Raw genomic sequence first — 55858 nt, forward strand, 5'->3', positions numbered from 1 at the left:
TGGCTGGACATGCGGGTCACCAAGGCACAGGCGGAGCAGAACCGCGCGCATATCGTCGCGACAGCAGCCAGGCTGTTCCGCGAGCGCGGCTATGACGGTGTCGGCGTGGCGGAACTGATGGCAGCCGCCGGGTTCACTCATGGCGGGTTCTACAAGCACTTCCGCTCCAAGGCCGACCTGATGGCCGAAGCGTCCGCGAGCGGGCTCTCGCAGACCGCGGCACGGACAGAAGGCATGGGTCCCGCCGAGTTCGCCGAGAGCTACGTCTCCCGGGAGCATCGCGACAGGCGCGGCGACGGCTGCACCATCGCGGCCCTCAGCGGCGATGCCGCACGTCAGCCGGCGGACATCAAAACAGAGTTCGCGGCCGGGATCGAGAACCTGCTGACGGCCCTTCAGGCCCCGAGCGACACGCCGGGGGACGCGGACCAATGCGCGGCCCGCACCATGGTGATCGACATGCTCGCCCATTCGGTCGGAGCGATCATGCTGTCTCGGGCATGCCCGGACGATTCTCCGCTGGCGGACGAAATCCTCGATGTCTGCCGCAAGGAGATTCTCACGTCACTGGCGCGTGTCAGCGGTGATCAGCCGGGGGCACTGAGCCCAGAAGCCTGAGCTTGTTCTTTAAGGTCAGCGGTTTCGTTGAGGCCGGCAGCGCACGCGGGCGGGCTTGATGGTCTGGGCTGTTCGAGAGCCGTCGGGGTCCGGGACGAAGTGGCAGTGGAACGTCGGCTGATCAATTGCGTACTGCCGTAGCTCGCCGATCCGGGTGTCGCCGGTCCAATGCGCGATCGAGCCGCAGGTCCTCGTTTTCGCAGGTCACGCCTCTGTGCTGCGAGAACGAGCCATCAGATGGCGCGGCCGGTATCGCGCGACACTGCTGTTAGGCGGTCTCCTTCAGCTGCGGGGAGGAGTCCTCCACCCGCAACACATAGGCCGCAGCGCCGGCATAGGAAGCCTCGACGACAAGAACGGCGATCAGCAGCGCATGGGGCCACCCGTCCGCCACGATGCTGACCAGGCGCCCCACAGCAAGGCCGCTCATGAAGGTGAACAGCGTGATGAGCGAAGTCTTGGTGTAACGCGTGTTAAAGGCCCCCAGGCAGAACAAGATCGCCATGGCTACGAACAGTGACCCGGAACCGCTCCTGAAAATGTTCGCCTCCGATGGCGACTGGATGTCGACCCCGTAGACGTCGAGCAGGAGGTGGGGAGCCAGGAGATAGATCAACCCGATCACGGCGATCCCGAGGCCCGCGGAACCAAGAACCAGCTTTTTCAGACGCATCTTTCTGATACCTCCGGCTTGGGAGCTCATCGAAGAAGCCCCGGAACATGCGGCACGAACTGCTCGTGGTGCCGGAAGACGCCGCCACGGCCGGCATCGGGGTAGATCCGAAGTGAGGCGTTGGGCGGGCGATGCGCGAGGTCGGACGATGCTCGTGCTGGAAGCCTGCGGTCGTCCTCGCCGTACGCGAGCAGCACGGGACGCCGGATCAAGGAGAAGCCCATCGGTGCTTGATTTCCCCAGTGAAGAATCGTCTTGAGCTGGGCAGCGACCCTCTTGGTGAGGTGCCGGACACAGCCTCCGTGTTCGTACCCCGGCGGCCGGGCCGCCGTGGGAGCGTGCCCGGCCGCCATGGGGACCCTGGTGGGCCGGGGATGGAACCCGCCCGGGGTGTCGCGGCGCCCACGGGCACCCTGTGGGGCGCTGCGGTCAGTCGTGGGCGATCAGAGGGCTTCGTTGACGCGGCCGATGTACTCGCCCAGCTGGTACTCGACGTCGAGGCCCTTTTCGGCGGCCAGTGCGCCGAGCCCGACCGCACGCGCGGCGAATCCCGGCTGCGTCAGGGTGCCCGCGAACTCGCCGAAGGCGGCGACCAGGTGGGCGTCCGGCGGCAGTGTCGCCCGGTTGACCTGGGACTTGGCGGTCGCCAGTGCCTGCCGGTCGAAGGAGGCGAGGCGGGCGACGGTCGCGTCGACGAAGGCGTCGAGTTCCGCGTCGGGCAGGGTGCGGGTGACCCATCCCCAGCGTTCGGCCAGGTCGGCGTCATAGTCGGCGCTGCCGAGGATGGCCTCGAGCGCCCGGTCGCGGCCGATCGAACGGGGCAGTCGCTCGGCTCCCCCTCCGCCGGGGACGAGGCCGAGGCCGACCTCGGGCTGGCCGAAGAACGCCTTCTCGCGGCTGGCGTAGCGCAGGTCGCAGGCCAGGGCCAACTCGTTGCCGGCGCCGCGGGTACGGCCCCGGATGGCCGCGATGCTGACGAACGGAGCCTTGCTCAGCCGCAGGACCATGTCGGTCCACAGCGGGTTGTCGTCCTCGTGCTCGGGCGTGGGGAGGTCGGCGGCGGCGGTGGCGTCGAAGTGGTTGATGAAGAAGTCGGGAAGTTCGCTGTCGAAGACGACGACCTGGATGTCCGGGTCGTTCTCCAGCTCCGAGACGATCTTGTGCAGCGTCACGATGGACTCGGGGATCACCAGGTTCACGGGGGGATTCGAGAACGTGATCCTGGCGGTCCGCGGGGTCGTCCGCTCCAGGCGGATCGTGCTGGGCTGGCTCATGGCGTGGTTTCCATTTCCTGAGGAGTTGGGCTTGCGTGGCCGTGATCGCGGCCGGCGACCACGGAACTGTTGCGCCTGGTGGGGTGCGGGTGTCGCCGACTTGTCACTCGGAGTTGCATCGGCTGGGCCGGCTCCGCCTGCGCTTGTGCGGCATGGTGTGGGCTCCGTTCGTTCGGGCTGATGGCGAGCCGTCGCCCGCTCATTTAAATTACGGTCATAATATAATAGGTTCGGAACGCTCAGCAGGCAAGACCCGACACGCGGGGGAACCGTCGGCGGTCGTGTCGCACGTATGGCCAACCGGCGAACCGTAGATGGGGTCTGTACGGTCTTCGGCTCTGGCCCGCAATCGGTGGTAGCGAAGGGTGACGGTTGTCGTTGGCATGGTGTGCGCGATGTCAATGAGCTTGTGGCGGTGGTGTTTTCAGGGTTGTCGGCCCTGGTCATCGAGGGGGTGACGGGCGAGGGTGAGGTCATCCGGGTGCCGGCGCGGACCCGGGACGATCCGGTGCCGTGTCCCGCGTGCGGGACGCGAACAGCGCGGGTGCACGGGTTTCATGGGCGGGTGATCGCGGACGTGCCGGTGGACGGACGGCGGGTCGTTGCCCTGGTACGGGTCCGCCGCCTGGTGTGCCCGGTGCTTGGCTGCCCGCGGCAGACGTTCCGCGAGCAGGTGCCCGGCGTCGTGGAGCGCTACCAGCGCCGCACCAACCGCCTGGCCGGCCAACTCGGCTCCGTGGTCAAGGAGTTACTGACGTTGTTGCCGTGATGTCGTCAAGGTGAGGCCGGTTCCGGTGAGGCATCCGTCGATGAGGTTGCTGCGGTACTGGATCTGTCGGAGGCCGTGCCGAAGCGCGCTCATGAGGTGGTCGGGGTCGGTGAATGCGGTGTTGGCCTGGCTGCTGCGTCGCAGCAGTGACCAGATTCCCTCGACGGGAGGGTGTGTCAACTTAACGGCCCTGTCTCGCATTCGGTGGTGACGGAGAGTTGTCAGGGTCGTTGACCTTCATGTGATGGATGTCAACGAGCTTGTGCAGACGGTGTTTTCGGGTCTGTCTCCGCTGGTCATGGAGGATGTGGCCGACGAGGGTGAGCGGATCATGGTGCGGGCCCGAACGCCGCTGGACACCGCGGTCTGCCCGGTGTGCGGGGCCTCGTCGGGACGGGTGCACGGCTATCACTGGCGGACGGTGGCCGACGTTCCGGTCGACGGGCGACGGGTGGTGGTCCGTGTGCGGGTGCGGCGTCTGGTGTGCCCCACGCGAGGCTGCCGCCACACCTTCCGCGAACAGGTGCCCGGGGTGCTGGAGCGATACCAGCGACGCACCGCCCGTCTGACCAGGCAGGTCAAGGCCGTGGTGAAAGAGTTAGCGGGCCGGGCGGGATCACGTCTGCCGGCGATACTCGCGGTGGGCCTGTCCCGTCACACGGCCCTGCGCATTCTGCTGCGCATCCCGTTGCCCACCGGGCGGGTGCCCCGCGTGATCGGCGTCGACGATTTCGCCCTGCGCCGGCGGCACCGCTATGCCACCGTGGTGATCGACGCCGAGACCCATGAGCGGATCGACGTGCTGCCCGACCGCACCGCCGACACGTTGGAAGCCTGGCTGCGCGATCATCCGGGCGTCGAGGTCGTGTGCCGTGACGGTTCCGCGACCTACGCCGAGGCCATCCGCCGCGCCCTGCCGGACGCGGTGCAGGTCGCGGACAGGTGGCATTTACAGGTGGCATTTATGGAAGAACCTGTGCGAAGCCGCCCTGAGCGAGGTGAAGGCACACAGCACCTGCTGGGCCACCGTACTGGACGCGCCGATCTACGACGGGCCCCGCGCTCAGAACACCCTCGAACGCCGGCATCAGGTTCATTGCCTGCTCGAGAAGGGCGTGGGCCTGCTCGAATGCGCCCGCCGCCTGCAACTGGCCCTGAACACCGTCAAACGCTACGCCCGAGCCGACCGGCCCGAGCGCATGCTCCGCGTCCCCAAATACCGCGCAGCCTGGTCGACCCCTACCGCGAGCACCTGCGCAAACGCCGAAGTGAAGACCCCGGCGTCCCCGTCCAGCACCTCTTCGAAGAGATCAAGACCCTCGGCTTCACGGGCTGCCTGAACCTTCTGCACAAGTACATCAACCAAGGCCGCGCGGACGCCGACCGCAGCCACGTCTCCCCACGCCGGCTCGCCCGAATGCTGCTGACCAGACCCGACAACCTCAAGCCCGAGCAGTATGAACTCCTGGCCAAGCTCACCGCCGCCTGCCCGGAGATGACCCAACTGGCCGCAGGTGTCAGAGACTTCGCCCCGCTCCTTATGCCACACACCGACAACGCCGATGCGCTCACGCACTGGATCGCCCAAGTCCGAACAGCCGACCTGCCCCACCTACACGCCTTCACCCGGGGCCTGGACCGGGACATCGACGCCGTGATCGCCGGGCTCACGCTTCCGTACAGCAACGGCCCCACCGAGGGCGTCAACACCAAGACCAAACGGATCGCGCGCCAGATGCACGGACGAGCAAACTTCACCCTGCTCCGGCACCGCATCCTCCTCGGATAACAGCACACTCCGTCACCACCGAATGCGAGACAGGGCCGTTGATTAGACACTCCCCGCCGGCTGACGGGGGCGTTCGAACTGACGCGGGAACCGGCCGGGTGAAGGCTGAACGACCCTTTGAGCAGGGGGAGTCGTCCGGCTCGTGCGGGGGAGTGCCGGGCGACGGTCATGGCCCGGCAGGACGCCCGGGAGGGGAAGAGGGGGGGGGCTCAATCACGTGGTGGTGGCGTGGAGTTCTGTTCGGCTCTGGCGACACGTTCCTCAAGGGCCCGGATACGGTCGTAGAGATCGACCAGGGTCACGCCGTCGGCCACCACGCCCGGACGCTGCCAGTGCCTCCGCACGAAATCCTCTCGGCTCTCCTGGGGCGATTGCTGGAACCCGGTCGGAGCGTCGGTGCCCGGTGCCGTCGCCGACTGGAAATTGCCCAGCATGCGGAAGGCCCTCTTCTGTAGCTTCAGCACGCCGATCGGAGCGATCACGATCAGCACGAGACACGCGACAGGTATCAGCAGCAACCAGTTCTGCGACATGAGAACCCCCTAGTCATCCGCAGTGTATCCACCGACGTGAGGGTATCCGGCCGCGCCCGGAGCCGGACCTTCCGCGGTACTGAAGCTTTCCGGCAGCGTCTACGCACGACGGGGCGGGCAGTTCCACCTGGGCCAAAGTGCACGGGTTCCACGTCCGCGCTCGGGGTCGGCACCGTACGGCACTCGATCAGCAAGTTCCCACACAGGTCGTCGAGTTCGCTCTCCGGCTCCCCAGCCCTGCCGCCCGGCCCACGGCTCAGCGGTGGCATGCCGCGTGTCCGCGTGTCGTGCCGTTCGTGACGGAGAACCCAGCCGGTGGTGTCGAGGCGTTGCTCGGCGAGGAGATAGTCCCTCTCGCGGCCAGCCCGTTCGTGGTGACGTTCACGGGGGTCGGCCTGGGGCGTGAGCGGGCCCGGATCGCGGCGCGAAGCTCCACCGGCGGGCTGACCCTGCTCCCCGGCGGTGCCCGTCTGCTCGCCGCCACGGACACGGCCGACGGACTGCGCGCCCTGCTCCGAACCTGACCCGATGGAGGTATCGCCCATCCTGGGCGGCAGCTTCTCTGATCAGCTAAGTGATCCCATGTCGGACGTAGTGTCTGGCAACGGGATCGTCCACCGTGGAGGGGTGGCGTGGGCGTGGGGGTGGAAGCCCGCGCCCAGTGCTGCTCCTCGTGGCCGGTGGTGGATGTACTGATCGTCGTCATGTCCTGGTGCCGGTGGGCCGCGCGGGGCAGCCGGGTTCGGTCCGTCTGAGCGCGTCCCCCCGGACGCTTGCCCGCCGGGCCCGAGGGGCTGGTGGGGGAGGGTGTCCGGCGTCGACTGGGCGTCGGACGTGTGGTTCGGTGCCGGGTGAGGCCGCGCGCGGCGATACGCCGCGTGCAGCTCTGGGCACGGTCGCCCTGCCAGCGGCATCCGGTGCGGCCTGGGGCGGTGTGGTGGTCCAGCCGAGGCGGCGCAGTGCCATGGCCACCCGGTACGGCGCACTCGACTTCATCGAATGAGCGTCTCGAATGGTCCATGCACGCGTACGGCGGTCACACGGTCTCGGGCACTCCGTTCGGTGTGGGGCCGGGGATCGTCTTGGTGAGGTCGGCGGGCGGTGCCGGGGAGGTGGCCGCTGCGGCCTCCCGGGCGAGGAAGGTGCCGAGTTCGCCGATGGTGCTCATGAGAGGGGCGGGGAAGACGACCGTGGTGTTCTTGTCGACACCGATCTCCACCAGGCTCTGGAGGTTGCGCAGTTGGAGGGCCAGGGGGTGGGCCATCATCGTGTCCGAGGCGTCGCCGAGCGCGGCGGCGGCCAGGGACTCGCCCTCCGCGTTGATGATCTTCGCTCGCTTCTCCCGCTCGGCCTCGGCCTGGCGGGCCATGGCCCGCTTCATGCTGTCGGGCAGCTGGATGTCCTTGAGCTCGACCAGGGTGACCTCCACGCCCCATTCGACGGTGGCGACATCGAGGATCTCGCGTATGTCGAGGTTGATGCGGTCGGTCTCGGAGAGGGTCTCGTCGAGGGTGTGCTGGCCGACGACCTTGCGCAGAGTGGTCTGGGCGATCTGGTTGATCGCGGCGTGGACGTTCTCGACGGCGATGACCGACTTCACGGCGTCGACCACCCGGAAGTAGGCGACCGCGGACACGTCCACGCTCACGTTGTCCCGGGTGATGATGCCCTGGGACTGGATGGGCATGGTGACGATCCGCAGGGACACCCGGTGCAGGACGTCGACGAACGGGATGATGATCCGCAGCCCCGGGTCACGGGTTCCCACCAGGCGACCGAAGCGGAACAGCACGCCGTTCTCGTACTGCTTGACGATTTTCACGGCCATCGCGAGTGCCAGGACGGCAAGAACGGCGACCATGATCAGAAGGAAGATCAGGACTCCCATGTGCTGCTCCTCAGGTTGAGGACCGCGTCGTTGTCGCGCGAGGTCCTCGGACGGTGCCGGGCCGCGGCGTGTGAGTCACTGAGGCATCGGCACGCTGTTCGGGTGCCCGGCCGTCGTGAGAGGCGCGCTGTCACCTGTGAGTGAAGCGCGGTGCGGACCGCGAGCCCGCCGTGTGTCCAGTATCCCTCGCCGCGCGGATCCGCGGCTTGGGCCGAACGGTCCCCGACCTGAGTCCGGCGTTCATGGCACGCACCCGCTGTTCGACGGTGCCGATCAGTTCCTGGAGGTGCGAGGCCGGGGACGGCCCGCTCACGGCCCTGGTGGACGATGTCGACGATCATGCCGTGCTCCGGGCGCTCGTGCCGTGCCCGCCGGGGTGGCGGCCCAGGGGCTCGCGCGCGCCCGCGGGCAGGGCGACGGCGAGCAGCCCGGTGGCCGTGAACCACTGGAGCGCGGCGTCGTGTGGCCTGGTTCGACGCTCTCGACGCGTCGAGCGTCGCTCCGGCAGCCGTGTCGGTCGGAACGGGCCCCGGCCGAAGGGGCATTCCGGCTTGGTGTACGGGCTGCCGGGCACCCCGGCGCGACTCCGGGCGCCGGTCCGGCGACGCCGTCGCACTCGGCACCGGCCGTCACCCGTTCCCGTCCCGGCCGTCAGCCGTACGGGATGTGCCGTCGGGAGTGGGCCGCAGGACCGCGAGGAGGGCGTGGACCAGGTACTGAAGGCGTTGCGCGGGGTCGACGTGGAGCGCGGCCGTCTCCTCCTCGCCGAACAGGACGAGCAGGACGGCCTGGGCGTAGAGGATGCGGTAGGCCGTGTCGGCGGCTTCGAGCGGGCAGCCGAAACGGCCGGCCAGCCAGTGGGCGGCGACGCGTGCCATGCGCTTGCTGGTCCGGGCCCCGCGGGCGTGCAGGTCGGGGTCGGCGCGGCCCGTGACCATGAAGGCGTGGAACAGCGCGCGGCGTTGCGTGAAGAGCGTCAGGAACGTCTCGGTCAGGCACGTCAGCAGTTCTTCGGGATCGTCGAGTTCCCGCAGCGGCACCGAGGCGGTGAGCCAGTCGCTCTCGACCTGGTCGAGGAAGCGGTCCTGCGCCGCGGTGAGGAGACTGTGCCGGTCACCGAAGCGGTGGTAGAGCGCGCCGTTGGACACTCCCGACTCGCGGCTGACGGCGGCGATGCTCAGACCTGCCATCCCGTCGCGGTCCAGGATGGCCAGCGCGGCGTCGAGCATGCGATGGGTCGATTCCTGGCTGCGTGACTGCTTCGGGGGCTTCCGCACTCCCTCGGAGGTGTCCCTGGGTGGCATCTCTCACTTCCTTCCCTCATGAACTAGAGCGCGTGCTCCATTATCGTGAAGTAGAGCATTCACTCTAGTCTTTGGAGGATCGGCATGCGTGTCTACGAACTGCGCACCTACACCCTGGCCAGCCGTGAGGACCTGGACTTCTACAAGGACGTGGTCTACCCCCGGCACCTCGACAGCTTCGCCGGGCACGGCATCCGTCCGCACGGCTTCTGGACCAACCCCGGCGACGAGGAGCCCCGTCTGTTCGTCCTGGTCTCCATGGACGAGGGCGCCGACCCGGCCGAGGTGGCTCAGCGCTACATGACCAGCTCCGAGTTCCTCAGCGATATGGAGGGATTCGACGTGTCGAGGATCTCGCGGGTCGACTCGCTGATCCTGAGCCCGTCGGCCGGTTCCCCTCTCCGGTGACACCCGTGAGGGGACGAGCCGTACGTGCCGTACAGATCACCGGACTCGGTGGACCGGACGCACCGAAGCTGACGGAGAGTGGCCTCCAGCACGTACCGCCCCCAGGTCGGCCTCCTGCTCGACGCGCGGATCGACCAGGCGACCGGCATGATCACCGTTCGACTCGGCGTCGGCATCGACGAGGCTTTCGTCCGGCTGCGCGCCCGCTCCTTCGCACAGGGCCGCCGACGTGGTGGTCCGCCGGCTCCGCTTCTCCCTTTCTCCCCGGACACGGAACCCGAACAGCCCGAACAGCCCGAACAGGCCGACGAGGAGCCCCGACGCACCGGTGCCGTCCGGCACATGTGCCGCACTCCGATCGATTTCCCGCGCCTGCTCACCGACCGCTGCGCAGGGCTGCTCGGCGCGAGCGCCGCCGGTGTGCTGCTCACGGACCGCGACGGTGAACTGCGCGTGATGGCCGCCTCCGACGAACAGGTACGGCTGCTGGAACTCTTCCGGCTCCAGAACGACGAGGGCCCCTGCCTGGAGTGCTTCCGCACCGGCACCCCGGTGATCGTCCCCGGCCTGACCCGGGAGATCGACCGCTGGCCGCACTTCGTCACGGCCGCCCACCGATGCGGGTTCGGGGCGGTCCAGACAGTGCCCATGCGTCTGCGGAACAAGGTCGCCGGCGCCCTGAACCTGTTCCGCGCCGCGCCCGGGCCCTTCGACCGGCCGACACCCTCATGGCCCAGGCCCTGGCCGACATCGCCACCATCAGCTTCCTGCGACAGACCAAGGGCAAGCTCGCCGAACGCCAGGGCATCGACACGAAGCAGGCGTTCACCTCACTGCGCGGGTACGTCCGCGCGCACAACCGGCGCCTGTCCGACCTGGCCCGCGCCTTCACCGACGACTCCGAACCCCTCCCCGGGCTGGGCAACCTGACCCGCGGCCCGGCACCGCACCGGTCAACTCCCCGCCCACCGAACCGAGATGCCCCACGAGCGGCCCGCGGCATCCACACGGACCCGAAGACGTGGAGCGTCCCGTCCCGGACCCGGTGCGGCTGCGCCGGCTGAACAGCCGACGGGAGTTCCCGCACCGGCCGGAGCGCGACATGCCGGCCGCCGAGGCGGAGCGACCGACCGGCTGTGCCGTCGGGACCCCGCGACGGCTCCCGCCAGGCGAGGCGCTGTCCCTCCACCATGCCGCCACCAGCCGGGCCCTCGGCGACCCCAGCTCACTGCCGGACGCCTTCCCGACCGGCCCGGACGGGCACGTAATCCGGCCATGGTGCGACGGAGGGGCGCGGAACGCGTACACCGTGCCCTTCCCTGTACGCCGGACGGGAACGTCCCGTCCGCCCGGCGCGAAGGGAAGGAGGGACGGGTGGGGTGGCGCAATCCGGTTCCACGCCCCCGCCACGAACCGGGACGCTGTGGTTCCCTGGCGGAACGCCGACGGAGGCCCGCCGGCGTACGTGACCGAGGCGATCCCGCGTCCAGGACGCGGAGACACGCCCGCCGCGCCCGGCCCCCGCGCGCCCTGCCGTGAAGGAAGGGTCTCCATGCGGAATCCGCGCGCGCCGCTCCGGACGACGGCGGCCGTCCACCTCGCCGCGCTCGCCGAAAGACTCGCCGCGTGGAGCGGCGGCCGTGCGCCGACGGCCGCCGGCCGGATCACCGGTGCCCTCGCCCGCCCGCTGGCGAGCCCCCTCACCCCGGACGACTACCTCGGCCTGATCGACCCGCTGCTGTCCGCCCGACACCCCGCAGGCCGGGTGATCGCCGTACGGCCCGAGTGCGCCGGGGCGGCCACGCTGGAGATCCGCCCCGGGCGCGGCTGGACGGCCCACCGCCCCGGACAGTACCTGCCGGTGGGCGTGGAGATCGACGGCGTACGGCACTGGCGTACGTACTCGATCACCTCGCCCCCCGAAGCACCGGGCCGGACCCTGGCCATCACGGTCAAGGAGCATCCCGGCGGCAGGGTGTCCCCGCACCTCGTGCACCGCACCCGCCCCGGCACCGTGCTGCGACTCGGCCCCGCGCAGGGCGAGTTCACGCTCCCGGAGCACCCGCTGCCGGCCCGGATGCTGATGGTGACGGCGGGCAGCGGCATCACCCCGGTGGCGGGGATGCTGCGCACCCTCGCGAACCGCCGCCTGCCCGGACCCGCCCCCGACGTCGTCCTCCTGCACAGCGCACCCGGCCCGGACGCGTTCCTCTTCCGGGCCGAACTGGCCGAACTGGCAGCCCGCTCGCCCTGGCTGCGCGTCCACGCGCGGTACACCCGTACCGCCGGCCGGCTGCTTCCCGAACAGGTGGGCACGCTCTGCCCGGACTGGTCCGACCGGGAGACCTGGGCCTGCGGCCCGGACGGACTGCTCGACGCGCTGCACCGGCACTGGGCGGCGGCCGGCGCGGGTGAGCGGCTGCGGGTGGAGCGATTCCGGCTGACGCCCGTGCGCCCGGGTGACTCCGACGCGCCGGGCGGCCGGGTCCGGTTCGAGCGCAGCGGCGTCGAGACCGACGCACCCGCCGCCACACCCCTGCTGGAGACCGGCGAGGCGGCGGGCGTGACGATGCCGTACGGCTGTCGCCGGGGGATCTGCTTCGGCTGCCTCGTCCCCCTCCTGCACGGCCGCGTCCGCGATCTGCGGACCGGCGAACTGCACGGCGAACCGGGCGAGTCGGTCCAGACCTGCGTCAACGCTGCGGCAGGTCCGCTCGCCCTCGCCGTCTAGGCCCCTCAAGGAGCCGGTGATGTCCACAACCGCCCCAGCCGTCCCGCCGGTCGAGTACACCGAGTCGCTCGGCGAGGAACTCGACCTGATCCGCGCCGGGACCGTCGCGGCACGCGGCACCGAGGACGCCCGCTACATCCATACGGTGATCGCCGCCCAGCGCGGCCTGGAGACCGGCGGCCGTATCGCCCTCGCCGTATCCCTCTTCCCGCCCGCCTGGTTCGCGGGCACCGCGATGCTGGCCACCGCCAAGATCCTGGAGAACATGGAGCTGGGCCACAACATCCTGCACGGCCAGTGGGACTGGATGGGAGACCCGGCGATCCACTCCACCACCTGGGAGTGGGACTTCCTCACCCCCGCCGACGCCTGGAAACACACCCACAACCACCTGCACCACACCTACACCAACGTCGTCGGACTCGACCGGGACCTCGGCTACACGATCCTGCGCATGAGCCCCGACCAGCCGTGGCACCCCGTCCACCTCCTCCAGCCGCTGTACACCGCGCTGCTCGCGCCCGTCTTCGAATGGGGCATCGCCCTCTACGACCTGGAGGCGGACGCCGTCCCGTCCGGCCGCAAGAGCGTGCGGGCCCTCCTCGGCGACCTCGCGGCCCTGGCCCGCAAGGCGGTACGCCAGTCGGCCAAGGACTACGTCCTCTTCCCGCTGCTCGCCGGGCCGTCCGCGCTGCCCTGTCTGCTGGGCAACGTCACCGCGAACGGGCTGCGCAACATCTGGGCCCACACCGTGATCTTCTGCGGCCACTTCCCCGGCGACGTCCGGACCTTCGCGTACGACGAGGAACAGCTGGCCGGCGAGACGCGCGGGCAGTGGTACCTGCGCCAGATCCAGGGCTCGGCGGACATCGAGGGCGGGTGGCTCCTCCACCTGCTCACCGGAAACCTGAGCCACCAGATCGAACACCACGTCTTCCCCGACCTGCCGAGCAACCGCTACGCCGAACTCGCGCCACGGGTACGGGAGATCTGCGCCCGGCACGGGATCACGTACGCGAGCGGGCCGTTGTGGCGCCAGTACACGTCCATGTGGGGCAGGGTCCTGCGCCACTCGGTGCCCGACGGGTTCGGGCGCCGGGCATGACCCCGGCCCCGGCCGACGGCGCGGGGAGGAGGCTTCTCGGCCGACTTCTCCCGGACGGCGCGACCGCATCAACGGCACCTCGCCGGGGCCGGCGTCCGACGCGTGACGGGCCGCGGCATGATCCGGCCGCCGTCCGAGTCCCGCAGGTATGCACCCGCCCCGGCCGAAACCGCCCCACGGGCGCGGCGAGAGGGCCCGGCCCGGCCGGAAACGACGCCCGCGCCGAGCGGGGCACGAGATCCGACCTAGTGTCAAGAAGACCGGCACCGACGCCTGTTGTCCCGTCGGAGCGGTCGCGCAGGAGCGCAGAGGAGGCCATGGTGCCTTGGACCGATCCGCATGTGACGAACGCCGGACGACACGTCCGGAGGGGTGGCCGCCGGGCCCCGGTACTCGTCCGGAGGGCTGGTTGCCGCGCCCCGGCGACGGCCCTGCCGGTCCGGGGCGCTGTCGACGGTGGCCGGCGGTGAGCCGCCGCCCACCGGTACGCCGGACCCGGAACTCCCCGAAGCGCGTCCCGACCCTGAGGAAGCCGGGCGGACCCCGGCGAGGGGTGCTGACGACAGCCGCAGCCGCGGGTGCCGGGCTCTGCGGCGCCGCAGGGCAACGGCTGCTGGGCGACTGGTGGTTGCTCGCCGGGCTCGCCGCCGCCGTGGTGGGGACCGGCGGTCTCTGGCTCGCGCAGTGGGCGGTGAGCGCCCGCTGGGAGCGGGTGCACGTACGGAGGCTGCGCTACAAACTCCCTCAGCTCGACGGGCTCCACCACGAGGACTTCGAGTTCGCGGTACGTGATCTGCTGCGCCGTGACGGCTGCGCCGACGCCGTACAGGTGGGCGGAGCCGGGGACAACGGGGCGGATGTGACGGCGACCGATCCGCTGGGCAGGCGCTGGGTGATCCAGTGCAAGCACCGGCAGGACGGGGCCTCGGGGGCGCCGGTGGGCACCCCGGACCTGCACGTCCTCAACGGCACCGGCCGGCAGCTCCACGGCGGGGACGTGGTGGTCCTGGTGACGAACGGACGCTTCACCGCCGGGTGCGCGCCGCTCGCGAAGTCCCAGAAGCTCCATCTGGTCGACCGGGGAACGCTGGGGGAGTGGGCGGGGGGCTCACGGCCGCTCTGGGAACTGCTCCAGCGGCTGCCTCCGCCGGACAGGCGGTCCGCGCTGTCCTGAGAACCCCGGCGGCGTACCCGGCACGGGTGTGGGGCCGACCGGAGGGGGACCCCGGAGTCACCGGGGGTGTTTCGCGCACCGGCCTCCACGACGGTGCCGGAAGAAGGGGCCGGGGGACCCGGACGACGGGAAGGTGAACGGCGATACCGAGCCCCTCGACCTGGCCGCCGGGTCTCCTCACCGCAGGTGAGCCTGTGCCGTGAGGGGGACAGAGGCTGGTCAGCCGTGACAGTGGCAAGCGCGTCGGACCCCGCCGGGGAGGGGCAGGACCAGGCGGAAGGTGCAGCCCCTGCCGGGGGCCGTGTCCAGTTCCACGCGGCCCCCGTGGCCCTGCGCTATCGCGGAGGCGATGGCGAGGCCGAGGCCGCTGCGGCCTTGGGGGCGGGAGCGGGACGGGTCGGCGCGGTAGAAGCGTTCGAAGACGCGCTCCGCGTCGGCCGGGGCGAGACCGGGCCCCCGGTCGGCGACCTCGATCACGGCGACAGGGTTGCCGTCGGCGAGCGTGGTGCCCACGCGTACGTCGACCGGCGTGCCCGGCGGCGTGTGGACGAGGGCGTTGGAGAGCAGGTTGCCGACGACCTGGAGCAGCCGGTCGGGGTCGCCGACCGTCTCGACGACCTCCAGTTCCGCGTCCTCGGTCCGCGCGCCGAGCGGACTGAGCGTCACCCGGTGTTCGCCGTGCGCGCGGACCGCCGCCGCGCTCACCGCGTCGGCCGCGAGGCACAGCAGGTCGACGGGGTCGCTGCGGTAGGCGGGCTCCTGGTCGAGCTTGGCGAGCAGGAGCAGGTCGTCGATGAGGAGGTGCATGCGTTCGGCGTTGCGGGCGAGCTGCTCGTCGGCCTCACGGCGCTGTGCGGCGGGCCGGTCGGGATGGCGCAGGGCGAGCTGGGCGAAGCCCTGCACCGTGGTGAGCGGGGTACGCAGCTCGTGCCCTGCGTCGGCGACGAAACGGCGCAGCCGCTCCTCCGAGAACTCCCGCTGCCGCATGGCCTGTTGGAGACGGTCGAGCATGTCGTTGAGTACGGTGCCCAGGCGCCCGGTCTCGGTGCGCGGGTCGGTGTCGGACAGCCGCAGACCGAGGTCCCCGGCGATGATGCCCTGCGCCGTGCGCTCCATCCGTGTCAGCGGCAGGAGCGCGAGCCGCACCACCGCCCGGCCGACGACGAGCAGGACGGCGACGGCCGCGACCAGGATGACGCTGCTGAGCACCAACTGCCTCGACAGGACGGCCTGCACACTGTCGAACGGCAGGGCGACGACGTACGTGCTCAGCTCCGGGCTCTCCCGCCGCAGGACCCGCCAGCGCCCGCCCCCGGACTCGGCGGGAACGGTGGTCACATGCCCCAGCTTCAGCCGCAGGTCACCGATGGACGAGGCGAGCCGGGGCCCCGGCCCGTCCCCTCCGCCGAGCGTGCTCTGTTTCGCCCCCCAGGCGTCGTAGAAGGTGACCCGGAAGTCCGAGGGAAGGGTGATCGCGCCCGGCGTGGAGCTGACGACCGGTGCGGTGGCCGGGGCGAAGACCTGGTCGGACAGCTCCAGGTTCCGCAGCTGCCGATCGACCCGCTGAAGCAGCCAGGAGCGCATCCCCGCGACCCCGATGACCTGCGAGGTCAGGACCACGACCACGGCGAGCAGGGTCACGCCCCACGCGAGCCGCCCGCGCAGCGAGCGGGGACGCGGCGTCCACCGGGGAGTCATCCGCGCCCCTGCGGCAGCCGCAGACAGTAGCCGACACCGCGCACGGTGTGCAGGAGAGGCGGGTCGAAGCGGTCGATCTTGCGGCGCAGGTACTTGATGTACGTCTCCACGATGCGGCCGTCCCCCGCGAAGTCGTACCCCCACACCTGGTTGAGGATCTTGTTCTTGCTCAGCACCCGGCCCGTGTTCTCCATGAGGTAGACCAGCAGATTGAACTCCGTGGGCGACAGCGGGACGTACTCGCCGGCGCGGCGCACTTCATGCGCGTTCTCGTCCAGTTCCAGGTCGGCGAAGCGCAGCACCCCGGCACCGGTGCCGTCCGGGCTCCCGGGACTGGTACGGCGCAGGATGGCGCGGATACGCAGCAGGACCTCCTCGATGCTGAACGGCTTGGGCACGTAGTCGTCGCCGCCCGCGCTGAGGCCCGCGATGCGGTCGGCGAGCTCACCGCGCGCCGTGAGGAACAGCACCGGCGTACGTACCCCGGACGCCCGCAGCCCACGGGTGACCTCGATGCCGTCCAGGTCGGGCAGCATGATGTCGAGCAGCACGAGATCCGGACGGCTCTCGTCCACCGTACGCAGGGCTTCCCGGCCGGTGGCGGCGCCGAGAACCTCGTACCCCGACAGCCGCAGCGCCGACTCCAGCAGCATGCGGATGCCGGGGTCGTCCTCGACCACGAGGAGGCGGTGCGCGGGGACCTGGACGTCGGGCACGGCGGGGCTCCGTTCTGCCGGAGGAGGTCACCGGGGGCGGCTTGCGGGGGCGCAGTCGTACAGAGTCGTTCCGGCACCGCCCGCCATGCGGCTCTGGGCGAAGCCGCTCCCGCCGTACTCCTTCGCGGGGACCTCGGCGCAGTTCTCGGTGAGCCACCTCGACCGCTCGGCGCCGGCCCCGCCGCTTTGCAGAGCGGTGATGCCGCCACCCAACGAGCCTAGGACGTAACGGAGTTCACCGTCACCGGTCCATTCGGCCAGTTGTCGTACGGAGGGGACGTCGTCGCCGCCGACGAAGCCGCCCATGCCGATGACCGTGGCGTCGGTGTTCAGGATGAAGGCGCCCGCGGCGACGGCCCCGCCGTCGACGGCGAGGGTGATGCGGGCGCCGTCGGAGTGGTGCACGGCGTAGGCGAGGATCTTGCGGTGGTCGGCGGTGAGGGTGGTGCCGCCGAAGCCCGCCGGCAGCACGAACCCCTTGGGCAGGCTTTTCCCGCCAGGAATCCTGATCCCCTGAGGCAAGGCCCCGCCGCCGCCCAGCACCCGCCCGCCGAAGGACACCGGCCCCGCCGAAGGAGGCGCCCCGACCGGCACCGCCCCCGCCTCGGCCGGCACGCTCACCGCCCACGCGCCCGGCGCGAGCAGCACCGCCAGCACCGCCCCACCGAGCGCGGCCACCGACAGCCGGGGCCTCAGTGCCGCTGCGATCAGCAGCCCCACCGCGACCACCCCCACCACGGCCACCACCCACCCCAGCCACCCGTTCCACGACGGCACCCGCCGGATCACGGCCACCGCCCACATCACCGTCACCAGTACGGTCCCGGCCCCGACCGGCAGCGCCCACCGCGCCCCCGCCCGGTGCGCCCGCACCAGCGCCGTCACCAGCCCCGCCGTCAACGCGGCGACAGCGGGCGCGAGTTGGGTCGTGTAGTAGACGTGGAACGTCCCCTCCTGGACCGAGAACATCAGCCCGCACACCCCCAGCCACGTCCCCCACAGCACCCACCCGGACCCCGGCAGCCGGCGCCGCCGCCGCACCGCCCCGGCCACGGCGACGGCCAGCGCCACGGCGCTCGCCGGCAGCAGCCAGCCGATCTGCCCGGCCACCTGCTCGCTGAACAGCCTGAGCGGCCCCGGCTCACTCCGGAAAGCCTTGCTGAGACCGGCCCCGCCGGTGCTGCCCGCATCCTCCCCGAAGATCCGGCCGAGCCCGTTGTACCCGACCACGAGCTCCCAGGCCCCGCCGTCGGCGCTGCCCCCGATGTACGGCCGCCGCCCCGGCCACCAGGCGACCACCGCGACCCACCACAGCGAGGAGACGGCACACACCGCGCCGGCGGCGAGCAGCCGCCCGACCCGCCGGAGCCAGGGTCCGCTCGCCCCGACCAGCCACGCCGCCGCGAACGCCGGGAGCACCATCCACGCCGCCGCCATCTTGGTCAGGAACCCGCAGCCGACCAGGAATCCGCTCGCGCACAGCCACCGGGTGCTGTCCGGCCGGACGGCCCGGGTCAGCGCGTACGCGCCGCCGACCAGGAAGAGCACGAGCAGGGTGTCGGGGTTGTTGTACCGGTTGATCGCCACGGTGACGGGCGTCAGGGCCATCACGAGCGCGGCGAGGAGCGCCGTACCCTCGCCCGCCCAGCGCCGTACCGTCCGGTGCAGGACGAACACGGCGGCGACGCCCTCCAGAACCTGCGGCAGGATCAGCGCCCAGCCGTGCAGCCCGAAGACCTTGCCGCTGACGACCTGCGGCCACAGCGCCGCCGGGGGTTTGTCGACGGTGACGACTCCGGCCGGGTCGAAGGAGCCGAACAGGAAGTTCGTCCAGCTGTGGCCCATCGACTTCACGGCGGCCGAGTAGTAGCCGTTGCCCCAGCCGAGCGGGCCCAGCGCCCAGCCGTACAGCAGCGCGGACAGCAGCAGGATCGCGGCCAGCGCGACGGGGGCCGCCCGGCGCGGCAGGGTGCGGCCGATGACGGGGAGACGGGTGACGGAGCCTGACGGCACCTCGGTGGTGTGGGTCACGGAAGCACTCGCTCTCCGGCCGGGTTCGAGGAGGCGGTACGGAACACGGCCAGCCGCAGCACCAGGAAGCGGATGCCGGTCACCAGGACCGAGGCGACGGCGAGTACGAGGGTCTCGGCACCCGTCGACGCGTCGGGCGCGGCGTCGCGGAAGAGGAGGACGGCCCCCGAGGTGGCGAGGTAGCCGACCACGAACAGGACACCGGCACCGAGGTGGGCGCGGCCGGCGCCGGCCGTGGAGTGGCGGAAGGTGAGGCGGCGGTTGGCTTCCGTGTTGAGGAGCGTGAGGACCAGCAAGGAGACGAAGTTCGCCGCTGCGGGCGGCCACCAGCCGCGCAGCAGCCAGTACAGGAGCGCCTGGCCCGCCGTCGAGGCGACGCCGATCACCGCGAAACACGCTATCTGCCAGGTGAGTTGGGCCCGGTCCTGGTTCGGGGCGAGCACCGCGTCGGGGTGTTCGGCGGTCGGGCGCGGGCGTGCCGGGATCTCGGCGCGGGCCTTGCCGGACGCCTTGAGGCGGGCCATCCGCCACAGGCCCTTCAGATCGTCGGCAGCGGTGCCGACGACGTCGACCCTCGTGTCGATGTCCTCCACCCAGTCGACGGGGACCTCGTGGATGCGCAGTCCGTTGTGCTCGGCCAGCAGGAGGAGTTCGGTGTCGAAGAACCAGGCGTCGTCCCGGGTCTTCGACAGCAGGGGGCGCAGTACGTCCGTACGGGCCGCCTTGAACCCGCACTGCGCGTCGCTGAAACGCGCGCCGTGCGTCAGCCTGATCAGCGCGTTGTAGCAGCGCGAGATCAGTTCCCGGCGCGGGCCGCGTACCGTCCTCGCGCCGGGGGCCAGGCGGCTGCCGATCGCCAGGTCGGAGTGGCCGCTGGCGAGCGGGGCGATCAGGGGCAGCAGTCCGTCGAGACCGGTCGACAGGTCGACGTCCATGTACACGACGATCTCGGCGTCGCTCGCGCCCCACACCGTGCGCAGCGCGAGCCCGCGGCCTTTGCGGTCGAGGTGGACGGCGTCGACGCCGGGCAGTTCCTCGGCGAGATCGCGGGCCACGGCGAGGGTCGTATCGGTGCTGGCGTTGTCCGCGACCGTGATCCGCCAGGCGTAGGGCAGTTCGTCACGCAATCGCGCGTGCAGGGTCCGGACACAGCCGGGGAGCGCTCGTTCCTCGTTGTGGACAGGGATGACGACCTCGACCGTCGGCGTGCGGGTGCCGGCCGGGGCAGACGGCTGGTGACTTCGGCGCGTGCCACTGAATGTCCGCGTCATGGGTTCCTCGGGAGGTGAGAGTCGATGGGGGCGGCTCCGGTACGCGCCCGGTGCCGGGCCGCGCACGAATCGACTCTGACCGGTGTGGCAGGGGAAACCCGGGGAGAAGGCTGGGAACTGACGGGGAGTTCGCTGTCAGCGGGGATCTCGACAAGCGTGGGGCAGTGCGACGTACACGTCAGGCCGACAGTGGTGATCCCACCCGGTGAGCCGTTCCCTCGATGTCGACGTACGTGAATTCCCGGAGCTTGTACGGCGTGTTCTCCGGCTCTCCGAAGCGTCCTTCGACGCCGGAGTCCTTCCACTCGGCGTGGACCGCGTCGGCGTCGCTCACGTAGAGGTAGATCACGGCGCCGGTGCGGGAAGGATCGTGGTCGGCCCACTCGGTGAGGTGCATCGACACGGAGCCCCGCTCGACGAAGCCGTAACGGTCCGGCCCCTCGTAGGCGTGCGCGGTGAAGCCCAGACGGCGGTATCGCTCCAGAGCGGCGTCGAGATCCCGGACGGGGATGACGGGGGCGACGCTCGTGAAGGCCACTTCTGTCATGCGGTGAGTCTCGCACGCGGGTGAACATCCCAGGCCCGCCGGAGATCCAAGGAACGCCCAAAGGCGCGGACCCGGAGCCCGGCGACCGTGTCGGTCACCTGGTCGAGCAGCGCCTTGAGCCGACCGCGCGGGCATGCGCCGGTTCACCGAGGAGACCACCCCGAACGTCAAGAACCGCTCGCACAGCATCACCGCCGACGTCGACCTGACCGGGACCACCACCGAGGGCAGACCCGTCTACGCCTACAACTACTTCGGCATGAGCCTCCACACGGTGCGCGGCGACCTGGACGCCCAGGGCACCGCATCACCCGAGTACGACGGCGGACCGCACCGGCCTGTCATGGGGCCCAGTGACCTGCTGTGCACCGTCCGGCGGCCGGGACACGAACCCGAGGGCATGGTGGCCGTCCCCGCCGGTGAGTTCCTCCTGGGCAGTCAGGAGGCGCTCTCCTACCCGGCCGACGGGGAGGGCCCGGTGCACGTGGACGCCTTCTGGATCGACGCCTGCGCGGTGTCCAACGCCCGGTTCGCGGCCTTCGCCGGACTGCTCCCGGACGACCACCCGTCGACCCGGGCGATGGCGGCGGCGCCCTGGTGGCGACAGGTCGAGCGCGCCGACTGGTGCCACCCCGACGGCCCGCACTCCACCGGGCAGGACCGGGCGGACCATCCCGTCGTGCACGTCGACCGGGACGACGCCCGCCTGCCCACCGAGGCGGAGTGGGAACGCGCCGCCCGGGGAGGCCCGCACGCGAAGGCGTTTCTCTGGGGCGACGAACGCGAGCCGGCGGCCGTCCCCGGACGAACGTGTGGCAGGGCGACTTCCCCCACCGCCCCCGACCGCCGACGGCTGGTACGGCACCTGCCCCGTCCCGCACCGGACCGGAACGCGTCGCCAAGGGCGGCTCCTACCTCTGCCGCTACCGGGTCGCCGCCCGACAGGGCCTCCTCCCGGACTCGGCGACCGGCAACGTGGGATTCCGGTGCGCCCTCGACGCGAGCTGCCCCTCTTCGGCCTCACCCTGACCGCCCGCGCCGGCGCGAAGGTCGGCCGACAGGGATTCGAGACGGGCGAGGTCGACGCCGTTCTGGAGAACTGGGGCCACGCGGACCTGAAGAAGAAGCACATCACCCGGCAGAAGACCACCGTCAGCCTCGGCCAGGCCGGGAACAAGGGGATCACCGACTGACGGCGACCCCGCGTACCGGACCAACGACGAGGCCCTGGTCAAGAACCTCGGGCTCGACTTCACCGTGGTGTACGCGGGCAGCGAGACCGCCCTCATCCAGTCGACCAGAACACCGTCGCGAGGTACATCGCACTCGACAGGACGACTCCGCGGGCGAACCCCGCGAAGGTGAGGGTCTGGCTCGGCGAGTGAGGTTCCGGCGTGCGTCAGGCTCCGGGACGGAGGCCGAGCCAGCCCGGTGTGGGGGCGCCCTGGACCTCGCCGAAGTACAGCGCGAAGGTCTGCTTCCAGCGCTCGACCTGGGCGCGGTCGGCCATGAACGCGGGGAAGCCGTCCACATGGGCGTTCGGGTACTCCCACAGCTGCTTGAGCCCGGCCGGGGGAGTGATGTCGGTGCGTACGGACCAGCCGTTGAAGGAGTTGCGCTGCCGCTCGGCGGACAGCTGCCAGTTGAGGAACAGCTTCGCGGCCGTGGAGTTCCTGGCCTGCTTCAGGACGGCCACGCGCTGGCCCCAGCCCATGAAGGGGTGCCCGTCCGCGACCACGAACTTCGCGGGCGACGACGAGGAGGGGACCGCCGATCCCGCGGTGCCGATCCCGATCGCCTTCTGCCCGCCGAAGACCGCCTCGCCCGGCGAGTTGCTGCCCCGCGCGAACCGCACGTCCTGGGCGGCGAGCTTGGCCACCCAGTCCCAGCCGTAGGCGCGGGCGTACAGCGAATAGAGGTAGAGGACCGCGTCGTCGTCGTGCGGGAAGGACGAGGCGATCTTCCCCTTCCACTTCGGATCGACCAGGTCGAGCGGGGTACGCGGAGCGTCCGAGCCGACCGCCGCGATGCCGTACAGGAAGCTGAACGCGATCGCTCCGGTGGCCACCCACGCACCCTGCGGGTCCTTGAAACCGTCGTACACCTTCGAGAACCCGGCCGGCTTGTAGTGCAGCAGCCGCCCCTGCTGCTTCCAGCGGACGAAGTCCTGGAGGGTCTGGAGCTGGACGACGTCGGGGACGAGGGTGCCGGTCGCGAACTGGTTGTCGAGACGGACGTCGTGGTACTTGCTGTAGTCGACGATCAGCGTCAGGTCGATATCGGGGAAGCGGGCCCTGAAGGCCGCCTTCGTGCCGTCCTGCTGGGTCGGGGTGTCACCGCCGGCGTACACGACGAGCTTCCCGCCCTCCTTGAGAGCGGCCTGGTAGAGCTCGTCGAGGCTGCGGGTCTCCTCGGGGCCGGCGTGCTGCCGGGCGGCGGGCGCGGCCGAGGAAGGGGGCGCGGCGATGCCGGCCGCGCCGAGAGCGAGGGCGGCACCGGTACCGGTGGTGAGGACACGTCGTCTGCTGAGAAAGCTGGACACGCTGCGGGGCCTTCCTGATGGGGGATGAGTGCCTGGCGCGATGGGTGATCGTCATTGTTGTGCGACCGAACCGGGCCCCGCGTCGCCCGTGCGGACAGAGGGGGCCGCTGAGCGGTGGAACCCGCGTTCAACCGATCGGTTGAACGCGGGTGAGGGCGTCGAGGAGGCCGGACCGGAGCATGCTTGTGGTGAGCGGGCGTGTCATCCGGCGCTCGCGCGAGGGGGGTTCGCGGTGGCTGAAGCGCTACCACATCTGATGCAGCGGTTCATGGACGATCCCGACGGCTTCGACCAGTACCTGGCCGACCATCCCCAGTACGTCACCGACCGCGTCGCCGACCAGGCGCGCGGGCAGGCCGTCGAGGCCGCCCTGAGCGGGCAACTGCCTCTCGCGATGCACGTCAATCTCGTACGCGAGGCACTGCTCCGCCGGCTGCGCCGTCGCCCGGAGTGGGTCGCGTGCCACCTCGACATGGTGTCGGTCATGTTCAACCTCACGGACGATCCGGACGAACTCGCCGGCCTGCGCGAGCGCGCGCAGCGGCTCGCCGCTCAGGCAGAGGAGACCGGTGAACCGGCGCTGGTGTTCCGGGCCCTGCGGCAGGCCGCCGACTGCGCCTACTTCGCGGCCGTCGGCTCACCGACGTACGTCGGGTCGCCGCGCGGCGGACGGCTGCTCGCGGCGCTGGACGACGCGGTCGCCGCCACCCGGTGGACGGCGCACGCCGGCCGAGGCGAGTTCGACGCGTTCGTCTCCTTGCTCGCCGGGCTCGCCGACCTGGGGTGGGGGCACATCTGGCTGGACCAGGGCGACGAGCGGCGGGCCACCGACCGGTTCACCGAACTGGCCGGGTTCGTCCACGGACAGGTGCCCGTGGACTACGAGTTCACGGGCGCGGGGCAGGAGGACAGCGCCGCGCGGACCCACGGCATCGCGGTGGCGCTGGCGATGATGAGCGCGTTCCGCACCCACACCGACCCCGCGTGGACGTCGGTCACCGAACGGGTCCGGCACGCCATGGACCGCGCGGAACAGGCCGACGACCTCGACCGCTGGCTGGACGCCGCCGGGACACTGCACCGGGTGGCACGGCGGATGGGCCACACCGAGGACGCGCTGCGGCAGATCCGCCGGCGGACCCGTTCGCGCAGCGACACCCTGCGCCAGCGGTACCGCTCCCGCCTCGGCAGACTCTGGGCCGCGCAGAAACTGGAACCGATCCTCGGTGAACTCCTGGAGGCGGACCTCCTGTACCCGGGCCTCAGCCACGCCGAGCTGTTCCAGGCCGTCGAGACGCTGAAGGCCAGGACCCTGCTGGACGAGCTGACCGGCCTCTACCGGCCGCCGCCGGAGGACCTCGCCGACGCGCTGGCCGAACAGGAGGGCGAAGCGTTGAGGTTCGCCCCCTCCACCGACCGCGGCATCGTCGCCCAGGAGATGCGCTACTCCAGCCAACTGCCGCTCGCCGACGGACAGGTGACGCAGCGCCTCGCCGCGTCGGAGCACCTAGCGGACGCGCTGGACATCGGCTACCAGGGCGTCGCCGAGGTGGCGAAGCTCGCCGACGTCCAAGCGGCCCTGGGCGCCGACGAGTTGATCTGCCAGTACGTCATCCCGTTCGACGGCCAGGCCCTGGCGATGCAACGCACCTGGCTCCTCGCCGTGACCCGCGACCGGACCCGGCTGATCCCCCTGCCCGCCGACGCCCTTCCCGACGAGTCGATGCCCGGCCGGCTGATGGTCGACGGCCGCCAGCCCATCGACGGCAGCCCCCTGATCGCCGCGGTCGTCAACGTGCGCACGTACATCCGCAACGGCGACGACCGCCGCGCCCGCAAACTGCTCCGCCGGCTCTACGACCACCTGATCGAACCGATCACGCGGCTGGGCCGCCCCCTGGACGCCTACTCGACCATCACCGTCATCCCGCACGGCCCCCTCCACGTCCTGCCCTGGCCCGCCCTCCTCGACCGCGGACGGCGGAGCCTGATCACGCACACCGCACTCGTCACCGCCCCGAGCGCCTCGGTCTGGCTCGCGCTCCGCCGCCGCCCGCGCGACCACGCACCGAGCCTCATCGGCCTCGCGGCCTGCGCCGTACCCGGCGTGACACCGCTGCCGTTCGCCGAACACGAGGTCACCGAGGCCGCCCGGCTGACCGGCGCGACCGACGCCCTGATCCTCAGCAGCCCGCACGCCACCCTGCCGGCACTGCGCACGCACGCCGCGGGCCGGGGCATCGTCCACCTCGCCGCCCACGGCGCGTTCCCCGAACACGACCCGATGCACTTCCACCAACTGCTCCTCGACGCCGACCCGGAGTCCGGCGACGCCGGCCCGACGGAGGCCGAAAGCCTGCGCAGACTCGACCTCCGTACGGCCTGGCTCACCGTCCTCAACGTCTGCGACGGCGGCCTGTACCGCTTCGGCCCCGGCGACGAACCGTACGGCCTGGTCCCGGCGGTGCTCCACGCCGGCTCGGCCGCCGTCCTCGCACCGCTGTGGAGCGTCGACGACCGCCATACCGCCACCTTCATGGCCGACTTCTACCGCTCCGTCATGACACTGGGCAGCGCCGCCGCCCTGCGCCGGGCGATGGCCGTCAGGATCGGCAAGGTCCCCCTGCGCGACTGGTGCGGCTACGTCCTCGTGGACTCCGGGAGGCGGACATGACCGCGTACGACATCCTCGTCCAGCCCGGCGAGCCCGACACCGGCGCGACCGTCCTGGAACTGCCCGAGGGCACGTCGGTGCTCGCGGCGGCAGCGGCACTGGACGAGGCGTTCGCGGCAAGGCGGCGCCTGCGGCGGATCGTGCTCGTCGTCGGAGGCACCCGGATCGGGGTCGCCGTCTCCCGGCCCTCGCGCGTACGCGGATCGCCGCCCGTCGGCCTGGACGAGTGCCCCGAGTGCCTGCGCTCCGGAACTCATGAACCGGGATGCAGCGCGGCGGGACCGGTGCCGCTCCCGCGCCGGCGCCGGCTGTGGTGGCGCAGGTGAACGCGCGCCGCTGGCAGGCCGAGTACCCCTTGGGCCGCACCGACTCCATGCGAGCCCTCGGCACGGTGGCCGCCCCTTTGCTGGGCGGCTTCGACCTGGCCACGCTGACCCTGCTGGCCACCGCCGACCGGCCGCCGAGACTCGTGGACCTGGCGATGTCCGCCGTCACGGCCGGTGCGGTCCTGTTCCTGTTCTGCCTCCAGTCCACCAGCAGCGGCCTCCTGTTCGCCGCCACCCCGGCCGAACGCGAGGGCTGGGTGGGCACGCTCGACGCCTCCGCCGCCCCCGACCGCCTGCTCGACGCCCAGCGCAAGGACCTCTGGCTCGCCGCCCGCTACTTCCGACACGCCCGCTGGACCTACGACCTGGGCCTGCTGGCGACGATGACCGGCATCGCGGCCATCGTCGTACCGGGGCGCCACAGCACGCTCGGGGGCTGGATCTCCACGTCCGTGGTGGGCGCCGGAGTGGTGGTCGAGCTGGTGTGGATCATCGGCTCGCGTACGGCCCGGCGGCCGAGGTGGCTCCTGCCCGGGTACCGGGACGCCCGCCGGGCACTCTCGGGTACGGATGCGCCCGAGGAGTGAGCCGGCGAACGCCGCACCCTGACATCTGTCAGGGACGCGACGCCCCTGGCGCGGCCTAGCCTTCGAGACGCCGGCTCGCGGGACCGCTGCCAGCGGCCTCCCGCGCGCGGCCGACCACTCCGCCTACCGTCCCCAGGGAGAACACACCCATGACCAGGTCCATGAGAACCGTCGCCGCGACCGTGGCGTCCACCGCCCTCGCCGCCGCCGGCCTCGTCTTCGGCACGGCCGGCTCCGCCCACGCGACCGGCCACGGCCCGGGCAACTACGGCGTCTGGGCCTCCGGCGTCAACGTCCGCGCCGGTGGCGGGGAGCAGTGCTACCTGTACCCGTCGGCCGCCAACTGCCCCGACATCCAGACCACCGTGAGCAGCCCGGCCCAGGTGTGGGTGTACTGCCAGCAGGAGGGCTCCCAGAGCGTCGGCAACAACCCGTACTGGGTGTGGGTCCTCACCCCGAGCGGCCACCGCGGCTACATGGCCAGCTACTACATCGACAACGCCACCAACTCGATCGACGGCCTCGAACGCTGCTGACGACCAGGCCCTGAAGACACCCGCGCCCGGCCGGAGCAGCAGGCCGGGCGCGTCGCGCCACTCCGTCAGAGACCGAAGACGCGTTCGGCCCGGTCGCGCTCGGTGGTGTGCAGGTCCCAGTAGACCGGTGAGATCTCCTCGGGCTGGGCGGTCGGGAACCCGGGGATCGCGGGTGTGCCGATGGACACGTCGATGGCGACGTGCGCCGCCTGGACGCCCGTGCCGTCCAGCTCCTTGTGCAGGTTGACGACCCAGTTGCGCAGGGCCGCCGCGGCGGCGTTGACGTTGCCGACCTGCGGCACGGGGTCGACGGAACCGGCGCCGGTGGTGAACAGCAGGGTGCCCGCGCCGGCCTCACGCATGGCGGGCAGCACCGCGCGGGTGGCGGCGATGGCCCCGTAGAGCTGGAACTCCATCTCGTGCTGCACGTCGGCCGGTTCGGTCGCGGCCGGGGTGGTCGTGACGGTCTGGAGGCCGTTGACCGGGGAGTACTCCAGGACGTCGATGCCGCCGAAGTGCGAGGCCGCGTCCTTGAGCGCCTGGGCGAGCGCGGCGCGGTCGAGCACGTCGGCGGGGAACGCGGCGGCGGTGATGCCCTCGGCGGCCAGCTTCCCGGCGAGGTCTTCGAGCCGGGCCCGGTCGCGGGCGATCAGGGCGACGTCGTAGCCGTGCGTGCCGTACGTGCGGGCAATGGCGAGACCGAGCTGAGGGCCGGCGCCGACGATGGCGATGGTGGGCATGGGAGAGCCTTTCGTGGACACGGAGATGGAAAGGGCTATCCGTTTCCTTTCCGGAAAGCCCTATCCGTTTCGCGGTCCACCGTAACACGGGAACTGGATAAGGCATTCCGGTTGCTAGTCTGACCGGTATGAGCCCCCGAGACCCCCACTCCGGCCCCGCCGCCGACGCGGCCGATTCCGCAGGTCAGCCCAAGCGCAGCGACGCGGAACGCAACCGGGGGCGGATCGTCGCCGCCGCGCGCACGGTCTTCGGGCGCGACGGGCTGAACGCGTCGATGGCCTCGGTCGCACGGGAGACCGGGGTGGGGATCGCCACCCTCTTCCGCCACTTCCCCCGCAAGGAGGACCTCGTCGCCGCGGTCTTCGCCGACCGCATGAAGGCGTACGCACAGGCCACCACCGAGGCCCTGGCCGACCCCGACCCGTGGCACGGCTTCACCGGCTACCTCCAGAACGTCTGCGCGATGCAGGCCGCCGACCGAGGCTTCGCCGACGTCCTGACCATGAGCTTCCCCGGCGTCCCGGAACTGGAGCAGCACCACGCCCGCGCGTACGAGGGCTTCCTCGAACTCATCGCCCGCGCCAAGGACAGCGGGCACCTGCGCGAGGACTTCACCAGCCGGGACCTCGTACTCCTGCTGATGGCCAACGCCGGAGTCCTCAGCGCCACCGGCGACGCCGCCCCGGACGCCTGGCGCCGCCTCGTCGCCTGGATGATCCAGTCCTTCCAGACCCCGGCGCGCGGCCCACTGCCGGCCCCGCCGGAAGACGCCGCGCTGTACGAGGCGATGCGCCGCGCGAGCCAGGGCGTCACCGTCCCCGAGACGGGAAAGCGACGCTGAACCGGCGACCGATGAGGCATGGGTGCGGGCGATCCGCGCACCGACGTTCCAGAACTCGGCCCTGCCGGGCATGAGCACGATCGCGGGTACCGAGCGCTTCGTCGTACCGGTGTTTCGCCAGGAGGCGCTGGGCCGGGGCCGGCTGGCCGTGGGACGGACCGATTCGGCGGCTGTGCCGTAGCGGCTGCCGCGCAGGGTCATCACCTGCTCGTCGCGCCGGAAGCGGCGGACCCGGGCCGAGACGGTGCGCCAGGACAGCTGGAACCACCGCCCACGAGCCGTCCGACCCGAGAAGCCCGGAGCGGACCTCCTCGGGAACCGCGGACCGTTCGGCGAACCCGCGTTCCCGCCAGAAGGCCAGCAGGGACATGACGACTTGGCTCGGCGGCAGCCCGTCGCCGCCGGTGTGGCCGGGCAACGCCTCATCGACACCGATGACTTGGCAGCAGGCCACGTTCGACTCCGGGGCGAAGCGCGGGCCGATGCCGTGTTCGAGCGCCTGGAGGACCTTCACGGTGACCGGCGCCCACGTACTCGCGAACGGTTCGAGCGCGGCTGCCCGCGTGAAAGGGCAAGCCCTCTGCACCCGTACCTGCCCGCCCGGACGTACCGCCGGGCGGGCACGGGCGGCAACCCTGGGCGTTTCCAGCCGGGGGGTACGAGAGGGGACGTATGCGGGCGCGGCAGAGCGGTGAGGAGCAGGAGAGGCAGCCGGGGGGAGCCGCGAGCGCCGTACGGCCGGAGGCCGTGGCGCCGATGCTCGGGCTCCAGCCGCTCATCGGGAACGCGGCGGTCTCCCGCATCGTCGAACAGCGCCGGACCGCACCGGCGATCCAGCGCGTGACCGAGGACGAACTGCACCAGCACCCGCCGGGCCCCTCGATGCGGATACGCGGCCCCCGCCGCTCCTTCTCGGGCGGGCGTACCCCGAACACGCTGACGGCCGCCGAGTGGCAGACCCTCCCGCAGGCGACGCGCGACGCCAGCGTCAAGGAGCGCGTGGACGTCGGCGTCGACCCGCAGACGCTCCAGGAGACCGACCCGCAGCTCCACCAGAGCCTGGGCAACCTCAACAGACTCGCCCCCGGCGTGCCCTGGGCGGCCGGACGCAACGCGGTCCTCGAAGGCATCGGCCGCGGCGACCCCGGTACGGCCGGCCACTGGGCCCAGCAGGACGCCCGCGACACCCAACTCGGCCTCGACGCACGGGCCGTACGCGACGCGTACACGGAAACCCCCGCGGACCGGCAGCAGCGCCACCAGGACGTGGAGAACACCCTGGCCGGCGCCGCCACCCCGGACGCGATGGGCGACCTGACCGCGCTGCTGGCCCAGTACGAGGGCGTGGCCATCGGCGGCCCCCACTCCGGGGCACGGATCTGGGGGTTCCTGATCACCAACATGGCGGCCGTCCAGGCAGCCGGCGTCAGCACCCTCTACCTGGAGAGCATCCGGGAGGACGGCTACCAGCCCCTGGTCGACGCGTACCTGGCCGGCGGCACCATGAGCCCCGAACTCCAGGCGTTCGTCACCCGCTACGACGGCAGCATGAACCTGGGCGCGGCGACCGGACTGCAAGCCACGCTCGCCGCAGCCCAGACGCACGGCATGCGTGTCAAGGGCGTGGACGGCCGCCCGGCCCGCCGTCCGGCGCTGTCGGCGACCACCCTCTTCGAACGCGCCGCCGCCATGAACACGTACGCCTCCCAGGCCGTCACCCGCGACCGCCGCGATCCGGCCGCGGCCGGCGGCTACCTGATGGAACTCGGCGCCGCACACACCGGCATGCACGCGGGCCCGAGCCAGGACACGTCGGTGCACGGCGCACCGTTCCAGCAGGACGAGGGCTTCCCCGGCGTCGACGACCTCCTGGGCATCCCGGCGGTCGGCTACGAGGCGGACGACCGCTTCCGCCGCCTGCCCAACCCCTGACCGCACGTTCTGCCCAGCCGCAGACCGGGACACCCCACCGGACGGGCCAACAAGGTGCCGGAAAAGCTGGAGGGTGTGGAGCTGGGGAGGGCCCGGACCGCTTGTTACGGTCCGGTCGTCTGCCCAGCCCCGCCACTTCTGGGAGCCACCGCCATGAAGACCAGCGAGATCCGCGTCCCCCACGTCCGCCACGTCACCGCTGAGCCGGCCGGTGCGCGATGACCACGGCACAACGCCCCCGTCCCCGCTCGCTCGCCGGCTCCGCGCTGACCCTCGACAGCGATCTGATGCCGCTCAGCCGCTTCCACGACTGGTTCGCCGAACGCGCGGCGGCGCACCGGTTCACCGTCGGCCGGATCCCGTTCGCCGAGCTGGAGGGCTGGTCGTTCGCGCCGGACACCGGCAACCTCGTCCACGACAGCGGGCGGTTCTTCACCGTCGAGGGCCTGAGCGTGCGGACCGACCGCACCTGGATCTCCAGCTGGGTCCAGCCGATCATCGTGCAGCCGGAGATCGGCGTGCTGGGCATCCTGGCGAAGGAATTCGACGGCGTCCACCACTTCCTGATGCAGGCGAAGGCGGAGCCCGGCAACATCAACGGGCTGCAACTGTCCCCGACCGTCCAGGCCACCCGGAGCAACTACACGGGCGTCCACGGCGGCCGGCCCATCAAGTACCTCCCGTACTTCCGCCGGCCCCGGCGCGGCCGGGTCCTCGCCGACGTCCTCCAGTCCGAACAAGGCGCCTGGTTCCTGCACAAACGCAACCGCAACATGATCGTCGAGACCGACGAGGACGTCCCGCTCGACGACGACTTCTGCTGGCTGACCCTCGCGCAGATCCGCCGGCTCCTGCGCGTCCCGAACCTGGTGAACATGGACGCGCGCACCGTCCTGTCCTGCATCCCGCCGCACCTGGACCGGGGAAGCAGCCCGCCGGGGTCGCCGTTCGCCGGCTCGCTGCACGAATCCACCGCGCGCGGAGCCGAGGGCGTGCACGGCGGGGGCGACATCCTCAGCTGGCTCACCGAGGTACGCGCCCAGCGCGAACTCGTCCAGCGACGCGTGCCGCTGGACCTCGCCGGCGAGGGCGGCTGGATACGCGAGCCCGACCGGATCACCCACCGCGACGGCCTGTACTTCGACGTCGTCGCCGTCGGGGTGCAGGCCACCAGCCGCGAGGTGGGCTCCTGGACCCAGCCGCTGTTCGCCCCCCTGGAAGCGGGCCTGCTCGCCCTGCTGGTCAAGCAGATCGACGGGGTCCTGCACGCACTGGTCGAGGCCCGTACGGACGCCGGGCTGCTCAACGTCGCGGAACTCGCCCCCACCGTGCAGTGCCAGCCGGTCAACTACCGCGACGTACCGCCCGAACACCGGCCCAGGTTCCTCGACCACGTCCTGTCGGTGCCGCCGGAGCAGGTCCGCTTCGACGTCCTCCAGTCCGAGGAGGGCGGGCGCTTCCACCACGCGCAGAACCGGTACGTGATCGTCGAGGTCGGCGACGAGTTCCCGCTCGACGTCCCCGAGGAGTACCGCTGGCTCACCGTCGACCAGCTCGGCGACCTCCTCCAGCACAGCAACTACCTCAACGTCGAACTGCGCAGCTGCGTCGCCTGCCTGCAAGCCCTGCGCGACGGAGGCCCGGCATGACCGCCGTACGGTTCGGGGTGCTGGGCTGCGCCGGCATCGCCGTGAGGACGATGATCCCGGCTCTCCTGGACCACGCGACGCTGGTCGCGGTCGCCAGCCGGGACACCGCGAAGGCCGAACGGCTCGCCGCCCGGTACGGCTGTACGGCGGTCACCGGGTACGAGGCTCTCCTGGACCGCGCCGACATCGACGCGGTGTATGTCCCCCTCCCCGCGCTGCTGCACGCCGAGTGGATCGAACGCGCCCTGCGCGCGGGCAAGCACGTCCTCGCCGAGAAGCCGCTGTGCGCGGACGCCCCCACGGCGGCCCGCCTCTTCGCCCTCGCCCGGGAGCGCGGGCTGCTGCTGTTCGAGAACGTCATGTTCCTCCACCACAGTCAGCACGCCGCCGTCACCGAGGCGCTCGCCGACGGCACGATCGGCGAACTGCGCGCCTTCACCGGCACGTTCACGATCCCCCCGAAGCCCCCGGGCGATATCCGCACCCTGCCCGTCGGCGGCGGCATGCTCCTGGAGGCGGGTATCTACCCGCTCCGGGCCGCCCAGCACTTCCTGGGCCCCGGCCTCACCGTCACCGGCGCCGTCCTGCGCCGCTCCGCCGGGGTCGTCCTCTCGGGCGCGATCCTGCTGAACGACGCCACCGGCGTGCCCGCGCACGTGACGTTCGGGATGGAGCACGCGTACCGGGCCTCCTACGAACTCGCGGGCACCACCGGCCGGTTGGGCCTCGACCGGGCGTACACCCCGCCGCAGACGTACCGGCCCGTCCTCTGGGTCCGGCGGCAGGACCACTTCGAGGAACGGACCCTGCCCGCCGACCACCAGTTCGCCAACGTGGTCCGGCTCTTCACCGACGCCGTGCGGCGCGGTGACGACCTGACCGCGTACGCGGACGCCTCCGTGCGGCAGGCGGCCCTGGTCGACGAGGTGCTCGACCGGGCGGAGACCGTCGACGTGTGAGCCGGGACCGACCACCGCGTACACACGCTCCGGTCGCGTCAGGCCATCGCCAGGACCGCCTTGACCAGCTCCTGGAGGCAGGCCCGTTCGGCCTCCTCGTCCGGTGCGGACAGGTGCTGTGTGGTGAGGCCGTCGAAGGCGGCGAGGAAGAACCGCGCGGTCGTCTCGGCGGGCCGGGTGAGCGGGCGGCCGGTGCGTTCGGCGGCTCGGGCGATCAGGTTCGCCGTGACCGTGATGGTCTCGTTGAAGTGGTTGTCCAGGGCGCCGCTCAGGTGCGGGGTGCGCAGGGCGTACATCGTCAGCTCGGTCAGCAGCTGGTGGGTGGCCGGCTGGTCGATGACGGTCCGCCAGACGACGTCGGTGAGTGTGGCGACGGACTCCTCGAAGGTCCCGTCGGTCGGCGCGTACCGCTCCGCCTGGGCGACCAGGTCCTGCGTGAGCTGCTCCATGACCGCCCGGTACAGCTCCTCCTTCGTGCCGAACAGATAGTGCACGGTCGGCTGGGCCACGCCCAGTTCGGCGGCGATGGCCCGGGTGCTCCCCGCGGCGACCCCCTCGCGGGTCATGAGGTCGATGGCCGCTTTGATCAGTTGAGGACGGCGTTCCGCCGCGGACACGTGAGCCATGGATCCATGCTAGGCGATCAGGGCTTTTATTTCTATCGACCGATAGGATCGAACGACATAAAGGCTGAAAGCAGCGGGTGCTCTCACGTCGCCGGACCGGCCGTCGTGCGCCCCCTGGAGCCCGCCCCGTGGGCCCCGCTGTACGGCGGCAGGGGCGGGGTCAGCGAGCGGTCGCCGTGGCCTCGGAGCGCAGCAGGCGGTCGAGGTTGGCCATCGTGGTCCGCATGTTGACGCGCATGCCGGGCTCCTGGATCCAGTTGAGGAGTTGGCCGAGGGGGCCGAGCCCGATGGTGTACTCCACCTGGTACGTCATCTCGGTCGTCTCCCGGCCCCGGCCGTGGTCCGGTATCGGGTAGAACTCGAAGATGCTGGTCACGTTCCGCAGGGGCGCGAACCCGGTGCCCGTGTCCACCCGGCAGGCCATCGGGACGACGTCCCGGACCGTCCAGACGGAGTCGGTGCGCAGCGGCCCGAGGGTGCGGTTGCGCTCGGCGTACGTCTCGCCCTCGACGGCGACGCCGTGGTGGCGGGTCACCTCGATCACCCCGGCGACCCACTCGGCGTAGCGGTCGGTACGGGAGACGACCTCCCAGACGCGGTGCACGGGGGCGTCGATGACGCAGTGTTCGGTGACGATGAAGGAGTTCACGGGGGAGTGCCTTTCGGTACGGCGGTCGCCGGTCAGCTCTGCTTGAGGAGTTCGGTCGCGGCGTCCTGCCCGGAGCGCACCGCGCCGTCCATGAAGCCGTTCCAGTACGGCGAGAACTCGGCGCCCGCCCAGTGCACCCGCCCGAACCGCCGGCCCGTCCACTCGCCGAAACCGGTGAGGACGCCCGGCGCCGCGACCGACGTCGGGCCGCCCCGGGTCCACTGCTCGGCCGTCCAGTCCTGCTCGACGTAGTCGACCGTGTCGAACGCGCGGTCCCCGACGACCTGCGCGAAGGACCGCAGGACGGCGCCCCGGCGCTCCTTGGCCGGACGGTGGGCCCACGTGCGCCACTCCCTGCCGCCGAGGAAGCCCATGAGGACGCCCGGACCGTCGTCCGGCGGGGTGTTGTCGAACATCTCCCGGATCGGCGAACCCCCGCGCAGCAGCCCCATGCCCGAGAGCCCGTCGGCCCGCCAGAACGGCTTGTCGTAGACGGCCACACACTTCATGAGCGTCCCGAACGGGAGCCGCTGGAAGAGCTGGTCCTGCTGGGGCGGCAGCAGCGGGTCCCACACGATCCGCGAGGCGAGCACCGGCGGTACGGCGACCACGACCTGGTCGGCCCGCCAGTCCCCGGCGTCCGACACGACGGTGACGCCGGTGGAGTCCTGGCTGATACGCCGCACCGGCGCCGAGAGGTGGACCCGGCCGTCGAGTTCCACGGCCAGCCGCTGCGCGACGAGCTGTGAGCCGCCGACGAAACGGCTGTCCTGCGCGCCGCCCGTGGTGCCGGTGCCGCGCTCCATCGTGCCGGGGTGCGTCTCGTCGCCGAACGTCGCGACGTACCAGAGGCCGAAGAGCGCCGACGCGTCCCGGGCCTCGCCGCCGTACGCGGAGTTCAGGAAGATGTTGATCAGGTCGACGCCGGCGCCGGTGATCTCGGCCTTGCGCAGCCAGCTCTCGTACGTCATGCCGTCCAGCTCCCGCGCCTTCGCCGCCTGCCACGGGGCGTGCGGGGGCACTTTCGCGGCGGCCTGGGCGATCCGGGCCAGGGTGATGCCCATGTCCGGGAGGGCGAGCAGGTCCGGAAGGGTGTGGCCGGAGTAGCGCCTGGCCCTGCCGTCGTGCACGTAGACGTTGTCGCCGGGGACCTCGGCGCGGTAGGTGTCCACCCCGACCTCGCGGGCCAGGGCCAGGACGCGGTCCTGGGTCGGGCCGACGAACTGTCCGCCCAGCTCGGTGACCCGGCCGTCCCCGAGCCGGTGGTTGAGCAGCCGCCCCCCGACCCGGTCGCGCGCCTCCAGCACGGCGACGGACCTGCCCGCCGCCACCAGTTCCCGCGCGGCGGTCAGCCCGGCCAGCCCCGCGCCGATGACGACGGCATCCGTCTTGTTCTCGTTCCGCCCGCTGCTCATGGCCACTCCCTGTCGCGTGCTTCGGTGCCCTCACCGTACACGCAACTTTATCGAGTGACAATATCGAGCGTTAATGTCGACTGACAGGATCAAGTGGATGGTGTGAAGGTGCAGGTCAGGCGCGGCTGGGGACAGCCCGAGGCCGACCACCTGCGCCGTATCGGCAACGACACGGCGCAGGGGCGGCCGTCCTCACGGCCGGTGCCGGGGTGAGCCGTCCCCGGTGTCCGGCCGTGAGTCAGCCGGTCCGGAACTGGGTGAAGAACCGCCAGACCTCGGCCGGCACCCAGGTGCGGGAGCCGCTGTCGCCGGGGGCGCCGTCCTGCGGGGCGGCGATGTGGCCCTCGTCGAACGCGGCCCAGGCGACCGGATGTCCGGCGGAGCAGCCCGCGTACGTGGTGACGCGGTGCGAGAGGCTGCCCTGGGCGGGCTCGGGCGGGTTCTGCGCGGTGCAGCCGTTGTTGCGGACGAACCGGTCGCGCAGCGAGCGCCCGCCGGAGATGCCGAGGACGTTGTCCCGCAGGCCGTGCACGCCGAGGTAGGCGATCGGCTGGGTGCCGCCGCTGCACCCGCTGAGCTGCCCGCCGCTCTGGACGGCGACCGCGCGGAAGACCGTGGCGCGGGAGCAGGCCAGCGCGTACGACATGGCGGCGCCGTAGCTGAAGCCGAGGGCGAAGCGCTGGGTGGTGTCCACGCACAGGCCGTCCTCGACGCGCCGCAGTATGGCGTCGGTGAGGGCGACGTCCTCGCCGCCGGAGTTGGCCCACCCGTTGTCGAGGCCCTGGGGCGCGACGAAGATCGCGCTGTTGTCCGCGAGCCGCTGGAGCCCGTAGTAGGCCCAGGTGCCGGTCTCGACCGTGCGGCCGGTGGAGACGTCGGTGGAGGTCCCGCCCAGCCAGTGGAAGCCGAGGACCAGCCGGTAGGGGCGGTTGCGGTCGTAGCCGTCGGGGACCTTCAGGATGAAGGTGCGGTTCTTGCCGCCGCTCTGGATCGTGTACGTCCCGCTGTTCAGGGTGGGCGCCTTGCCGCACCCGGCGGTCGGGGCAGCGGCGGCGGCGGAGGCCGGGGCGCCCACGCCCAGCACGAGCAGCGCCGCCACGAGGACGGACCATGACGCGGAGCGTGTCCTGGTCATCGAGGAACTCCCGTCTGAGGAGGAAGGCCGGGGTACGGAGTCAACTGCGGGTCCACCGCTGGCTCGCTCGCCCGTCGCAGCTCCACAGCACCAGCGCGGTCCCCTCGGCGGTGCCGCTGCGGTCGGTGTCGAGGCATTTGCCCGCGTGGACGTTGCGCAGTGTGCCGTCGGAGGCGGCGGTCCACTTCTGGTTGTCCTGGCCGTTGCAGGTCCAGGTGATGACGCGGGTGCCGTCGGCGGTGCCCTGGTCGTTGGCGTCCAGGCACTTGTCGCCGAAGACCCGGACCTCGCCGCCGGCCCAGCTGGTCCACTGCCGGTCGGCGGCCGTCTCGCAGCCCCGGATCGCGGCGGCGGCCCCGGCGGCGGTGGAGGACCCGGTCACGCCCAGGCAGCGCCCCGACGCCGGGTGGCGCAGGAGCCCCGAGGTGGAGGCGAGCGGGGTGCCGCCGCTCACGCGGAACGCGGCGACGCCGTGCGCGGGGACGCTCGCCGACAGGGAGCCGGTCGAAGTGGCGCCGGTCCACAGGTCGGTGAGGGTGAACGGCCCGCCGGACAGGCCGATCTGGGCCGGCGTCGTACTGATCGTCGCGGTCGCGGAGCCGCGGTTGAACAGCCCGACGGCCACCGACCCGTCGGCCAGGGGCTTGGCGAACACCTCGGTGTTGCCGTCGTCGCGCACCCGGCGTCCGCCCGCGCCGAGCGGGTCCTGGTCCACCGCGAGCAGCCGGGGGTTGCGCAGGATGGCGCTGACGTCGGCGGACATCGTACGGATGTCGTTGCCGGCCATGAGCGGGGCCGCCATCAGCGCCCACAGGGCGAAGTGGGAGCGGGACTCGGCGAGGGTGAGTCCGGGGCGGCCGACGACCAGCATGTCGGGGTCGTTCCAGTGGCCGGGGCCCGACTGGGCGGCGAGCGGGGCGTTGACGTCGAGGACGTTGCCGACGCCCATCGGGTAGCTGTTGGTGTTGCCGTTCTGCCAGATGTCGAGCAGGTCCTCGGTGGTCCGCCACAGGTCGGCGACCTGGCCCCAGTCGTAGGTGGAGCCGGTGATGGCGTGGAAGCTGTTGGGGTTGATGCTGTAGACGATGGGCCGGCCCGTGGCGCGCAGGGCGTCGCGCATGAGGCCGAAGCGGGCGACCTGTTCGTCACGGGTGCCCTCGGAGGAACACCAGTCGTACTTCAGGTAGTCGACGCCCCAGGAGGCGAACGTCGCCGCGTCCTGCGCCTCGTGCCCCCTGCTGCCGGTCGACCCGGGGAAGCCGCCCGAGGTCTGGGCGCAGGTGCGGTTGCCGGGGACCTGGTAGATGCCGAACTTGAGGCCCTTGCCGTGGATGTAGTCGCCGAGCGCCTTCATCCCGCCGGGGAACTTCGTCGGGTGGGCGCGCAGGGCGCCGGACGCGTCGCGCTGCGGGTCGAACCAGCAGTCGTCGACGACGACGTACCGGTACCCGGCGTCGCGCATCCCGGACGACACCATCGCGTCGGCGGCCTGGCGGACCTGCGCCTCGGTGACGCCGCAGCCGAAGCTGTTCCAGCTGTTCCAGCCCAGCGGAGGGGTGAGCGCCGGGCTGCCGGGGGCGGCCGAGGCGGGGGAGGGGGCCGTGGCCGCGACGGACAGGGGGAGAGCCAGAGCGGCGGCGGTGAGGAGACGGAGCAGTCGTCTGAGCACGGGGCTCCTTCCGGGAGCGTCAGACAGCGGAGGACTGACCTGGTCGGCCTGCATGTGTCACGTATACGTCCCGTGCGGCGCGTTCGAAATTTCGTGCCGATTTCGGATCGTTGGTGGGAGGGACTCTAGAGAGACTTCCGCCAGTGTCAACAGCGTCGCGGCGGCGGACTGGCCCGCAGGGACGCCCTGAGACGTGAATCGCAGGTCGGAGGTGGGAGGTGTGAACATCCCCAACCTCGAAACATTTCGGCCTCAATGCCGAATCATGCGAGACATATTGACGGGATGTCTGAGGCCCCCCATCATCCAGTTCTGTTCGACGCGTCGATTCGCTCTTCTCCACCGCGCGACCCAACCCCCCGCAACCGTCCGAGGAGAACCATGAATCCCCACACGCGCCATCGCGCCCTGCTGGGCGCTGTCACCACCGTCACCCTGCTGACCGGATCCGCCGTCGCCGTCGCGGTCCCGGCCGCCGCACCCTCACCCGGGATCAAGGCGTCCACGTTAGGCGCCCAAGCCGCCCAGTCCGGCCGGTACTTCGGCACCGCCGTCGCCTCCGGCCGGCTCGGCGACGGCACCTACACCGGCATCCTCAACCGGGAGTTCAACCAGGTCACCGCCGAGAACGAGATGAAGTGGGACACGGTCGAACCCTCCCGCGGCTCGTTCAACTTCGGCCCCGGCGACCGGATCGCGAGCCAGGCGTCCTCGCACGGGCAGAAACTGCGCGGCCACACCATGGTGTGGCACCAGCAACTCCCCAACTGGGTCAAGTCGATCGGTGACGCGAACACGGTCCGCAGCGTGATGAACAACCACATCACGCAGCTCGCGAACCACTACAAGGGCCGCGTCCACTCGTGGGACGTCGTCAACGAGGCGTTCGAGGACGGCGGCAGCGGCCGGCACCGCTCCTCGGTGTTCCAGGACCGGCTCGGCGACGGCTTCATCGAGACCGCGTTCCGCACCGCACGGAGCGCCGATCCGGCGGCGAAGCTCTGCTACAACGACTACAGCATCGAGGACTGGAACGCGGCGAAGACGCAGGGCGTCTACCGCATGGTCCGCGACTTCAAGTCCCGTGGCGTGCCGATCGACTGCGTCGGCTTCCAGTCCCACTTCGGCGCGGGCGGACCCCCGTCGAACTTCCAGACGACGCTCGCGAACTTCGCCGCGCTCGGCGTCGACGTACAGATCACCGAGCTGGACATCGCACAGGCCGGGACGAACGCGTACGCCAACGCCGTACGGGCCTGCCTGAACGTCGCGCGCTGCAACGGGATCACCGTGTGGGGCATCCGGGACAGCGACTCGTGGCGCAGCGGCGAGAACCCGCTGCTGTTCAACTCGGGCGGCGGCAAGAAGCCCGCGTACAACTCGGTCCTGACGACGATGGGCGGCTCGCCCTCCTGACCGGCCCCGTGGCGGGGGAGCGCACCCGCTTCATGGGAGCGCTCCCTCCGTCAGATCCGCCAGGAACGCAGCGTGTCCGCGACCGCGTATATGGTCAGCCGCGTCTCGCGGCACTTCCTGATCAGGTCGGACAGGGCCCCGTAGGGCGGGTTGATGCCCTCGCCGGACTGGTCCAGGTACTGGGTCGCCACGAACGCGGCGAAGAGGCTGTTGCGGTGCGGGAGTGGTTCGAGCCGCGTGATGGTGTGCAGGAGCGCGGCGGCCCGCCAGGCGGCGTCGGGGTTGGACGCGGCCAGCGTCGGCATCCGCGTCCGGTGCCGGGCCACGGCCGCGACCAGGGCCGAGTAGTCGGTGACCGACACGTCGTCGGGGCCGAGCGCGGCCTCCTGGACGTCGAGGAGCCAGGAGACGTCGATGTACAGGGTCTCGCTCATCAGGCGGCGGCGGTCCCGTCTCCGCGCTGCGAGGGCGGGATCTCGTCCGGGAACGCCTGGTCGAACTCCTCGCGCAGCTTCTCCGCCCACGACGCGGCGCCGGCCACGAACTGCTTGCGGCGCAGCTCCCGGACCCCGAGGTCGTGCAGGTACTGCTTGAGACTCTTGCCTTCCGCCGCGGCAGCCGCGCGGACGCCTTCCATTTCCTCGTCGGTGAAAGTCACGTTCAGTGAGGGCATACGCCGATGGTACCTAGTCGGTACCACGGCGCGCCAGCAAAGCCGCCCGCACCTCACGCGGACTCGCCCCGAGCTCACGGCGGCACGCCTTGTTGAACGCCTGGAGATCGGCGATGCCGACCGCTGCGGCGACGGCGCCGATGGACAGCGTCGAGGACAGCAGGAGATGGCGGGCGCGCTGGAGGCGCCGGTGGCGGATGTACGCGACGACGGTACGGCCCGTCTCGGCACGGAACACCCGCGTCAGATGGGTGTGCGAGACCCCGACGGCGTGCGCCACCTCCGGCACGGACAGCGGCCCCGCGAGATGCTCCTCGACATACGCCCGCGCGGCGGCGACGAAGGGGTGCACCCGCCCGTCCCCCTCGCCCCCCGGCAGCTCCGCGACGCACCACAGCGCCGCCCACACCTCGGCCGTGGCACGCGGGGGAGACGTCGCTGCGGCCGTCATGGCACGCCGCAGCAGATCGGCCAGGCGCGGACTCTCGGTGCCGGCGTCCTGCATCACCGGCACCGTCCGCGCGCTCCCGCCCTCCGGCAGCCGCAGATGGACGTACAGGTGCTCCGACCGGCCCCGGTAGCGGAAGCGCACCTCGGTGTCCGGCGGCACCAGGCTGACGTGGCCGGGACGGATGGCGTGCACCGACCGGCCCAGGGAGAGGGCGCCGTCGTAGTGGTAGAGGTGCAGTTGCCACAGGCCGGGCAGCCGGAACACGTCGTGCGCGGTGGCGACGCCGTGCACCCCGATCCCGGCGGCGACGACGGCGGGCGGCTCGTCGAGCCGGAGCGTCACATGGTCCACGAGGTCGGAAAAATACCAGCAGTCGACGATTGGAGCCCACGACCGGGGCGATGGCCGTCCGTACGGTCGTCGTATGCCAACCAGCAAGCAACTCCTGACGTCGGTCCAGGTGGCGCGGTTCGTCGCGCGGGGATTCCTGCGGCTGGACGGGGTGGTGCCGCCCGGGATCAACGAACGCGCCGTCGCGGCCCTGGACGAGACCCTGCCCGCCGTCCCCTACGGCACCCCGCTCGCGCGGGCGTTCGCGCCGGACACCTTCGTCCACGACCTCCTCGCCCTGCCCGCCGTCGCGGGCGCCGTCGAGAGCCTGGTCGGTCCCGGCCCGACCGTCGACCACCAGGCCGTCCACGTGCGCGAGCCGTACGAGGGACAGGCGCAGCCCCTCCACGGGGACGCGATCATCGACGTACGGCCGGACGCCTTCGACATCCAGCTCATGTACTACCCGCACGAGGTGACCGACGGCATGGGCGGCACCCTCAGCGTCCCCGGCAGCCATCTGCGCCGGATCAACGAGACGGACGTCGGCCGCGTCCAGAACCTCAGGGGCCAGACCCGGCTGACCTGCCCGGCCGGGACGGTCGTCCTCGTGCACCACGGCATCTGGCACAGCGGCCGGCGCAACGACACCGCGACCCGGCGGTACATGTACAAGCTCCGCCTCAACCCGACCGTGCCGCAGGTGCGGCTGTGGGACACCGCCGACCTCCACGACCCGGCGGTGACCGAGGAACTCGGCGTATACCTCCCCTGGTACGAGCAGGCGACCGCCCGCCTGGAGATCTACAACCGGGTCCTCCTGTGGCGGGCCCTGACCGGCGACGACTCCTTCGACGTCGAGTACTGGGTCACCCGCGTCACCAACCGTCCCGCCCTCGGGAGCCACGCATGAGACAGCACGTCCTCGTCCTCTACCTCGCGACGTCCGCCCTGGACTCCGACGTCGTCGGCTGGTCCCGCTACGACGGCACCGCCCGCACCCACCCCACGACCGGCGACAGCGACGAACCGCCGTACGCCACGGGACTCGCCGCCCTCCACGACGGCTGGCGCCTCTTCCAGGCGTCCCAGCTGCTCCCGCCCCAGGCCGGGCACGAGTACGATGTCTCGTTCCTCAAGCACGAGTTCTTCTTCGAGAAACTGGAGAAGTCCGAGAAGCCGGAGAAGTCCGAGGAGTCCGGGGAAGGGGTGGCCGGCTGACTACAGGCCCTGCGGCAGGGGCTGCGCGCACCAGATCGTCTTGCCGTCGGCGCTGTGCCGGGTGCCCCAGCCCTGGGTGAGCTGGGCGACGAGCAGCAGCCCCCGCCCTCCTTCGTCGAAGGCGCGCGCCCGGCGCAGGTGCGGAGCGGTGCTGCTGGCGTCGAAGACCTCGCAGATCAGCGTGGAGTCGCGGATCAGCCGCAGCCTGATCGGCGGCGCCCCGTACCGGATCGCGTTGGTGACCAGCTCGCTGACGACCAGTTCGGTGACGAACGCGGCCTCCTCAAGACCCCAGGACTCCAGCAGCTCGACGGCGAACCTGCGGACCAGGGGGACCTGCGCGGGGTCCGGCTCGACGTCCAGGGCGGCGACGTGGTGGCGGGCCAGCGCGCGGGTACGGGCGAGCAGCAGCGCGGCGTCGTCGGTACGGCGCCCGGGGAGCAGGGCGTCGGTGACCGTGTCGCACAGGGCGTCCAGGGAGACGGCCGCCGGGTCCAGGAGCCGTCCGAGGTCGGCGGCCCCCCGGTCGAGGTCGCGCTCGCGGCTCTCCACCAGCCCGTCGGTGTACAGGGCGAGCAGGCTGCCCTCGGGGAGTTCCAGCTCCGCCGACTCGAACGGCAGCCCGCCGACCCCGAGCGGCGGACCGGGCTGCGCCGACACCGGGACCGCGCTGCCGTCCGGGGCGACGACCAGCGGCAGCGGGTGACCGGCGCTCGCCAGCGTGAAACGCCGGGCGACGGGGTCGTAGACGGTGTACAGGCAGGTGGCCCCGGACTCGCCCGCCGAGTGGAGGTCGTCGCCGAGGTGCAGGACGAGGTCGTCCAGGTGGGTCAGCAGCTCGTCCGGCGGCAGATCCACGTCGGCGAGCGTACGGACGGCCGTCCGCAGCCGCCCCATGCTCGCCGAGGCGTGCAGGCCGTGGCCGACGACGTCTCCCACGACCAGGGCGACCCGCGCGCCGGACAGCGGGATGACGTCGAACCAGTCGCCGCCCACCTCCGTGTCGCTGCCGCTGGGCAGATAGCGGTACGCCGCCTCGACCGCCTCCTGGTCCGGCAGCCCGCTCGGCAGCAGCGTGCGCTGGAGCGTCAGCGCGGTCGCCCGCTCCCGCGCGTAGCGGCGGGCGTTGTCGACGGCGACGGCCGCCTTGGCGGCCAGCTCCTCGGCCAGGATCAGGTCGTCGGCGGTGAACGCCTCGGGCCGGTCGAGGCGGGAGAAGGTGACGACGCCGAGCAGTGCCCCGCGCGCCCGCAGCGGCACGGTGATCCGGCCGGTCAGCCCCTCCCCGGCGAGAGAGGGGTCGATCAGCGGGTTGCCCGGCGGCCAGTGCGCCGGGTCGGCGGCGAGGCCAGGACCGAACGCCCACTCGCCGCCCTGGCCGGAGCCGGCCGCGAGCTGCACGGTGGACGCGCCGGTGACCAGGCAGCCCGCCGCGACGCTGCCGGGTGCGTGTTCGACCGGCCGCGCTGTCGGGTCGGTGCCCTCCTGCGCGCTGTGCCGGGCGGCCCGCACGAGCGCGATCCGCTCGCCGGGGGCGAACACCGAGGGGGGTTCCTCACCGTGCAGCACCTCGGCGAAGAGGTCCACGGTGACGAGGTCCACGAACTCCGGCACCGGGGCCTTCGCCAGCTCCAGCGCGGTGCCGGTGACGTCGAGCGTGCGGCCGATGCCGGCGCTCGCCCGGTTCAGGAGCAGCAGACGCTGCCGGGCCCAGTACTCGGCGCTCATGTCGAAGCCCCAGTTGGCGACGGCGAGGATCCGGCCGTCGTCGTCCCGGACGGGCCACATGCTGGTCGCCCACGCGTTGGCGTAGTCGCTGCCGAGCGGCTGGAAGACGGTGATCAGCCGCGCGGGTTCACCCGTCCGTGCCACCTCGCTCAGCTGGTCGGTGTACGCCTTGCCGTCCAGCTCGGGGAACAGCTCCCGGTACTTCTCGCCGCGCACCTGCTCCTCGGAGTGCGCGATCACCCGGCACGCGGAGGCGTTCACCCACAGGAACCGCAGGTCGGGGTCGTAGATGCCGAGCGCGAAGGGGCACTGCTCGAAGGCCCGGTCCGCGATCACCGGGCGGCGCCCCCAGGGCTGCGCGGTCACCGCGTGGCCCAGCGTGCGCCCGTCGGGGCCGGCCAGCGGGTGGGCCGTCAGCACGGCGTCCACCGTCGAGCCGTCCCGGTGCCGCAGCGCGAGGGGGTTCGGGCCGAGGCGCCCGGGGAAACCCGGCGGCGGGGGAGCGGCCAGCAGGCCGGTCACGGGGCGGCCGACGAGGTCCTCGGCCGTCCACCCGAGCAGCAGCGTGCCGCCCTCGCTCCAGCCGCTGACCACGCCGTCCGGGTCCACCACGGCGACGGCCGTGGGCGCGTCCTGCATGCCGGTCGTCTCCACGCGCTACGCCTCCGTGCGAACAACGGTGCCCGTCAGGGCCGGATCCAGCGGTTGCCCTCAGCGTAGATCGGACCGCGCGCCGGGGCGCTTCGGCCGGTGTGCGGCGGTTCTCCCCGCCCGTCGGCGCGTGGCGGGGGTGATCCGCGGAAGTGCCGGAATGGCGGGCACCGGGCGAGGGGAGGAGAAGGAGGCCGTGCCGGACAACCGAGCGGGAAGACCTTCGGCGCACGAGGACGAAACCCGCGCGGAAGGGCCCGTGGCGGTTCGGCGTCCTCGTCTCGGAGGGTCTCACCCTCGACGACACGGTGGGGCGGCGGCCCCGGTGCGTGCGGGCGGTCGCCGCCGACTGGCGCGGAGGCCAGAGCGCGACCCGGCACCTGATCGGCCTCGGCCACCGCCGCATCGCCATGATCGGCGGCCTGGACACCCCCTCGTGCCGCGCCCGCCTGTCCGGCCACTCCTCAGCCCTCACGGAAGCCGGCCTGCCCACACACCCGGACCTGACGACGGTCCACCAGCCGCCGGCCGAGATGACGGCGGCCACCGAACTCGCGCTAGCCCTGGGCCGGGGCGAAGAGGTTCCCCAGATCGGCCTGGAGATCGCCACCACCCTCGTGATCCGGGAGAGCACGGCCCCTCCCACCCCCTGACAGCTGTCAGGGTCACGGCGTTCCCGGTGCGACCTACGCTTCGAACCGCTGACTCGGACGAGTATCCGGCCGCTACGGCAGCACGCCGTGGGAACGGCCGCATCGACGGCGATTGCAGAGGGGATCACATGAGCTCGGGAAGACGGAGAAAACGCGCGGCGGCCATGGTCGTGACGATGACCGCCGCAGTCCTTGTCCCGCTGGCGGCGCAGGCACCGGCACAGGCGGCACCGGCCGGAGCGACCGCGTGGACACCGGAGATCTACCCGCTGTTCTCGGGTGAGTCGGTGGAGCGGAACGTGTCGAGCTTCACGCGGAACGCCAGGCTCCTCGCCTGCGCCACGGCGAACGGGATCGCCTGCGTGTCGATCGGTCAGGGCGACGGCAAACACAGCCTCTTCCAGCTGTACAAGTGCGATACGCGGTCGCTCTCGAACTTCATCGACGCGCTCGCTGTCGTCAACCACCAGACCGGCGGGGCCGAAGTCCACTTCTGGGGACCCAGGTACGAGGTCCGCATCCCCGCGGACAACAGTGTCCGCACGGTCGAGGACTACGCGACGTACGACTTCAACCGCCTCGACATCTGCTGAGGGCACGGGTGCCGGGACCCGCTGGGGTGCCGGCACCCGTGGTCGGTCAGGAGACGGTGCCGGTGACCGTCGTACCGGACTTCCGCACCTGGTAGACGACCTTCGCGCCGCTGTAGAAGTGGAAGGTCAGCGTCGCCGGGTCGCCCTCGCGCAGCGACGCCAGGAACTCGGGGGTGAGGACGATCCGGCCGTTCGGATAGTCCGGCGAGAACGCCTTGTTGAACTCCTGGTACGGCGTCCAGTCGGTCGGGCCCGCGTTGCCGCCGTCGGCGTACCGGGCCTCCATGGTCGCCAGCTCCTCGCCCCGGTACTGGGCGGGGACGGCGAACGCGCCGGTGGTTCCGGTGGCGCCGGACAGCACCGGGGTGTCGTTCGTGACGATGTCGATCCGCCAGGGCAGACCCCGCGAGAACCGGGCCTGGAGCGTCGCGTTCACCCCGTAGGCGCGGTCGCCGGCCAGCCGGGTCAGCGCCTCGGCGGTCAGGGTGAGCCGCTGCCCGCTGCGGGTGTAGTCACGGCCCTCGACGAGCCGGGCCGAGCCGTGCCACAGGCCCAGGAACGCGGTCCCGTTCAGGTTCAGGGTCAGCTCCTTCGCCGTGATGGGGGCCGGCTTCGGCACGTACACCTTGTCGAAGGACGCGGTCGCCGACCGGGTGCTCCAAGCCGACCTGATCCACGCGAACAGGGCCGGGTCGCGCCAGGTCAGGGTGGCGCGGTCCAGATAGGCGAAGGGGTCCCACAGGGCGGTGGTGACTTTGCTGGTGCGGGCCGCGTACCCCAGGTGCTCGAAGTACTTCAACGCCTCACCGCGCTCGACGCGCGAGGGGTGAAAGTGGTCGGGCCAGCTCAGCAGGCCGTACTCGCCGAGGTAGACCGGGATGCCCCGGGAGACGAAGATGTCCCGCATCCGGGCGAAGGCGTCGTCCAGGTCCTTGCGCGCGGCGTCGTCGTAGCGGGTGCCTCCGGCGACGTTCACGCTGAACGGGTACCAGCTGTAGTAGTGCACGGTGGCGATCAGCGCCGGGTCGTTCAGCGCCCGGATGGTCGTGTACAGGTCGTCCATGAGGCTCTGGCCCGGGGTGCCGGCCTCGGTGGGCAGCATCAGCAGACGGTTCGTGTTGCCGCCGCCGGAAGCGCGGACGATCCGGTGGAAGGACCGGTTCAGCTCGTCGAGGAGCTGGGTCTTCTGCCCGGCCGTGGCGTTCTCGAAGACCGGCTCGTTGACGCTCTCGAAGAGCAGACCGCGCGGCTCGTCGCGGAACGCCGCCGCGATCTGCGTCCAGGTCGCGTCGTAGCGGGCCCGCACCCCGTCGTGGTCGGACGGCATCCTGCTGATCCACTGCCACGAGTCGTGATGGACGTTGACCAGCGCGTACAGGCCCTCCGCCAGCGCCCAGTCCGTGACCTGCTTGACGCGTGCCAGGTAGTCGGGGGCGATGGTGTAGGGCGCGGTCGCCGACTGGTGGTCGGACCAGGTCACCGGGATACGGACACTGCGGAAGCCCTGCGCGCGGATCGCGCGGAACAGCTCCCGGGTGGCCTTCGGGTTCCCCCAGGACGTTTCGTCCGGGATGGCGTCCAGGGTGTTGCCGAGGTTCCAGCTCGGCTGCATCGCGGCGACGGCGTCCATGGCGCGGGCCGGGACGCGGACGGGGTGCGCCGTCGCCGTGCGGTCCGGGGCGGCGGCCGAGGCACCGGCGGAGAGGCCCAGCAGGACGGCGAGAACCGTCAGCAGGCCGGCGAGGCGGCGCGTGCCGTGGGCGAGGCGACGTCTGAACTGTGCGGTGTTCACGTGCGGTCCCTCTCTCGGTCGGTCGTGCGGGATGGTGCGGAAGCCGGGGTCAGGGCGCGCGCAGCACCACGCAGCCGCCGGGCGGCAGTTCGCGCGCGGTGGCGTCGGCCAGCAGGTCGTGGGCCGGGCGGGGAAGGGGTACGGCGGCGCCGGTGTGGTTGATCAGGAAGTGCCAGCGACGGCCGTCCGCCGCGTGCCGGGTGACGCTCTCCACCCCGGCGGGCAGCCCCGGTACGTCGGGCCCCACCCCCGTCCGTGCCAGCAGCCGGGCGACGAGGGCGCCGTAGCCGGTGTCGTCGAGGCGGGTGGAGAGGTACCAGCCCTCACCCGCGCCGAAGCGGTGCCGGGTCACCGCGGGGGAGCCCGCGAGCGGGCCGCCGGTGTACGCGGCGACCGGGTCGGCGCCCTCCGTGCGCAGGGACTCGCTCCACACCGTGCCGTGCGTCCCGTCGGACAGGGCGGCGCGCTCCTCGCGGCGCAGCGGACGGTACTCCTCGACCCGGATGCCCAGCGCCTCGCGCAGCGGCACGGCCGGGTAGCCGCCGAGGCGGGCGTGCAGCCGTTCGTCGACGACCCCGGCCGCGTGGTGCACGAGCAGGGTCCCGCCGCCGGCGACGTACCGGCGCAGGTTCTCGGCACCCGCGTCGGACAGCAGGAACAGCGCCGGGGCCACGAGGAGCGCGTAGGGCAGCGACTCCTGCTCGGGGTGGGCGAAGTCGGCCGTGACCCCGGCGTCCCACAGCGCGCGGTGGGCGCGCCGCAGTTCCGCGTGGTAGCTCAGACCGGCCGACGGCAGCCCGTCCCCGTCCAGCGCCCACCAGGCGTCGGAGTCGTGCAGGACCGCCGCCCGCGCCCGCACCGTCGAGCCCGCCAGCTCACCGAGCCGGGCGACGGCCTCGCCGGCCGCCGTCACCTCCCGGAAGACGCGGCTGTCCGCGCCCGCGTGCGGGACCATCGCCGAGTGCCAGGTCTCGGCGCCGGCCCGGGACTGGCGCCACTGGAAGAACAGGGCGCCCTCCGAACCGCGCGCGATGTGCCCCAGGGAGTGCCGCAGGATGTCGCCCGGCTCCTTGGCGAGGACCCGGTCCCCGTCGTACACGGTGCTCGTGCCCTGCTCCATCAGCAGCCAGGGCCGGCCGCCGCCGAAGGAGCGGGTCCGGTCGGCGGTGAAGGCGGTGTCGGCGGCGGCGCCGAGGCCGGGGGAGTCCGGGTAGAAATCGACGGCGACGAGGTCGACCTCGCGGCCCAGCGCCCACGGGTCGAGGTTCTGGTACGAGGGGAGCATCAGGTTCGTCGTCACCGGCCGGTCGCTGTGCGCGCGGATCGCGTCGCGCTGCTCGCGGAAGGCGGCCATCACCTCGTCCGACCAGAAGCGCCGGAAGTCCAGCGCCTGGCCCGGGTTCTTGTGCCACTGCGTGGCGCGCGGCGGGAGCACCTCCTCCCAGGCGCCGTAGCGCTGGCTCCAGAACGCCGTCCCCCACGCCTCGTTGAGGGCGTCCAGCGTGCCGTACCGCTCCCGCAGCCAGCGCCGGAACGCGACCGCGGTGTGGTCGCACCAGCACAGCGTCACGTACTCGTTGTGCACGTGCCACAGCGCGAGCGCCGGGTGGCCGCCGTACCGCTCGGCGAGCGCCGAGGCGATGCGCCGGGCCGCGTCCCGGTAGGCGGGCGCGGTGAGGCAGTACGTGTCGCGGCTGCCGTGCGTGAGACGGGTCCCGTCGGGGCCGACGGGCAGCGCGTCGGGGTGGGCCAGGGTGAACCAGGGCGGCGGGGAGGCGGTCGGGGTGGCGAGGTCGACCGCCACGCCGTTCGCGTGCAGCCGCTCGATGTGGCCGTCCAGCCACGCGAAGTCGTAACGGCCCTCGGCGGGTTCGAGCAGCGCCCAGGAGAACACGCCGACCGTGGCGAGGTTGACCCGGGCCCGCCGCATGAGGGCGTCGTCCTCCTTCCACACCGGCTCGTCCCACTGCTCGGGGTTGTAGTCGCCGCCGAAGGCGAGGCCGCCCAGGTGGTCGGTGACACTGCGGATGGTCATGGCGGCCTTCCCGTGGACGAGTACCGAGGCGCAGTCGAAGCGCTTCACCTAACTGGCGAAGGTAACGACGCGTTTCGCGCGAAACAAGAGCCTGAAAGCGAAGAAAGTTTCTTCGAGCCCGGTGATTGACAGCCCATCAGTGGGAGTGCCGGCGTCGATGCGCTTCGACAATCACCGGGCGGGAGGTGCCGGAATGGCGGTTGTGGCGGTGCGTGGCGAGGGGCCCACCGCACCCGGCGAAACTGGTCAGCGCGGCTGGGAGGTGCTGGGGGCCACCCGTCACACGCCCTCGTGGACAGCCGGTTCGTTCGCTGTCCACCATGCCGCGATCTGGGCCGGACTCGTGAAGCCCAGCTTCGTCAGCACGCTCTGGAGGTGGCCCTCGACCGTCCGGGGTGAGCGGCCGAGGGCGAGGGAGATCTGGCGGCTGTCCAGGCCCCGCGCCACGTGGGCCGCGACCTCGCGCTCCTTGCGGGTCAGCGCCGGGGGCGCGGGGGTGTCGCCGAGCGCTAGGCCGACGGCTCGCCGGGGTGTGTCGTACCGGCCGCCCTCCGCGAGCGCCTCGGCGTACGCGTCCAGGCCGAGCGCGGCGACGATCGCCTCCTCGCAGCGCGCGCGGGGTTCGGCGAAGTGCCCGGCGCAGGTGGACCCCAGCTCTCTGGCCAGCGGCTCCAGCGCGCCCAGCAGCAGGGCCGCGCGCCGGTGCTCGCCGAGCGCGGCCGTACCCCAGGCCAGCACCTCCAGGGCCATCGCGAGCCCCGCGTGGTCGTGGAAGTCCCGGTGGATCTCCAGCGCGGTGCGCAGTACGGCGGTGCTCTCCTCGGCGCTGCCCCGCAGCCAGGCGTCGTACCCGAGCACCCACAGCGCGTAGGCGCGGGTCAGCCGCTCGCCGTGCGCGTCGGCCGTGGCCACCGCGCGCCGCGCGGTCCGCACCGACGCCGGGTCACCGAGATACATCTGCGCCAGCGCCAGCTGGAACAGCCAGCGCAGCGCCGACGGCTCCCCCTCCAGCTCCGACTGGACGGCCACCGCGCCCTCGAAGAGCGGTACGGCGTCCTGCGGCCGGCCCCGGTACAGCGCCAGCGTGCCGCGCTCACCGCGCACGTACGCCCGCAGCAGCGGGTCACCGAGCAGCTCGGCCAGTGTGTCCGCCTCGTCGAGACGGTGTTCGGCGGTGTCGAGGTCCCCCTGGATCTGGGCCACCCAGGCGGCGGTCCACAGCGCGGCGGCCCGCGCCGGCGTCGGCTCGGGGGCGTCGGCGAGAGCCTGGTCGAGCCGCCGGCGCCCCTCGCCGACGAAACCGTTGCAGCACCAGTGGAAGCCCAGCGCAGCCGCCAGCTCCAGCCGAGCCTGACCGGCATCAGCGCCCGCACCCGCACCCGCACCGGCACCCTCACTGCCACTGCCACTGCCACTGCCACCGGCATCCGCACCGGCACCCGGATCGGCGTGCGAGCCCCCCTCCAGGGCCGCCAGCACATTGCCGTGCTCCGCCCGCAGCCGCGCCAGCGCCCGCTCCTGGCCGGGACCGAACCACCCGGCGGCGCTCCGCCGGGCGAGCGCGAGGAAGAAGTCACGGTGGCGCCGGGCCGTCCGCCCCCGCTCCCCGAGACCGGCGAGCCGCTCCTGCCCGTACGCGCGCAGCGCCTCCAGCATCCGGTAGCGCGGCCCGGCGTCCCCCTCCTCGACCAGCACCACGGACTGCGACACGAGCTGGTCGAGCAGGTCCACCACCTCACAGCGGGAGACGCCCTCCCCGCCGCACACCTCCTCCACCGCCTCCAGCGTGAAACCGCCCGCGAAGACCGACAGCCGGCTCCACAGCGCCCGCTCGGCCGGCGTGCACAGCTCGTGGCTCCAGTCGATCGCCGCGCGCAGCGCGGGCCGCCCGGGGGACAGCAGCGCGAAGCGGTCCTCCAGCCCGGCCGCCACCTCCGCCACGCCCAGCGTCCGCAGCCGCGACGCGGCCAGCTCGATCGCCAGCGGCAGCCCGTCCAGACCGGCGCACAACCGGGCGACCTGAGCCCCGTCCGCCTCCCCGACCCGGTGGCCCGCGCCGATCTCCCCGGCGCGCACCCGCAGCAGCTCGGCCGCCTCCGCCGGGGACAGCGGCGCGAGCGCGTACACGCACTCGCCCGTGACGTCCAGCGTCCGGCGGCTCGTCGCCAGGATCCGCAGCCCGGGACAGGCGAGCAGGAGCGCGCTGACCAGCTCGGCGCAGGCGTCGACCAGGTGCTCGCAGTTGTCGAGGACCAGCAGCGCGCGCCGCCCGGCCAGATACCCGGTGAGCTGGTCCAGCGCCGGCCGCACCCCCAGGTCCGGCAGCCCCAGGGCGACGGCGGTCGCGGTCGCCACCCCCGCTCCCGACCGGACGGGGGCGAGCGGAACCAGCCACACACCGTCCGGCGCGCACCCGCCGAGGCCGGCGGTCGCCGCGAGCGCCAGCCGGGTCTTGCCGATGCCGCCCGCTCCGGTCACCGTCAGCAGCCGCGTACCGCGCACGGTCCGGCGGACGTCCGCCAGCGCCTGCTCCCGGCCCACGAAGGCCGTGGCCGCCGAGGGCGGTCCCTGCGCGCGCACCGTCGTCATCTCCACCCTCCGTGGGCCGAGGTGTCCGCTGCGCGCTGTGCGCCGGCGGGGGCCGCAAAGCCCGGGGCCACTCTGTGCGACAGAGGGTGATCACGGATGACGAGGGGGAAAACATTCGGTCAAAACATGGCATTTCCCGACGTGCGCAGAGAGTCCCCGCCGGTCGGCGGGCCGCCTCCCCCCGACCGGCGGATGGCCGGCCGGTGGGCGTCCGCGGGAAGTTGAGCGGGTGACCGAGATCGACAGCGCCGGCAAGGCGCCCTTACCCCCACCCGCACCCGAGTCCGCCACGACGACGCCTCCCGCGGCGTCGACCGCGCGGCTCGTCGGTGTGGACCTCGCCCGCGCCCTGGCCGTGTTCGGCATGTTCGCCGTGCACGTCGGCCCCTTCCCCGCACCCGACGGCGGCGTCGGCGGCTGGTTCCTGGAGCTGGCCAGCGGCCGGGCCTCCGCCCTGTTCGCCACCCTCGCCGGATTCTCGCTGATGCTCATCGCCGGCCGCCGCGAACCCAAGACCGGCTCGGCCGGACGGCAGGCGAGAGCCCGGATCGTCATCCGCGCCGCGATCCTGCTCGTGGTGGGCAGCGCCCTGGCGATGACCAACTTCGGCGGTGCCGGCATCCTCAACTTCTACGCCCTGTACTTCCTGCTGGCCCTCCCCCTGCTGAAACTGCGGGCCAGGACCCTCGCCACGATCGCCGTCACCCTCGCGGTCGTCACCCCCCAACTCGCGTTCGCCCTGCGCGCCCTGCTCACCGAGTCCGCCGTCCGCACCATCGACAGCTACGACCCCCTCGCACGCATCAGCGGCGTCGGCGTCCTGGACCTCGTGCTCACCGGCCTCTACCCGGCGATCACCTGGATGACGTTCGTGGTCACCGGCATGACCCTCGGCAGGCTCGACCTCGCCTCCGGGACGGTACGGCGACGGCTCGCCGCGACCGGCGCCGCGATGATCGCGTTCGGGTACGGCGTCGCGTGGCTGCTGCTGCGCGTGACCGGCGGCGCCCAGCACCTCACCAGCGCCGGGCCGAAGCCCGAGGACCTGACGAACGCGTCGGTGTCCTTCGACATGCCCGTCGGCGGCGACCTGTGGCACAACGCCTGGGGACTGATCGCGGCCGAACCGCACAGCGGCTCCACGCTCGACCTCATCGGCAGCCTCGGCATCGCGATCACCGTGATCCTGTGCGCGACGCTGGCGATGGAGCGCCTTGACTGGCTGCGCAGACTGGCGACCCCGGTCATCGCCGTCGGCACCATGTCCCTCACCCTGTACGTCGGCCACATCCTGGTCATCCTCGCCCTCCCCGGCGAGCCGGCCACCCCGCCGCAGTCCGCCTCCACCGCGCTGCTGCTCTCGTTCATCGCCGGAGCCACCCTGTTCGCCGGGCTGTGGTCGCGCTTCTTCAGCCGAGGTCCCCTTGAGCACCTCCTCAACCTCGCCACCAAGCGGGCCGGCTCCCTGCGCTGAGCCCGGCGGAAGGCTCCCCCGCTGCGAAGGGGGAGCCTTCCGTCCACCCGTGCGGGGAGCCTTGACCGTGCGGGGCGGCGTCGTTACCTTGCGACAGATCCGCCACGTGGACACCGTTCAGCATGTCGAACAACAGCGGTGTCTCTCCAGCCGTGTGGCACATCTCCACGAGGAGGAGACATGGCACACCGAGCACCCACCCGCAGAACCGTCCTGACGACACTGGGCGCCCTGCCCGTACTCACCGTCGCGGGAACCTCCGGCGCCGCGGCCCAGGCCATCACCGCCACCGCCGTCATCAACCCCTCCGCCACCCGCCAGACCATCCGCGGCTTCGGCGGCATGACCCACACCGCCTGGATCGGCGACCTCACGGCGGCCCAGCGCGACACTGCCTTCGGCACCGGCGACGGACGGCTCGGCCTCTCCCTGCTGCGGGTCCCCGTCCCCGAGGACCGCGCGGCCTGGAGCCGCGACCTCGCGACGGCCCAGCGCGCGACCGCCCTCGGCGCCTCCGTCATCGCCTCCCCGTGGAACCCGCCCGCGTCCATGTCCGAGACGTTCGTCCGCGGCACCCAGACCGACGCCCGGCGCCTCAGGTACGACATGTACGCCGCCTACGCCCAGCACCTCAACGACTTCACCGTCCATTACCGCAACAACGGCGTGAACCTGTACGGCATCTCGGTGCAGAACGAGCCCGACTACGCCCACGACTGGACCTGGTGGACCCCCGCCGAGATGGTCCGCTTCCTGCGCGAGAACGCCGGCGCGATCAGCACGCGGGTCATCGCCCCGGAGTCCTTCCAGTACCTGAAGAACATGTCCGACCCGATCCTCAACGACCCGGTGGCCCTCGCCAACGCGGACATCATCGGCGCCCACCTCTACGGCACCCCGGTCGCGAACTTCCCCTACCCCCTCTTCAAACAGAAGGGCGCGGGCAAGGAACTCTGGATGACCGAGGTCTACTACCCCAACAGCTCCGACTCCGCGGACCTGTGGCCCCAGGCCCTCGACGTGGGGGAGCACATCCACCACGCCATGGTGGACGCCGAGTTCCAGGCGTACATCTGGTGGTACATCCGGCGCGGCTACGGCCCGATGCGCGAGGACGGCCAGATCAGCAGACGCGGCGCCGCGATGGCCCACTTCGCGCGGTTCGTGCGCCCCGGGTACGTACGGATCGACGCGACGGCGAACCCCGCGCCGAACCTGTACGTCTCGGCGTACCGGGGCGGCGGCTCGACGGTCGTCGTCGCCGTCAACAAGGCGGCCGGTGCGGTGACCCAGCAGTTCACACTGGTGAACAGCGCCCCGTCGACGGTCGCGTCCTGGCTGACGGACGCGACCAGGAACGTCGCCTCCCAGGGGACGGCGAACGTGTCGAACGGCTCCTTCACGACGACGCTGCCCGCACGCAGCGCGACGACGTTCGTCCT

The 55858-nt window shown here is 71.9% G+C and carries 48 protein-coding genes and 5 pseudogenes (2 of these 53 cut by a window edge); 28 read left to right on the forward strand and 25 right to left on the reverse strand.

From position 1 onward, the window contains the following. A protein-coding gene (locus ACQCO7_RS43160) for a TetR/AcrR family transcriptional regulator (protein WP_464076975.1) crosses the window boundary here: on the forward strand, nt 1-618 show its 3' portion. 54 nt of this gene lie to the left of the window's left edge; the window shows 618 of its 672 coding nt (coding positions 55-672); its start codon lies beyond the left edge, outside the window; it ends in the stop codon at nt 616-618. A 268-nt stretch (nt 619-886) separates the two neighbouring features. Here ACQCO7_RS43160 and ACQCO7_RS43165 read toward each other — a convergent pair whose 3' ends face one another. Both ACQCO7_RS43165 and ACQCO7_RS43170 read right to left on the reverse strand, forming a co-directional pair. Then, nucleotides 887-1291 carry a DUF4345 domain-containing protein gene (locus ACQCO7_RS43165; RefSeq protein WP_464076976.1) on the reverse strand — a complete coding sequence of 135 codons (405 nt, stop codon included), beginning with the start codon at nt 1289-1291 and terminating at the stop codon, nt 887-889. Nucleotides 1292-1734: 443 nt separating this feature from the next. After that, complete coding sequence (locus ACQCO7_RS43170) at nt 1735-2565, reverse strand: enoyl-CoA hydratase/isomerase family protein (protein ID WP_464076977.1); 831 nt, start codon at nt 2563-2565, stop codon at nt 1735-1737. 388 nt (nt 2566-2953) lie between these two features. On the opposite strand from ACQCO7_RS43170, the pseudogene ACQCO7_RS43175 reads away from it, so the two are divergent. Then, nucleotides 2954-3316: pseudogene (locus ACQCO7_RS43175) on the forward strand (transposase family protein); the annotation flags it as partial. Here ACQCO7_RS43175 and ACQCO7_RS43180 read toward each other — a convergent pair. Then, nucleotides 3314-3502: pseudogene (locus tag ACQCO7_RS43180) on the reverse strand (IS630 family transposase); the annotation flags it as partial. The pseudogenes ACQCO7_RS43175 and ACQCO7_RS43180 sit on opposite strands and share 3 nt — an antisense overlap. A 76-nt stretch (nt 3503-3578) precedes the next feature. On the opposite strand from ACQCO7_RS43180, the gene ACQCO7_RS43185 reads away from it, so the two are divergent. Beyond that, entirely contained in the window at nt 3579-5123 is a 1545-nt protein-coding gene (locus ACQCO7_RS43185; RefSeq protein WP_464076978.1) for an ISL3 family transposase, read from the forward strand. Nucleotides 5124-5332: 209 nt separating this feature from the next. Here the strand turns inward: ACQCO7_RS43185 and ACQCO7_RS43190 are convergent, their stop codons facing one another. After that, nucleotides 5333-5656 (reverse strand): hypothetical protein, encoded by a 324-nt coding sequence (locus tag ACQCO7_RS43190; protein WP_464076979.1) that lies wholly within the window; start codon nt 5654-5656, stop codon nt 5333-5335. A 296-nt stretch (nt 5657-5952) separates the two neighbouring features. Here ACQCO7_RS43190 and ACQCO7_RS43195 point away from each other — a divergent pair, with 296 nt between their 5' ends. Further along, nucleotides 5953-6180 carry a hypothetical protein gene (locus ACQCO7_RS43195; protein ID WP_464076980.1) on the forward strand — a complete coding sequence of 76 codons (228 nt, stop codon included), beginning with the start codon at nt 5953-5955 and terminating at the stop codon, nt 6178-6180. 512 nt (nt 6181-6692) lie between these two features. On the opposite strand, the gene ACQCO7_RS43200 is transcribed toward ACQCO7_RS43195, so the two are convergent. Beyond that, entirely contained in the window at nt 6693-7544 is an 852-nt protein-coding gene (locus tag ACQCO7_RS43200; RefSeq protein ID WP_464076981.1) for a slipin family protein, read from the reverse strand. 629 nt (nt 7545-8173) lie between these two features. Continuing rightward, nucleotides 8174-8848 carry a TetR/AcrR family transcriptional regulator gene (locus tag ACQCO7_RS43205; RefSeq protein WP_464076982.1) on the reverse strand — a complete coding sequence of 225 codons (675 nt, stop codon included), beginning with the start codon at nt 8846-8848 and terminating at the stop codon, nt 8174-8176. A gap of 84 nt (nt 8849-8932) precedes the next feature. Here ACQCO7_RS43205 and ACQCO7_RS43210 point away from each other — a divergent pair, with 84 nt between their 5' ends. From ACQCO7_RS43210 to ACQCO7_RS43235, 6 genes and pseudogenes are all read left to right on the forward strand, one after another. Beyond that, nucleotides 8933-9256, forward strand: coding sequence for an NIPSNAP family protein (locus tag ACQCO7_RS43210; protein ID WP_464076983.1), 324 nt, complete (start codon nt 8933-8935; stop codon nt 9254-9256). Between the two features lie 342 nt (nt 9257-9598). Continuing rightward, a pseudogene (locus ACQCO7_RS43215) lies at nt 9599-9913 on the forward strand (GAF domain-containing protein); the annotation flags it as partial. 71 nt (nt 9914-9984) lie between these two features. Next, nucleotides 9985-10320 (forward strand): ANTAR domain-containing protein, encoded by a 336-nt coding sequence (locus tag ACQCO7_RS43220; RefSeq protein WP_464076984.1) that lies wholly within the window; start codon nt 9985-9987, stop codon nt 10318-10320. A gap of 488 nt (nt 10321-10808) precedes the next feature. Beyond that, entirely contained in the window at nt 10809-11987 is a 1179-nt protein-coding gene (locus ACQCO7_RS43225) for a ferredoxin reductase (protein WP_464076985.1), read from the forward strand. 19 nt (nt 11988-12006) lie between these two features. Beyond that, nucleotides 12007-13092 carry a fatty acid desaturase family protein gene (locus ACQCO7_RS43230; RefSeq protein ID WP_464076986.1) on the forward strand — a complete coding sequence of 362 codons (1086 nt, stop codon included), beginning with the start codon at nt 12007-12009 and terminating at the stop codon, nt 13090-13092. A gap of 466 nt (nt 13093-13558) precedes the next feature. Next, nucleotides 13559-14266, forward strand: a complete 708-nt coding sequence (locus ACQCO7_RS43235) for a restriction endonuclease (protein WP_464076987.1) — start codon at nt 13559-13561, stop codon at nt 14264-14266. 219 nt (nt 14267-14485) lie between these two features. Here ACQCO7_RS43235 and ACQCO7_RS43240 read toward each other — a convergent pair whose 3' ends face one another. The 5 genes from ACQCO7_RS43240 to ACQCO7_RS43260 form a co-directional block, all read right to left on the reverse strand. Further along, nucleotides 14486-15964 carry a sensor histidine kinase gene (locus ACQCO7_RS43240; protein ID WP_464076988.1) on the reverse strand — a complete coding sequence of 493 codons (1479 nt, stop codon included), beginning with the start codon at nt 15962-15964 and terminating at the stop codon, nt 14486-14488. Then, nucleotides 15961-16680, reverse strand: a complete 720-nt coding sequence (locus tag ACQCO7_RS43245) for a response regulator transcription factor (protein ID WP_464076989.1) — start codon at nt 16678-16680, stop codon at nt 15961-15963. The genes ACQCO7_RS43240 and ACQCO7_RS43245 overlap by 4 nt, the downstream gene beginning before the upstream one ends. Before the next feature lie 27 nt (nt 16681-16707). Continuing rightward, a complete protein-coding gene (locus ACQCO7_RS43250; protein WP_464076990.1) occupies nt 16708-18711 on the reverse strand; it encodes an ArnT family glycosyltransferase in 2004 nt (667 codons plus the stop codon). After that, a complete protein-coding gene (locus ACQCO7_RS43255; protein WP_464076991.1) occupies nt 18708-19982 on the reverse strand; it encodes a bifunctional glycosyltransferase family 2/GtrA family protein in 1275 nt (424 codons plus the stop codon). Before ACQCO7_RS43255 ends, ACQCO7_RS43250 begins: the two co-directional genes overlap by 4 nt. Before the next feature lie 178 nt (nt 19983-20160). Next, nucleotides 20161-20529: a bleomycin resistance protein gene (locus tag ACQCO7_RS43260; protein WP_464076992.1), complete on the reverse strand. Its 369-nt coding sequence runs from the start codon at nt 20527-20529 to the stop codon at nt 20161-20163. Between the two features lie 343 nt (nt 20530-20872). On the opposite strand from ACQCO7_RS43260, the pseudogene ACQCO7_RS43265 reads away from it, so the two are divergent. Beyond that, nucleotides 20873-21558, forward strand: a pseudogene (locus ACQCO7_RS43265) (SUMF1/EgtB/PvdO family nonheme iron enzyme). Between the two features lie 17 nt (nt 21559-21575). Next, nucleotides 21576-21843 (forward strand): annotated as a pseudogene (locus ACQCO7_RS43270) (glycine/betaine ABC transporter substrate-binding protein); the annotation flags it as partial. A gap of 85 nt (nt 21844-21928) precedes the next feature. On the opposite strand, the gene ACQCO7_RS43275 reads toward ACQCO7_RS43270, so the two are convergent. Beyond that, nucleotides 21929-23071: an ABC transporter substrate-binding protein gene (locus ACQCO7_RS43275; RefSeq protein ID WP_464076993.1), complete on the reverse strand. Its 1143-nt coding sequence runs from the start codon at nt 23069-23071 to the stop codon at nt 21929-21931. A 268-nt stretch (nt 23072-23339) separates the two neighbouring features. Here ACQCO7_RS43275 and ACQCO7_RS43280 point away from each other — a divergent pair, with 268 nt between their 5' ends. The 4 genes from ACQCO7_RS43280 (at nt 23340) to ACQCO7_RS43295 (ending at nt 27194) form a co-directional block, all read left to right on the forward strand. Then, a complete protein-coding gene (locus ACQCO7_RS43280) occupies nt 23340-25745 on the forward strand; it encodes a CHAT domain-containing protein (protein ID WP_464076994.1) in 2406 nt (801 codons plus the stop codon). Beyond that, nucleotides 25742-26071 (forward strand): hypothetical protein, encoded by a 330-nt coding sequence (locus ACQCO7_RS43285; protein WP_464076995.1) that lies wholly within the window; start codon nt 25742-25744, stop codon nt 26069-26071. Before ACQCO7_RS43280 ends, ACQCO7_RS43285 begins: the two co-directional genes overlap by 4 nt. Further along, complete coding sequence (locus ACQCO7_RS43290; protein WP_464076996.1) at nt 26068-26658, forward strand: hypothetical protein; 591 nt, start codon at nt 26068-26070, stop codon at nt 26656-26658. Before ACQCO7_RS43285 ends, ACQCO7_RS43290 begins: the two co-directional genes overlap by 4 nt. A 149-nt stretch (nt 26659-26807) precedes the next feature. Next, a complete protein-coding gene (locus tag ACQCO7_RS43295; protein ID WP_464076997.1) occupies nt 26808-27194 on the forward strand; it encodes a hypothetical protein in 387 nt (128 codons plus the stop codon). A gap of 65 nt (nt 27195-27259) precedes the next feature. On the opposite strand, the gene ACQCO7_RS43300 is transcribed toward ACQCO7_RS43295, so the two are convergent. After that, nucleotides 27260-27934, reverse strand: a complete 675-nt coding sequence (locus ACQCO7_RS43300; RefSeq protein ID WP_464076998.1) for an SDR family NAD(P)-dependent oxidoreductase — start codon at nt 27932-27934, stop codon at nt 27260-27262. Nucleotides 27935-28062: 128 nt separating this feature from the next. On the opposite strand from ACQCO7_RS43300, the gene ACQCO7_RS43305 reads away from it, so the two are divergent. The 5 genes from ACQCO7_RS43305 to ACQCO7_RS43325 all read left to right on the forward strand — a co-directional run bounded on the left by ACQCO7_RS43305 (nt 28063) and on the right by ACQCO7_RS43325 (nt 33316). After that, the gene (locus tag ACQCO7_RS43305) at nt 28063-28776 is read left to right on the forward strand and encodes a TetR/AcrR family transcriptional regulator (RefSeq protein WP_464076999.1); all 714 of its coding nucleotides are present in this window, start codon (nt 28063-28065) and stop codon (nt 28774-28776) included. A 22-nt stretch (nt 28777-28798) separates the two neighbouring features. After that, nucleotides 28799-28957 (forward strand): hypothetical protein, encoded by a 159-nt coding sequence (locus tag ACQCO7_RS43310; protein ID WP_464077000.1) that lies wholly within the window; start codon nt 28799-28801, stop codon nt 28955-28957. Between the two features lie 491 nt (nt 28958-29448). After that, on the forward strand, nt 29449-30708 hold the full coding sequence (locus tag ACQCO7_RS43315) for a TraB/GumN family protein (protein ID WP_464077001.1): 1260 nt from the start codon (nt 29449-29451) through the stop codon (nt 30706-30708). A 218-nt stretch (nt 30709-30926) separates the two neighbouring features. Next, nucleotides 30927-32357 carry an NDP-hexose 2,3-dehydratase family protein gene (locus ACQCO7_RS43320; protein ID WP_464077002.1) on the forward strand — a complete coding sequence of 477 codons (1431 nt, stop codon included), beginning with the start codon at nt 30927-30929 and terminating at the stop codon, nt 32355-32357. Then, nucleotides 32354-33316 carry a Gfo/Idh/MocA family protein gene (locus ACQCO7_RS43325; RefSeq protein ID WP_464077003.1) on the forward strand — a complete coding sequence of 321 codons (963 nt, stop codon included), beginning with the start codon at nt 32354-32356 and terminating at the stop codon, nt 33314-33316. The genes ACQCO7_RS43320 and ACQCO7_RS43325 overlap by 4 nt, the downstream gene beginning before the upstream one ends. Before the next feature lie 38 nt (nt 33317-33354). On the opposite strand, the gene ACQCO7_RS43330 is transcribed toward ACQCO7_RS43325, so the two are convergent. The 5 genes from ACQCO7_RS43330 to ACQCO7_RS43350 all read right to left on the reverse strand — a co-directional run bounded on the left by ACQCO7_RS43330 (nt 33355) and on the right by ACQCO7_RS43350 (nt 38864). After that, the gene (locus ACQCO7_RS43330; RefSeq protein WP_464077004.1) at nt 33355-33942 is read right to left on the reverse strand and encodes a TetR/AcrR family transcriptional regulator; all 588 of its coding nucleotides are present in this window, start codon (nt 33940-33942) and stop codon (nt 33355-33357) included. Between the two features lie 160 nt (nt 33943-34102). Further along, nucleotides 34103-34591, reverse strand: coding sequence for an SRPBCC family protein (locus ACQCO7_RS43335; protein WP_464077005.1), 489 nt, complete (start codon nt 34589-34591; stop codon nt 34103-34105). Nucleotides 34592-34623: 32 nt separating this feature from the next. Then, complete coding sequence (locus ACQCO7_RS43340) at nt 34624-36006, reverse strand: flavin monoamine oxidase family protein (protein WP_464077006.1); 1383 nt, start codon at nt 36004-36006, stop codon at nt 34624-34626. Between the two features lie 238 nt (nt 36007-36244). Further along, nucleotides 36245-37141 carry a CE1 family esterase gene (locus tag ACQCO7_RS43345; RefSeq protein WP_464077007.1) on the reverse strand — a complete coding sequence of 299 codons (897 nt, stop codon included), beginning with the start codon at nt 37139-37141 and terminating at the stop codon, nt 36245-36247. Nucleotides 37142-37181: 40 nt separating this feature from the next. Further along, nucleotides 37182-38864: a glycoside hydrolase family 27 protein gene (locus ACQCO7_RS43350; protein WP_464077008.1), complete on the reverse strand. Its 1683-nt coding sequence runs from the start codon at nt 38862-38864 to the stop codon at nt 37182-37184. A gap of 327 nt (nt 38865-39191) precedes the next feature. Between ACQCO7_RS43350 and ACQCO7_RS43355 the strand changes: the two genes are divergently transcribed. Beyond that, nucleotides 39192-40226, forward strand: a complete 1035-nt coding sequence (locus tag ACQCO7_RS43355; RefSeq protein WP_464077009.1) for a glycoside hydrolase family 10 protein — start codon at nt 39192-39194, stop codon at nt 40224-40226. A gap of 50 nt (nt 40227-40276) precedes the next feature. Here the strand turns inward: ACQCO7_RS43355 and ACQCO7_RS43360 are convergent, their stop codons facing one another. The 3 genes from ACQCO7_RS43360 to ACQCO7_RS43370 are packed head-to-tail and all read right to left on the reverse strand — an operon-like array spanning nt 40277 to nt 41701. Further along, complete coding sequence (locus tag ACQCO7_RS43360; protein ID WP_010359595.1) at nt 40277-40660, reverse strand: hypothetical protein; 384 nt, start codon at nt 40658-40660, stop codon at nt 40277-40279. Beyond that, nucleotides 40660-40899, reverse strand: a complete 240-nt coding sequence (locus tag ACQCO7_RS43365) for a hypothetical protein (RefSeq protein WP_010359597.1) — start codon at nt 40897-40899, stop codon at nt 40660-40662. The genes ACQCO7_RS43360 and ACQCO7_RS43365 overlap by 1 nt, the downstream gene beginning before the upstream one ends. A gap of 13 nt (nt 40900-40912) precedes the next feature. Next, entirely contained in the window at nt 40913-41701 is a 789-nt protein-coding gene (locus tag ACQCO7_RS43370; RefSeq protein ID WP_464077010.1) for a helix-turn-helix domain-containing protein, read from the reverse strand. Nucleotides 41702-41774: 73 nt separating this feature from the next. On the opposite strand from ACQCO7_RS43370, the gene ACQCO7_RS43375 reads away from it, so the two are divergent. Both ACQCO7_RS43375 and ACQCO7_RS43380 read left to right on the forward strand, forming a co-directional pair. Further along, on the forward strand, nt 41775-42593 hold the full coding sequence (locus tag ACQCO7_RS43375; protein WP_464077011.1) for a phytanoyl-CoA dioxygenase family protein: 819 nt from the start codon (nt 41775-41777) through the stop codon (nt 42591-42593). Continuing rightward, on the forward strand, nt 42590-42901 hold the full coding sequence (locus ACQCO7_RS43380) for a hypothetical protein (protein WP_464077012.1): 312 nt from the start codon (nt 42590-42592) through the stop codon (nt 42899-42901). Before ACQCO7_RS43375 ends, ACQCO7_RS43380 begins: the two co-directional genes overlap by 4 nt. Here ACQCO7_RS43380 and ACQCO7_RS43385 read toward each other — a convergent pair whose 3' ends face one another. Continuing rightward, complete coding sequence (locus ACQCO7_RS43385) at nt 42902-45268, reverse strand: SpoIIE family protein phosphatase (protein WP_464077439.1); 2367 nt, start codon at nt 45266-45268, stop codon at nt 42902-42904. A gap of 164 nt (nt 45269-45432) precedes the next feature. Here ACQCO7_RS43385 and ACQCO7_RS43390 point away from each other — a divergent pair, with 164 nt between their 5' ends. Both ACQCO7_RS43390 and ACQCO7_RS43395 read left to right on the forward strand, forming a co-directional pair. Beyond that, nucleotides 45433-45933, forward strand: a complete 501-nt coding sequence (locus ACQCO7_RS43390; RefSeq protein ID WP_464077013.1) for a hypothetical protein — start codon at nt 45433-45435, stop codon at nt 45931-45933. 176 nt (nt 45934-46109) lie between these two features. Next, a complete protein-coding gene (locus ACQCO7_RS43395; protein ID WP_464077014.1) occupies nt 46110-46526 on the forward strand; it encodes a hypothetical protein in 417 nt (138 codons plus the stop codon). Nucleotides 46527-46572: 46 nt separating this feature from the next. Here the strand turns inward: ACQCO7_RS43395 and ACQCO7_RS43400 are convergent, their stop codons facing one another. From ACQCO7_RS43400 to ACQCO7_RS43410, 3 genes are all read right to left on the reverse strand, one after another. Further along, nucleotides 46573-48318, reverse strand: a complete 1746-nt coding sequence (locus ACQCO7_RS43400; RefSeq protein ID WP_464077015.1) for a cellulase family glycosylhydrolase — start codon at nt 48316-48318, stop codon at nt 46573-46575. Between the two features lie 49 nt (nt 48319-48367). After that, nucleotides 48368-50353, reverse strand: a complete 1986-nt coding sequence (locus tag ACQCO7_RS43405; RefSeq protein ID WP_464077016.1) for a beta-galactosidase — start codon at nt 50351-50353, stop codon at nt 48368-48370. Between the two features lie 279 nt (nt 50354-50632). Beyond that, nucleotides 50633-52942 (reverse strand): helix-turn-helix transcriptional regulator, encoded by a 2310-nt coding sequence (locus ACQCO7_RS43410; protein ID WP_464077017.1) that lies wholly within the window; start codon nt 52940-52942, stop codon nt 50633-50635. 229 nt (nt 52943-53171) lie between these two features. On the opposite strand from ACQCO7_RS43410, the gene ACQCO7_RS43415 reads away from it, so the two are divergent. Together ACQCO7_RS43415 and xynC are read left to right on the forward strand one after the other, a co-directional pair. Continuing rightward, entirely contained in the window at nt 53172-54416 is a 1245-nt protein-coding gene (locus ACQCO7_RS43415; protein WP_464077018.1) for a DUF418 domain-containing protein, read from the forward strand. Between the two features lie 180 nt (nt 54417-54596). Beyond that, nucleotides 54597-55858, forward strand: partial view of a glucuronoarabinoxylan endo-1,4-beta-xylanase XynC gene (gene xynC, locus ACQCO7_RS43420; RefSeq protein WP_464077019.1) — the 5' portion only. The gene runs 7 nt beyond the window's last position; only the first 1262 of its 1269 coding nucleotides appear in the window; the start codon lies at nt 54597-54599; the stop codon falls past the right edge of the window.

This window comes from Streptomyces saintjeani (assembly GCF_055409605.1).

Excerpts from the sequence above, each read along its gene's own strand:
- ACQCO7_RS43325 (WP_464077003.1), top strand. The coding sequence starts at position 32,354 with ATGACCGCCGTACGGTTCGGGGTGCTGGGCTGCGCCGGCATCGCCGTG.
- ACQCO7_RS43375 (WP_464077011.1), top strand. The coding sequence starts at position 41,775 with ATGCCAACCAGCAAGCAACTCCTGACGTCGGTCCAGGTGGCGCGGTTC.
- ACQCO7_RS43170 (WP_464076977.1), bottom strand. The coding sequence starts at position 2,565 with ATGAGCCAGCCCAGCACGATCCGCCTGGAGCGGACGACCCCGCGGACC.
- ACQCO7_RS43220 (WP_464076984.1), top strand. The coding sequence starts at position 9,985 with ATGGCCCAGGCCCTGGCCGACATCGCCACCATCAGCTTCCTGCGACAG.
- ACQCO7_RS43200 (WP_464076981.1), bottom strand. The coding sequence starts at position 7,544 with ATGGGAGTCCTGATCTTCCTTCTGATCATGGTCGCCGTTCTTGCCGTC.
- ACQCO7_RS43365 (WP_010359597.1), bottom strand. The coding sequence starts at position 40,899 with ATGCCCTCACTGAACGTGACTTTCACCGACGAGGAAATGGAAGGCGTC.
- ACQCO7_RS43205 (WP_464076982.1), bottom strand. The coding sequence starts at position 8,848 with ATGCCACCCAGGGACACCTCCGAGGGAGTGCGGAAGCCCCCGAAGCAG.
- ACQCO7_RS43260 (WP_464076992.1), bottom strand. The coding sequence starts at position 20,529 with ATGACAGAAGTGGCCTTCACGAGCGTCGCCCCCGTCATCCCCGTCCGG.
- ACQCO7_RS43280 (WP_464076994.1), top strand. The coding sequence starts at position 23,340 with ATGGACGATCCCGACGGCTTCGACCAGTACCTGGCCGACCATCCCCAG.
- ACQCO7_RS43300 (WP_464076998.1), bottom strand. The coding sequence starts at position 27,934 with ATGCCCACCATCGCCATCGTCGGCGCCGGCCCTCAGCTCGGTCTCGCC.
- ACQCO7_RS43255 (WP_464076991.1), bottom strand. The coding sequence starts at position 19,982 with ATGACGCGGACATTCAGTGGCACGCGCCGAAGTCACCAGCCGTCTGCC.
- ACQCO7_RS43230 (WP_464076986.1), top strand. The coding sequence starts at position 12,007 with ATGTCCACAACCGCCCCAGCCGTCCCGCCGGTCGAGTACACCGAGTCG.
- ACQCO7_RS43345 (WP_464077007.1), bottom strand. The coding sequence starts at position 37,141 with ATGACCAGGACACGCTCCGCGTCATGGTCCGTCCTCGTGGCGGCGCTG.
- ACQCO7_RS43410 (WP_464077017.1), bottom strand. The coding sequence starts at position 52,942 with ATGACGACGGTGCGCGCGCAGGGACCGCCCTCGGCGGCCACGGCCTTC.
- ACQCO7_RS43350 (WP_464077008.1), bottom strand. The coding sequence starts at position 38,864 with ATGCAGGCCGACCAGGTCAGTCCTCCGCTGTCTGACGCTCCCGGAAGG.
- ACQCO7_RS43385 (WP_464077439.1), bottom strand. The coding sequence starts at position 45,268 with ATGCAGGACGCGCCCACGGCCGTCGCCGTGGTGGACCCGGACGGCGTG.
- ACQCO7_RS43165 (WP_464076976.1), bottom strand. The coding sequence starts at position 1,291 with ATGCGTCTGAAAAAGCTGGTTCTTGGTTCCGCGGGCCTCGGGATCGCC.
- ACQCO7_RS43330 (WP_464077004.1), bottom strand. The coding sequence starts at position 33,942 with ATGGCTCACGTGTCCGCGGCGGAACGCCGTCCTCAACTGATCAAAGCG.
- ACQCO7_RS43340 (WP_464077006.1), bottom strand. The coding sequence starts at position 36,006 with ATGAGCAGCGGGCGGAACGAGAACAAGACGGATGCCGTCGTCATCGGC.
- ACQCO7_RS43185 (WP_464076978.1), top strand. The coding sequence starts at position 3,579 with ATGGATGTCAACGAGCTTGTGCAGACGGTGTTTTCGGGTCTGTCTCCG.
- ACQCO7_RS43295 (WP_464076997.1), top strand. The coding sequence starts at position 26,808 with ATGACCAGGTCCATGAGAACCGTCGCCGCGACCGTGGCGTCCACCGCC.
- ACQCO7_RS43190 (WP_464076979.1), bottom strand. The coding sequence starts at position 5,656 with ATGTCGCAGAACTGGTTGCTGCTGATACCTGTCGCGTGTCTCGTGCTG.
- ACQCO7_RS43225 (WP_464076985.1), top strand. The coding sequence starts at position 10,809 with ATGCGGAATCCGCGCGCGCCGCTCCGGACGACGGCGGCCGTCCACCTC.
- ACQCO7_RS43405 (WP_464077016.1), bottom strand. The coding sequence starts at position 50,353 with ATGACCATCCGCAGTGTCACCGACCACCTGGGCGGCCTCGCCTTCGGC.
- ACQCO7_RS43210 (WP_464076983.1), top strand. The coding sequence starts at position 8,933 with ATGCGTGTCTACGAACTGCGCACCTACACCCTGGCCAGCCGTGAGGAC.
- ACQCO7_RS43355 (WP_464077009.1), top strand. The coding sequence starts at position 39,192 with ATGAATCCCCACACGCGCCATCGCGCCCTGCTGGGCGCTGTCACCACC.
- ACQCO7_RS43305 (WP_464076999.1), top strand. The coding sequence starts at position 28,063 with ATGAGCCCCCGAGACCCCCACTCCGGCCCCGCCGCCGACGCGGCCGAT.
- ACQCO7_RS43315 (WP_464077001.1), top strand. The coding sequence starts at position 29,449 with ATGCGGGCGCGGCAGAGCGGTGAGGAGCAGGAGAGGCAGCCGGGGGGA.
- ACQCO7_RS43360 (WP_010359595.1), bottom strand. The coding sequence starts at position 40,660 with ATGAGCGAGACCCTGTACATCGACGTCTCCTGGCTCCTCGACGTCCAG.
- ACQCO7_RS43240 (WP_464076988.1), bottom strand. The coding sequence starts at position 15,964 with ATGACTCCCCGGTGGACGCCGCGTCCCCGCTCGCTGCGCGGGCGGCTC.
- ACQCO7_RS43320 (WP_464077002.1), top strand. The coding sequence starts at position 30,927 with ATGACCACGGCACAACGCCCCCGTCCCCGCTCGCTCGCCGGCTCCGCG.
- ACQCO7_RS43380 (WP_464077012.1), top strand. The coding sequence starts at position 42,590 with ATGAGACAGCACGTCCTCGTCCTCTACCTCGCGACGTCCGCCCTGGAC.
- ACQCO7_RS43285 (WP_464076995.1), top strand. The coding sequence starts at position 25,742 with ATGACCGCGTACGACATCCTCGTCCAGCCCGGCGAGCCCGACACCGGC.
- ACQCO7_RS43395 (WP_464077014.1), top strand. The coding sequence starts at position 46,110 with ATGACCGCCGCAGTCCTTGTCCCGCTGGCGGCGCAGGCACCGGCACAG.